Origin of the sequence: Sinomonas sp. (assembly GCF_051955515.1) — a bacterium.
GTDB lineage: Bacteria > Actinomycetota > Actinomycetes > Actinomycetales > Micrococcaceae > Sinomonas.
Genome location: NZ_JBQCGQ010000281.1, coordinates 1 through 51,092 on the forward strand (window position 1 = coordinate 1; position 51,092 = coordinate 51,092).

Genomic DNA, 51,092 nt, shown 5'->3' on the forward strand with positions numbered 1-51,092 from the left:
GGGAGTGGTGCACCGTCCTCAACCCCGCCGGCGGCCCAAAGCTCTCCTTCCAGATCGAGGACAACTTCGAGGCTCCCGCCTGGCCCGAGCAGCCGGGGAGGCAGCAGATGATGATGCACCTTGACCTCAAGGTCGAGAATCTCGAGCAGGCTGCGGCTCACGCCAAGGAGTGCGGAGCGCGGAGAGCCGACTTCCAGCCTCAGGACGACGTCATCGTCTTCTTCGACCCGGCGGGCCATCCCTTCTGCCTCTTCGAGAACTGATCCAATCCAGCTTTGGTCCCGCTGTGAATCTCCCTCCGACTGTCTGTGGATCGGAATTGAGAGCGGTGTGTCGGGGGATGATGAAGTCATGAGCAACATGTATCCCCCCGTTCCGCCGACCCCGCCCAACGCTCCCCAACCGCCAAGGACGCGTCGCGCCGTGGTGATCGGCGCCGTCGTCCTCGGTCTCGCGGGCGCGGGGAGCGCGGCGGTGTGGGCTGCGGACCAGAGCGGTAGCCCGACACCGTCGCCCTCGGCCAGCGCAAGCGCCCAGCCGGGCAAGCACATGGGCAAGCCGGGAGCCGGGCAGGCAGGCGCCGAGACGCTGCACGGGCAGATGACCGTCAAGAAGCCGGACGGCTCGATCGAGACGGTGTTCGTCCAGCGCGGCACCGTGACCGACGTCAGCGACACCAAGCTGACCGTCAAGAGCGACGACGGCTTCACGCGGACCTACACGCTCAACGGGTCGACGAAGTTCGTGGGACAGGGCCAGCCGAAGGGCGCAGCCATCAAGTCAGGCGACGTCTCCAAGGGCGACACCATCATGGTGCGCGCGGTCCAGAACGGCAGCGACTACGTGGCCGATCAGGTGAAGAAGGGCCCGTTCGTGAACAAGCAGGTGCGCCAGAACCCCGGCCAACACCGGCAGAAGGGCCAATCGGGTACGCCGTCTCCAAGCCCCTCGAAGGTTTCCCCCAGCCCGTCGAGCACGTCATAGGCGGCCGGCCAGCTCCCGCACATCGATCGCTCGATCTGGTACGACGTCATTCGTGAGTGCGTGCGCGATCAGCACGGCAGTGCCCCGCCCGGCGAACTTTCTCAGTTCGTTGGCGATCACCCCGATGCTATCCGCATCCACTCCGTTGAAGGCTCGTCGAGCACAGCGAGATCGTAGTCGCCGATGGTGTTGATGAGGTACCAGAGCTTCTTGGCGGTGCCAGTGGAGAGATTGAACTGCTCCGCGCCGACAGCAATGAGAAGAGTGAGAACAAGGTATCCCGAGATGAATGCTGCCAATCCAATGAAGAGCGTCGCCGCAGCGAGGACCCATGTGAGAGCGCTGGGCGACAGGCTCCATCCCATCGTCACCAAGAATCTGACACGTTCGAAGGCGATGGCGGCCGAGAGGCTCTGGGGCCATTACAGCCGATTCTTCGGGGTGGATTGGGCGCGTTCCGCGTCTTCGAGGAGGCCCACGGAGAGTCGGAATGAGGAGAACATTCGCACAGGGTAGGGTCGGCAGCCCCGGCAACATCCACTCGAGGTGCAATTGTGCCCACGAACAGGGGCATATTGAATGTCCTCATGAAAGCCCTGTACAAGTCTGGCCCCCACCCGGGGTTCGAGCTGGTCGAGTTGCCGGAGCCGAAACCCGGTCCGGCCGATGTGAAGATCCGTGTTCTCGCGACCGGGATCTGCGGAACGGATCTGCACATCCAGTCTTGGGACGCTACAGCCCAGGCAATGATCACTGTCCCTCTGATTCCGGGCCACGAGTTCTACGGGGAGGTCGTGGAGGTCGGGGATGAGGTGCGGGACGTGCGGCCGGGGGATCGCGTGTCCGGCGAGGGGCACATTGTGTGCGGCATCTGCCGGAACTGCCGGGCCGGGCGGCGGCAGATGTGCATCCACGTCCAGAGCGTGGGTGTGCAGCGCGACGGCGCGTTCGCGGAGTACGTGGTGATCCCGGAGACGAACGTCTGGGTCCACCACGATGCCTCCGTCACCCCGGAACTCGGGGCGATCTTCGACCCGTTCGGCAACGCGACCCACACAGCGCTGAGCTTCCCGCTCGTGGGCGAGGACGTGCTCATCACGGGCGCGGGTCCGATCGGGCTGATGGCGATCTCGGTGGCCCGTCACGCGGGAGCGCGGAAGATCGCCATCACCGATGTTTCCCCGCGCCGGCTCGAGCTGGCTCGGCAGATGGGGGCGGACCTCGCGGTCGACGTCTCGGCAATGACCGTCGCAGAGGCCCAGCGCGAGCTCGGCCTGGTGGAGGGCTTCGACGTGGGCTTCGAGATGTCCGGGCGACCTTCGGCGCTGCAGGGGATGATCGAGAACATGAACCACGGTGGTCGGATTGCGCTGCTGGGGCTGCCCGCCGAGGCCGCGCAGATCGACTGGGGCAAGGTCGTCACCCACATGCTCACGCTCAAGGGCATCTACGGGCGCGAGATGTTCGAGACCTGGTACGCGATGAGCGCGATGCTGTCCTCGAACCCAACCCTCCACCGGAACGTCGCCGCTGTGGTCACCGACGTTCTGCCAGCCGATCGCTGGGAGGAGGGGTTCGCCGTCGCCCGCTCTGGAAGCGGCGGCAAGGTGGTGCTGGACTGGTCGGGCGTCTGAGCCGCGAAGCGCAAGGACGCCGAGGAAAGGGAGAACATGTTCGCAGGAGTCAGGGAGCAGCTCGCCGGTGAGCTTGCCGAGATCCGCCAGGCGGGGACGTTCAAGGAGGAGCGCCACATCGATTCGCCGCAGGCCGCCCACATCCAAGCGGGGCCGCTGGGGGCTCCGGCGGGGGAAGTGCTGAACTTCTGCGCGAACAACTACCTTGGCCTGGCGGACCACCCGGAGCTGATCGAGGCGGCCAAGAAGGCCCTCGACGAGCGCGGCTTCGGGATGGCCTCGGTCCGGTTCATCTGCGGAACTCAGGACGCGCACCTGGCCTTGGAGCGGCGGGTCTCGGAGTTCCTCGGCACCGAGGACACCATCTTGTTCTCGAGCTGCTTCGACGCCAACGGCGGCGTGTTCGAGGCGATCCTCGGACCGGAGGACGCGGTCATCTCCGACGCCCTCAACCACGCGTCGATCATCGACGGGATCCGCCTGTGCAAGGCGGCCCGGCTCCGGTACGCGAACCGGGACATGGGCGAGCTGGAGGCGCGCCTGAGGGAGGCCGCGTCGATGAACGACGGCGTGGGCGCGCGGCGGACGCTCATTGTCACAGACGGCGTCTTCTCGATGGACGGCTATCTCGCGCCCCTGCGGGAGATCTGCGATCTGGCCGAGCGGTATGGGGCGATGGTCATGGTGGACGATTCGCACGCGGTCGGGTTCATGGGGGCCACCGGCGCGGGCACTCCCGAGCACGCCGGGGTCTCCGACCGGGTGGACATCTACACGGGCACATTCGGCAAGGCCCTCGGCGGTGCCTCGGGCGGGTATGTCTCGGGCCGGGCCGAGATGGTCGCGACCCTGCGCCAGAAGGCCCGCCCGTACCTGTTCTCGAACTCGGTGGCGCCGATGATCGTCGCGGCCACCCTGCGCGCGCTGGACCTCGTGGCCGAATCGGGCGAGCTGCGCGCGCGGCTCTTCGAGAACGCGGCGCAGTTCCGCCGTCGGATGGCCGAGGAGGGCTTCGAACTCCTCCCCGGGGAGCATGCGATCGTCCCGGTGATGTTCGGCGATGCGGTCCTCGCCGGCCGTATCGCCGCAGAGATGCTCGCCCACGGCGTGTACGTCACGGCGTTCTCGTATCCCGTCGTGCCCAAGGGCAAGGCGCGCATCCGGGTCCAGCTCTCCGCGGCGCACACTCCCGAGGACATCGAGACAGCGGTGACTGCCTTCGCCGCGGCCCGCGACGCCGTCGGCTCCTCCGACGCTCACAGGTAGGGTGGGCCCATGGTCACCATGGACAGCACCAACGACGTTGATGTCCTCATTGTCGGCGGCGGCATTGCCGGGCTTTCCTTGGCCGCCGAGCTTGCCGGCGCCTGCAGGGTCGCCCTGGTCGAGGCGGAGCCCAGCCTCGCCTACCACACGTCTGCGCGCTCGGCCCAGCAGCTCATCCCGAGCTATGGGCCCGCTCCGGTGCGAGAGCTCACTCGCCGGACCCTCACCCGGCTCGCCGACGCGGCGGACGACGACGGACGGCGGCTCGCGTGGCCCAGCCGCTTCATGCTCGTGGGCACCAGGGCCGAGGTCGCGGCGGAGGCGCACGCCGGGATGGATGCGCTCTCGCCCGAGGAGGCCCGGAAGGTTGCCCCTGTCCTGAGGGAGGGGGCCTTCGAGGCGGCGGCGCTCGACCACGATTCCTGGCGCACCGACGCTCCGGCCCTTCTGGCTCATCTCGAGGCGAGGGCTCGGGCGGCGGGCGTGAGGATCCACGTGGGCAGCCCCGTCCACACGGCCCAGCGCGTCGGAGAGGGCTGGCTCGTGGGCGCGGGGGCGGAGGGCTTCCATGCGAGAAACGTGGTCAACGCTGCCGGGGCGTGGGCGGACGACGTCGCGATCCTGTTCGGGGTCGAACGGCTGGGCCTCCAGCCGTTCCGCCGGACCGCGGCACTTGTCTCCCTCGCCGAACCCCTGAGCCCGGACACGCCCATGGTGGCCGCAGCGGACGACACCTGGTACTTCCGGCCGGACGCGGCCGGCGCCCTTGTCTCGCCCTCCGAGAGCGAACCGAGCCGAGCCGAGGACGCGATCCCCCGTCCCGGCCACATCGAGCGCACCCTCGAGCTCATCCGAGCGGTCGCCGACCTCCCGGTCACAGGAATCGTCCGCGCCTGGACGGGCCTTCGGACCTCGCCCGCGGACGGACTCCCGGTCCTCGGCTTCGATCCAGAGGCCCCGGGGTTCTTCTGGCTCGCGGGGCAGGGCGGCTACGGCTTCCAGACGTCGTTCGCGCTCGCCGAGGACGCCGCCGGACAGCTGCTGGCGGGCGCCGATGCGCTCAGGAGCGGGGCGCATCCGGTATCCGAGACGGAGCGCGCGCTGGATCCGCATCGGCTGTCGGTGCGCCGCTAGAGGATGGGTTCATGACCCTCCTCATCGACAACATCGGCGAGCTCTCCACCCAGGATTGGGGGGACGGGAGCGACGAGGCGATTGCCGCGAGCGTCCTCCGTGATGCCGCCGTCGTGCTCGACGGCGAGCGGATTGCCTGGGTGGGTCCGTCGTCGTCCGCTCCTGCCGCAGACGAGCGCTACGACGCCGAGGGCCGCGCTGCGCTGCCCGGTTGGGTCGACTCCCACAGCCACCTCGTGTTCGCCGGCGATCGGACCGAGGAGTTCGAGGCCAGGATGGCCGGGCAGGCTTATGCCGCGGGCGGCATCGGGGTGACGACGACGGCGACCCGCGCCGCGTCCGACCGCGAGCTCAGGAGCCTGCTCGCCTCGCGGGTGGCCGAGGCGGTCGCGGGCGGGACCACGTATCTGGAGACGAAGACGGGCTATGGGCTCGACGTTGCGAACGAGCGCCGCAGCGCCGAACTCGCGGCGGAAGCCGTGGACGAAGTGACGTATCTGGGGGCCCACCTTGTGCCGGCGGGCGCGGACCCCGAGGAGTACACGGAACTCGTCTGCGGGGAGATGCTCGAGGCCGTGCGGCCGTTCGTGCGATGGGCCGACGTGTTCTGCGAGCGCGGAGCGTTCACCGAGGACCAGTCGCGCCGGGTGCTGCGTGCATGCCGTGACGCAGGCCTCGGGCTCCGCGTGCACGGGAACCAGCTTGGCCCTGGCGCGGGCGTGCGCCTCGCGGCCGAGGTGGGAGCGGCGAGCGTGGACCACGTGAACTTCCTCGACGACGCCGACGTCGATGCACTCGCCGAGACCTGGGCCGGGTGGGGTGGCTCCTCGTCCTTGGACGGGGCGGGAACGGTGGCGACGGTCCTTCCCGCGTGCGACCTCTCGACGCGGGCTCCGCTCGCCCCCGCGCGCCGGCTCCTGGGCGCCGGGGTCCAGCTCGCGATTGCCTCGAACTGCAACCCGGGCACGAGCTACACGAGCTCGATCGCGTTCTGCGTCACCGCGGCCGTGCTGCAGATGGGGCTGAGTGTCCAAGAGGCCGTGCGCGCGGCCACGTTCGGCGGCGCCCTTGCCCTGCGCAGGCACGTCGGACGCGACGACGACGGGCAGAGGGCGGTGGGCTCGATCGCCGTCGGGCACCGCGCCGACCTCCAGCTCCTCGACGCGCCCTCGGCCACCCACCTCGCGTATCGCCCGGGGATGCCGCTCACCCACGCGGTGTGGAGGGTGGGGGAGAGGCTGCGCTAGTGCTGGATTAGGGCAGGATTGATGCATGCCCGATGCACCCGCCGTCGTCCGTTCCGGCTCCCGCACGCGCTGGCGAGCGCAGCTCCTCATCGTCCTGGGCCTGTCCCTCGGCCAGTCGGCGGTGTACTCGGTGGTGCAGCTGCTCGACAAGGCGACCCAAGCCCCGCTCTCACAGGGAACATCGACCCTCAACCGCTCGCTCAGCCAGCGGGAGTACTTCGATCTGGTCTATCAGCTGCTGGACATCGTGTTCTCGCTCGTGCCAGTGGCCCTCGCGCTGTATTTCGTGTGGGAGGCGGTTGGAAGGGGATCGTGGACGCGTCCGTTCCGGCGTCTCGGCCTTGATCTGCGCAGGCCGGGCCGGGATGGGCTCCTCGGCGTCGGCCTGTTCCTCGCGATCGGCATTCCCTCCCTGGGCCTGTACTGGCTTGGCCGCACGCTCGGCATCACGACCTCGATCATTCCCAGCGGCCTCGACCAGTATTGGTGGACCGTGCCAGTGCTCATCCTCTCGGCCATCCGGCACGCGCTGCTCGAGGAGACGATCGTCGTCGGCTTCCTCCTCGGCTGGCTGCGGCGCCTGGGGTGGAGCACGACGGCGGCAGTTGCCACGAGCGCGATCCTGAGGGGCAGCTATCACCTGTACCAGGGAATCGGCCCGTTCGTGGGGAACGCGATCATGGGCTTGATCTTCTGCTGGGTCTACCGTCGCTGGGGTCGGGTCATGCCGCTCGTGATCGCGCACGCGCTCTTGGACGTCGTCGCGTTCGTGGGCTTCAGTCTTGTGGGGAAGGCGATCGGCCTTGGGTGAAAAGTGGCCACGCAACGAAAGAGATCTGGCCACGCGTCCCTTAGGACCCGTGGCCAGATCTCATGTGACCCGTGGCCAGATCTCACGCAACGCGTGGCCAGATCAGATCGTGACGAAACCGCTTCCCGTGTCGAACGTGACCGACATGATGCCGGGCGTGCCCTTCGGCGAGACCCACTCGACCTCGACGTCCTCGAGCGGCTTCTCGACCGGCTCGCCGAGCCACTCGGTCACGCGCTCGGCAGAACCGGCGATCGTGAGCTTCGTGACGGAGACAGTCCCGGGGTAGGCGTTCGACGGGTGCAGGCCCGGATCGCCCTCCCACTTGAGCATGTATGGCACCTGCGGATCGGCGATGAGACCGAGGATGCCGATCTGCTTCCACACGAGCTCGCGCCCGTCGGGGAACTTTCGATTGCCGGGAACGGCCTTGCGGCCGAGGCGCTCTTCGAACGGAACGAGGTCGTCCACCTCGACGCACCAGCCCATCCATCCGCCACCGGACGCAGACCGGGCGCGAACGGCCTGGCCGAAGGGGGCCTTGTCCGACGCCGGGTGGTCGAGGACTTCGACGACCTCGAGGTAGTGGTGCCCGGTGAGCGGGATGATCATATTGCGGGTGCCGAACCGAGGGTGGACCCCGCCCTTGACCGCCTCGACTCCGAGCGCGCTGGCGATCCTCTCCGTTGTGGCCGCCAGGCCGTCGGGCTCGCAGGCATAAGAAACATGGTCCATACGCATGCAGTCATCTTGGCACTTTGTGACTGGCCTCTCAGCTTAGGCTTGCCTTACTTGGCGGAGGCAAGCGGGAGCGTCACTTCCATCGTTGTTCCGCTCGCCCCCGTCTCCACGATGCGGACGGTTCCGCCGTTGCGGACGGCGATCTCCCGGACGAGGGCCAGCCCGATGCCGTAGCTCCTCCGAGCGTCCAATCGAGGAGCCGCGCTACCCCGCGAATAGCGTTCGAACACCCGCTCCGGGGCCGGTCCGGCGATGCCGTGCCCCGTGTCGGTCACGGTGAGGACGGCGGTTCCGCGACCCCCAGCCGAGCGCGCGCCGACTCCAACCGAGATGCGGCCGCCTGCGGGGGTGTACTTGATGGCGTTGTCGGTCAGGGCGACGACGACGCGCCGGAGCGCTGCCGGGGCGACCCCGACCAGGATCGGCTCGGCGGGGACGTCCGCCGTAAGGGCGATCGCCCGCTCTCGCGCGAGGACGGCCAGATCGTCCACGACGTCCTGGGCGAGCCCGGCGAGGTCTGTGGGCGACGCGGCGGCATCGGGTCCCGATCCGGCGATTCCGCGCAGCAGATCCTCGATCACCGTGGCCAGAGCGGCGGAATCGCTGCGAAGCTCGGCAAGGATCGCTGCAGCCTCGCCGTCGGAGGCCAAGCGCTTCTGGGCGAGCTGGATACGGGTGTCAAGGACTGCGAGCGGCGTGCGGAGCTCGTGACTGGCATCTTGGACGAACCTCCGCTGGAGGGCGAGGGCCTCGCCGAGCGGTCGCACCGCCCGCCGGGCGCTCAACAGTCCGACCACTCCGCCCAGGACGATCCCGGCAATCCCGCCGACCACGAGGACGCCCAGGACGTCGACCGCGTCGAGAACCACCTGCGGCTCGGCCCGGTTGAGGTGCGCGAGCACTTCGGCCGGCTGGGTCTTCACCCAGAGGAACACGCCGGCTGCCCCGAGCAGGAGGATGACGACGACGGCGACCGCTCCCGCGATCTGCAGCCCTACGCGGAATGCGGCGCGGCGGACGGCTGCCTCGTCTGAGTTCTTCGGCGGCCTCACGAGGCGGTTTCCGAGCGGGAGTTTCATTCGAGGGTCCCGAGTTGATAGCCGAGTCCGTGAACGGTCCTGATCACTGAGCGATCCGTCTTCTTCCGCAGGTAGTGGACATACGTGTCGACTGCGCCGGGAGTGTCGCCGGCCTCGAACGCGACGTCGAGCAGTTCGGTGCGCGAATGGACGCGGTCAGGTTCGCGGGCGAGCGCGGTCAGGAGCGCTGCCTCCGTGGCCGAGAGCTCCACGCGATGGCCGTACGGAGACGAGAGCATTCGCGCAGCCGGGTCGAGTTCCCACGAGCCGATCCGCAGCGGGACGGTCCGGGGCGTCTCGTAGGTCCGCGTCATGGCACGGAGGCGGGCCGCGAGCTCGTCGGCATCGAAGGGCTTGACCAGATAGTCGTCCGCCCCGGAGTCGAGGCCTTCGACTTTGTCCGGAACGGTGCCGAGGGCCGTGAGCATGAGCACGGGGGTGGCGATGCCCCTGGCCCGGAGGGCCTTGACGAGCTCCACCCCGTCCACGTGGGGAAGGCCGCGATCCACAACCATCGCCTCCCACGCTCGTTCCATAGCGAGCCGCAGCCCTTCGCGGCCGTCAGGGGCAAGCGTCACATCGAAGTCCGTGCCGAGGAGCTCGGCGACGAGGGGGCCGAGTTGACGGTCGTCTTCGACGAGAAGCACGCGGGGCCGGGGGGTCACAATAGGCCGGGGAGTCACGATGGCCAGTCTGCACGTCAGTCCGCGGCCGGCTCCAGCTCCGGCTCGGCCTTGGCAGAGGCATTGGGGGAAGTTGCCTGCGTCTCCTTGGCCTTGCCGCGCTGCCGCAGCATCTCGATGCCGATGGGCACCACCGAGGCGAGGACGATCACCACCGACAGCACGTCGATGTTCTTCGCGATGAACTCGACGTGTCCCAGCCACACGCCCAAGAGCGTGACCGAGACCGCCCACGAGACAGCGCCGAGCACGTTCCAGGCGAGGAACTTCCGGTACGGGTACCGCGCTGCGCCCGCGACCAGCGGGGTGTAGGTGCGCACGATCGGCACGAAGCGGGCGAGGACCAGGGCGCGGCCGCCGTAGCGGGTGAAGAACCCCTCCGCGCTCTCCAGATGGCTCAGCTTGAGGATCCGTGCGTCCTCCCGGAACCACTTCCGTCCGACCGCCTTGCCGATCATGTAGCCTGCCTGGTCGCCGGCAATGGCGGCCACCATCACCACAAGGATAAGGACCGGCAGGGACAGGCCGAGCTGCACGTGCAGGAGGCCGACCGTGAACAGCAGAGAGTCGCCGGGAAGGACGGGAACAGGAGCCCAGATTCGATGAAGACGATGAGTCCCACGACGCCGAGGACCCAAGGTCCGGCGTCGACGAGAAGTGAGGTGGGGTCGAGCATGGTGGTCCTTCCGGTCAGCGGTACTCGAGGCGCGTCACGAAGGGCACGCGGGCGAGGATCGGTGGCGCGAAGCGGTTCCAGAGGCCGCACCAGAGGATGATTCCGGCGATCGAGGCGGGGAAGGAGGCGATGACGTCGATCGGGTAGTGAACGCCCACGTACACGCGCGAGACCGCCACGAGGCCCGAGACGATCATGCCGACGACGAGGACCCAGATGCCCCAGCGCTTTTCGCGGAACAGGAAATAGAGCGCGATCGTCAGGGAGACCGCGAAGCAGACGTGTCCGCTCGGGAAGCTGTTGGGGTCCATATCGGGGGAGAGCGGGTTGGCCAGCAATGTCGGATCCGGGCGGTGACGATGCACGGCGTACTTGAAGATGAGGCTGTAGATCCACCCGAAGGCGCTGATCGAGGCGACGGCCAGCGCGTCGATGGGGGTCCGGCGGACGAACCACAGGATTGCGATGAGCACGAGCAGGATGACGATCGCGCCCGAGGGTCCAAGGATCTTCTCGACCGCAAGTGAGATGGTGTTGAGCCACCCGACGTGCTGGGTGCTCATTGTCTGGTTGATGGCCAGCTCGCTGCCGGTGATGGCCGAGGTCGAGGCGACGAATCCGAGGACCAGGACGACGACGCTCATCGCCACCGGGGTGATGATCCAGTGACGGAGGGTGGGCAGAGTGGCCAAACGGCTGCGCGGAGGCCGCGCGGGAGGTGCGCTGCGCGCGGCGAAGTCCGAAGAGGTCATGCATCTATCCTGCCCTGCCGGATCTAAGACGGTTCTAAGAACCGCTGAGAGGCCGCTGGAACGGTATGATCGTTCCGATTTCCGAGATCGCTTGTGACCCGCCTCACTTCACGAGGGGCTGAAGGAGCGTCACCGGCACGATCGTTCCGGTAGGAGGCGAAGTGGTGGGCGACACCATGGCGAGGATCGCGGCGGCAGTCCGCGACCGCCGTCGCGCGCTCGAGCTGACCCAGCAGGACGTCGCCGATCTCGCGGGTGTCTCCGAGCGTTTCGTGCGCTTCGTCGAGCAGAGCAAGCCCAGCGTCAGGCTCGATGCGCTGGCCGCGGTCCTCGATGCTCTCGGGCTGGCCCTCGACGCGGTGCCGAGCCAGAAGATGAGCCACAAGGCCATGCCATGACCCGGCATCGGTTCGCCGACGTGTACAAGGGCGGCGTCCTCGCGGCGCGGCTCGAGCGCATCGAGGGAGGGACGCGATTCTCCTATCTCCCCGCCTATCTCTCCGCCCGCGGCGAAGCAGTTGCTGTGACCCTCCCGCTCAGCCCTCGCCCCATCGACACGCCAGCGGGAGCCGTCCCGCCGTTCTTCACGGGGCTCCTGCCCGAGGGCCGACGGCTCGCGTCGCTGCGTCGCGCCGTCAAGACGAGCGCCGACGACGAGTTGGGCCTCCTTATGGCGGCAGGGGCGGATCCGGTGGGGGACGTCCAGATCGTGCCGCATGCCGAGCCGCTTGAGGCCGAGGCGAGGGACGCCGAGCACGCCGTCGAGTTCGACGCCCGGCGCCCCCCGGATTTCGCGGCCCTCGTGGACGATCCGGCGCTCGTGGACCCGAAGGCGCTTCCGGGCGTCCAGGACAAGGTCAGCGCGGGCATGATCTCCCTCCCCGCGGTCCAGGACGAGCGCCGGTACATCCTCAAGCTCAACGCGCCCGAGTTCCCTCACGTGGTCGAGAACGAGTTCCTCATCTACCGCTACGCCGCCAGGCTGAGACTGCCGCTCAGCAGGGTCGAGCTCGTGCGGGACGTCGCAGGGCGCCCCGGCCTCCTCGTGGAACGCTTCGACCGCCCAGTCAAGCCGAACGGCGGCACCGGCCGGCTCGCGGTCGAGGACGGCTCCCAGCTTCTGGGGCTCTACCCCGCGGACAAGTACAACGTCAGCTACGAGGAGCTGTGCCACGCGCTGGCCGCGCACTGCGCCGCGAGACTGCCTGCGCTGCGGAACCTCGCGCTCCAAGGCGCGTTCGCGTGGCTTGTGGGCAACGGCGACCTGCACGCGAAGAACGTCTCGGTGGTGCAGGGCCTCACGGCCCCGGGGGAGTGGAGCGTCGCGCCCGTCTACGACATCCCGTCCACCGTCCCATACGGCGACAGATCCTTGGCACTCCCGCTTGGCGGCAAGCGGACTGGGATCTCACGCCGGCACTTCCTGGCCTGGGCCGCCGAGCTGGGCCTTCCGCCACGCGCCGCGACCGCCGTCGTCGACCTCGCGCTCAAAGCCGCGGGTCCGCTCGTGGCGGCGCTCGAAGCGGACGACGGCGGCGCCTCGCCTTTTTCCGCTGCAGTCACCCGCGCGTGGGTCAAGGAGCTCAAGCACCGCCGCCGGCTCTTCGAGGGCTGAGCCCGTTCTTCACAGACGGTCACACACTTGTCGGCGTCAAACTTCGGCCTCTTACACTCGCATCAGGTCATGAGCGCCAGCGTCAAACCCCGGTTTGCTGGCCGGCAACCCTCCCGCTGCGGCGGGGTGCCCCGGGTGAGGACCTGGTCCGGCGAGAGTCGCCGGTCAAGTGCAGCGCAAAGGAGATTGCTATGTCCGGCAACCCCCAGTGGTCGTTCGAGACCCGCCAGATCCACGTTGGTCAGACCCCCGATTCCGAGACCGGAGCGCGGGCCCTGCCGATCTACCAGACCACCTCGTTCGTCTTCCCGAGCGCTGAGAGCGCGGCCAACCGCTTCGCCCTCGCGGAGCTTGCGCCCATCTACACGCGCATCGGCAATCCCACTCAGGATGCCGTCGAGCAGCGCATCGCGAGCCTCGAAGGCGGCGCCGCGGCCCTCCTGCTCGCCTCGGGCCAAGCGGCCACGACGTATTCGATCCTCACCGTGGCGGAGGCCGGCGACCACATCGTGGCCAGCGCGAGCCTCTACGGCGGAACGTACAACCTGCTCAAGCACACGCTCAAGAAGTTCGGCATCGAGACCACGTTCGTGGTCGACCCGGACAACCTCGAGGAGTGGAAGGCGGCGGTGCGGCCCACCACGAAGGCGTTCTTCGCGGAGTCGATCTCCAACCCGCGCCAGAACATCTTGGATCTCGAGGCCGTCGCGGCGATCGCCCACGAGGCCGGGGTCCCGTTCATCGTGGACAACACCGTGGCGACTCCCTACCTCCTGCGCCCGCTCGAGCACGGGGCAGATGTGGTGGTGCACTCCGCGACCAAGTACCTCGGCGGGCACGGCGCTGCGATCGCAGGGGTCATCGTGGACGGCGGCACCTTCGACTACGCGCAGGATCCCTCCAGGTTCCCTGGCTTCAACACGCCGGACGAGACTTACAACGGGCTCGTGTTCGCCCGCGATCTCGGCGTCAACGGGATCCTCGGCGCGAACCTTGCCTACGTCCTCAAGGCGCGCGTCCAGCTCCTGCGCGACCTCGGGTCCGCAGTCTCCCCGTTCAACGCCTTCCTCATCGCCCAAGGCCTCGAGACGCTGAGCCTCCGGGTCGAGCGGCACGTGGAGAACGCCCTCAAGGTCGCGCAGTGGCTCGAAGCGCGGGAGGACGTGGAAACCGTCGCATACGCCGGCCTCCCGTCGAGCCAGTGGTACGCCCTGGGCCAGAAGTACGCGCCGCGGGGAACGGGTGCCATTGTCTCGTTCGAGCTCGCGGGGTCAGCTGGCCTGTCCCCGGCCGACGCCGGCAAGCGGTTCGTCGACGCCCTGACTCTGCATTCCCACGTGGCCAACATCGGTGACGTCCGCTCGCTCGTGATCCACCCGGCGTCCACCACGCACGCCCAGCTCTCCGAGGAGCAGCAGCGGGCGGCTGGCGTCACGCCCGGGCTCGTCCGCCTGGCCGTCGGGATCGAGAACGTCGACGACATCCTCGCCGACCTCGAGGCCGGCTTCGCAGCCGTGGCAGCCTCCGGCACTGCGAGCGCCGAAGCTGCCGTCCCCGAGCCCGTCGCATGACAGTGGCTGATCCGCTCGCAGCAACTGCGGTTCCCGCAGCCCCGGGCACTGACACTCCCGTCCACCGCGACGGCGTCGTCCGTGCCGTCCAGATCGGCGCCCTCCAGCTTGAGGCAGGCGGGGCCCTCCCTGAGGTAGAGCTCGCCTACGAGACCTGGGGAAGCCTCAACGCCGACGCGTCCAACGCCGTGCTCATCCAGCACGCTCTCACGGGCGACACCCACGTGGCGCAGGGGCACGGGCTGGAGCCGGGCTGGTGGGACGCGCTCGTGGGCCCCGGGAAGCCGGTGGACACGAACCGGTTCTTCGTGGTCGCGGCGAACATGCTCGGCGGCTGCTACGGCAGCACCGGGCCCAGCTCGTCTGATCCGGACGGCCGTGCCTGGGGCTCCCGCTTCCCCTTCGTGACGATCCGCGACTCCGTGCGGGCCGAGGCGCGTCTGGCGGATCGGCTGGGGATCCGTCGGTGGCACGCCGTCCTGGGCGGTTCCATGGGCGGCGCGCGCGCCCTCGAGTGGGGCGCGACCTACCCGGATCGGGTGCGGCACTGCGTCGTGGTCGCCATCGGGGCGTACAGCACGGCGGAGCAGATCGCGCTCGCCCAGGCCCAGCTGCTGGCCATCCGTCAGGACCCGCATTTCCGCGACGGCGACTACTACGGCGGGCCAGCCCCCGTGGCGGGGCTGGGCCTGGCCCGCCGCATCGCCCACATCAGCTACCGGTCCGAACCGGAGTTCAGCTTCCGCTTCGGCCGGCGGGGCCAAGGCGCCGAGAATCCGCTCGAGGCTCCGGCCGGGGCGGCGTCCCGCGGCAGGTATCAGGTCGAGAGCTATCTGGACCATCAGGCGGACAAGCTCGTGCAGCGCTTCGACGCGAACAGCTACGTGATCCTCACGGAGGCGCTGATGAGCCACGATGTGGGCCGGGGGCGCGGCGGGGTGCAGCGCGCGCTGGCTTCCGCCAAGGCAGAGTTCTTCCTCGCGGCCGTGAACTCGGACCGGCTCTACTTCCCCGATCAGAGCGAAGAGCTCGCGCGCGCGCTGCCGGGAGAGGTGCCTGTCCACACCATTGACGCGAAGATCGGGCACGACGGCTTCCTCACCGAGATCGGCCAACTCGGCCCGGAGCTGAGGCGGAAGGTTTTCACGCTCTGACCCTGGCTCGGCACCGCTTGTGCCCCGCACACAGCGATTCCACAGGTTCCGCTCCTTGAAGGCACAAGCGAAGGGTCCATTCTGGGTAGTACACCAGAGAGGAGGCCGAGATGAGCCAGAACATTCGTGAGACAGGGCGTCGTCGGGCGCGCGTGGCCGCTGTGGCGATCGGGGCCTCCAGTGTCCTGGGGGCCGCCGCCATCGCCGCAGCGGTCTACGCGCCGTCGGCCATCCAGAACGTGTCGGACACCTCGGGCAGCTCCGGCGGGAGCACCTCGTCCGACTCCAGCGGCACCCAGCAGTATCAGCCGTCGCACCAGGGTCTCCAGTCGTCCCGAGGCGGAGGCGCGTTCGGCCATTCTTCGGGCTCATGAGATGGCAGTAGCCGTCGATTTCGAGGCCTTCACCTGCTCCTGCCGCCTAGCGGTCTCCGCCGAAGCGGCGGTAGAACCGGCCCTCGGTCACGTCCAGTCGTTCCTCCGCAGCGTTGACGAGGCGTGCAGCCGCTTCCGCCCCGACTCGGAGCTCAACGCGCTCCAGCGCCGCGGCGGCGGGAAGGCCAGTCCGCTCTTGGCCGCGCTCGTCCGGACCGCGCTCGCGGCAGCGGAGCGCAGTGAAGGCGACGTCGTTCCTACCCTTGGAGCCGAGCTCGCCGAACTCGGCTACGGACCCGCGGTCGGGAGCGCGCTCCCCGTGAGCGAGCGCGTCCTGCCGGCGGAGAGCTGGCGCGGAGTGCGCGTGGACGACGACGGCGTGCTGACGATTCCCGCGGGCGTCGCCTTGGACCTCGGCGCCACAGCGAAGGCCGCTGCAGCCGATCAGGCCGCGCGAGAGGTCCAGGAGCGCTTCGCAACGTCGGTCCTCGTCTCTCTGGGCGGCGACCTCGCGACCGCTGGGCCTGACCCTTGGGAAGTCTTCGTGCAGGATCTTCCCCACGACCCGTCGACCCAGGTGCAGCTCTCGGGCGGATGGGCGATGGCGACGTCGAGCACTCAGAAGCGCCGCTGGCGCTCGGGCTCGTTCGAACGACATCACATCCTCGACCCTCGCACCTCGCTCCCCGCCGCCCCGGTTTGGCGCAGCGTCTCCGTCGCCGCGCCGGACTGCGTGAGCGCGAATGTGGCGAGCACGGCCGCCGTCGTCCGTGGAGAGCGCGCGATTCCCTGGCTGCGCAATCTCGGCTACCCGGCGCGGCTTGTCCGCGAGGACGGACGGGTCCTGGAGCTCAGCGGGTGGCCTGCCAAGGAGCTGCAGCCATGAACGAGATCATGTGGGCCTTCGGGCGTGCGAGCGGCATCGTGTCGCTCCTGTTGTTCACCCTCGTGGTCGTTCTGGGAGTGGTGAGCCGTTCGGGCCGACCCCTCGGGGCACTCCCGCGGTTCTCGGTCGCACTCCTGCACCGCAGCACGTCGCTCATCGCGCTCACCTTCCTGGTGCTCCATGTCGGAACGCTCATGCTGGATCCGCACGCAAAGCTCTCGCCCCCTGACGCCCTCGTTCCATTCATCGCCGGCTGGAATCCCTTCTGGGTCGGGCTCGGAACGGTTGCGCTCGATCTGGTGATCGCGCTTGTGGTGACGGGGCTCCTGCGCCGACGCATCGGCGACCGAGTCTTCCGCGCCATCCACTGGGCCGCCTATGCGATGTGGCCGCTCGCGTTCGCCCATGCGCTCGGATCGGGCACCAACGCCGGGGACCTGTGGTTCCAGCTCTTCGCGTGGACCTGTGCGGGAACCGTTGTCTCCGCGATCGCCTGGCGCGCGAGCGCGGGCTTCGCGGAGACCGCGGCCGCGCGAGCACGTCACGCTGGGAGCGGCCGCGTCGGAGATCCGCGGCTGAGGGGGGAGCGATGACGGAGATGACCGTGGACCCGCCGAGGCTCGGGACAGGACGGCTCTTCGCCGCGGCCACCCCTAGCCTCGAGGCGCACGAGGAGACCTTCGGCCCACGGCCGACCGGGTGGCACCGCGAGCCGCTCCTCGCCGAACTGGAAGCGTCTGGTCTGACGGGGCGAGGCGGCGCGGGCTTCCCCGCCTACCGCAAACTTGCTGCCCTCCGCGGCACCTACCCCGTCCTCATCGCCAACGGAGCCGAGGGCGAGCCCCTCAGCCGGAAGGACGCAGCATTGCTCAGGCATGCCCCGCACCTCGTCCTCGACGGACTGCTCACCGTGGCCGAGGCGACCGCGGCCTCGGAAGTCTTCGTGTATACGACGGCGGAATCGCTGCCAAGCGTCGCCACGGCACTCGGCGAACGCCGCGACGCTTCGAGGGTGCGGCTGGTCGAGGCTGACGAGGCCTTCATCTCAGGCGAGGCATCCGCCGTCGTCAACGCCCTCGAAACCGGGGTTGCCGTGCCGCGCGACAAGCCGCTGCCGCTCAGCGTATCGGGCTACCACGGGCGCCCCACCCTCCTCCACAACGTCGAGACCCTCTCCCAGCTCGCTCTCGTGGCCCGCTACGGCGCCCCGTGGTTCCGCAGCGCCGGCGCAAAGGACGATCCCGGCACCCGCCTCTTCAGCCTCGCGGGCGACGTTCCCGCCGAGTCCGTGTTCGAGGCGGCCGGCGGCACGACGATCCGGGACCTGCTCATCGCGGGCGGCGCCGATCCCCACGGGATCGACGCGGTGCTCGTCGGCGGCTTCTTCGGGGCCTGGGTCCCGGTTGATGGCTTCGACCTGCCGCTGACGGCCCGCGCGCTCGCGCAGTTCGGAGCAAAGCCCGGAGCAGGGGTGCTCATGGCCTTGGGACGCGGGCGCTGCGGTCTCGAGGTCGCAGCTGCGGTCGCGCGCTACCTCGCGCAATCCTCGGCCCGACAATGCGGGCCCTGCATGTTCGGCCTTCCTGCCATGGCCGGTATTCTGGAGCGCATCGCCGGAGGCGAGCGGACGCCGTGGCTCGCTGCCGAGGCTGAGCGGCTTGCCGGAGTGGTGACGGGCCGGGGGGCCTGCCACCATCCAGACGGGACAGCCGGGTTCGTGCGGAGCTCGCTGCGGATCTTCCGGCACGAGGTCCAAGCCCACCTGTCCGGCGCCTGCACGGCCAAGCGAGCTCCGCACGAACCCGGGACGGGCTATCGAGGAGGCCTGGGGTGACGAAGACCAGAACGCAGCTCGAGCTCCACATCGACTTCGCGCAGTGCGACGGACGCGGCCTGTGCACCGAGCTCCTGCCCGAGCTGTTGGTCCGCGACGACTGGGGCTACCCCATGTCCCGGAGCGCATCGAGCGTCCACGGCAGCCGTGACGTCCGCGTGCCGGAAGGCCTCGCGGAGGCCGCGCAGGACGCCGTCGAGCTCTGCCCGGTCCAAGCGCTCATGCTGCGGCGCGTCAGCCGCGCATGACCTCATTCCGGGCCTTCATGTACTCTTCGAGCGAGATCTTCTGGTCCGTGAACTGCTGATCGAGTTCTGCGAGCTTGCGCGCGCGGTAGCCCTGCGGTTCGCTCGTGGGAACCGGAGGAGGAACGGGCGACGGCGCCGCCTGGGGTTCCGCTTGACCGGCGCGCTTCTGCGGGACAGGCTCCTGCTGGCCCGGGAACGTCCCGGGTGGAATGGGCTGCTGCCACCATCCACCGCCCGCAGGCGGAGGTATCTGCTGGCCCTGGTTCTGGCCCGTCTGCTCCCTCGGTGGCGGCGGGGGAGGGAACCCACGGGGATAGGGGTTGCCTGGGTAGCCGCCGTACCGGTTGTAGCCGCGGTCGCGCGGCGGGGTCCGCCGGCGCGAATCCTGGCTCATCCGGCGCAGGATGATCGGCACCACCCACGCGAAGATGACCACGAAGAAGAACCAGCTCATGACGCCTCCTACTCAAGCCCTTGCCGAAGCTCGGCATCGGACGCCGCCACGGCGTCTCCCGAGCCCAAGGGGACGCCCGCGCCGAACACGGGCTCCGCCGTCGGACGCTTTGCGGACAGGCCGTCCCCGCTCGACTTGTGGCGGATTCGGCGAATGACCCAGGGCACGAAGTACTCCCGCGCCCACACGAGGTCTTCGGCGCGGGCGGTGCGCCACGAACGGCCGGGCGCGGCCGCCGGTTCCATCGGGGAGAGGTCGTGCGCCACGTTGAGGGCCTCGAGCGCCATGATCGCGATGGTGTGGTGGCCCAAGGGGGAGAAGTGCAGCCGGTCGCTCGCCCACATCCGGGGATCGGAGAGCTGCCGGAGGCTCCACATGTCGGCGATGATCGCGTCGTGCCGGGCGGCGACGGTGCGGAGGTTCTCGTTGTAGATCGCGACCTTCCCGCGGATGGCCGCGAGGACTGGGGTTGAGCCGATGTCGGGGCCGTTGAAGAGCAGCACCGTGGCCCCCGAGTCGGCAAGCTGCCCGACGGCGGTGTCCAGCTTGACGGCCAGGGCGTCCGGATCGCTTCCAGGCCTCAGCAGGTCGTTGCCGCCGGCGGAGATGGAGACGAGGTCTGGGGCGAGGGCCAGAGCAGGCTCGAGCTGTTCGTCGACGATCTGCTGCAGGAGCCTGCCGCGAATGGCCAGGTTCGCGTAGGCGAAGTCGTCCTGCGTGCGGGAGAGCTCCTCGGCCAGCCGGTCCGCCCAGCCGCGATGTCCCCCGGGCGAATCGGGGTCTGGGTCTCCGATCCCTTCCGTGAAGGAGTCCCCGAGGGCGACGTAGCGATGCCAGGGGTGACGCGCCGCCCCTTCGGCGAGTTCCGTGTCCCGTTGGCTCGTTTGGGTCATCTCACTGCTCCTGAGTCTCTCTATCGGACGTTAACGCCAATCGTGGCGTTCCTGTGCCCGAAGAGCCTTCACGTGATAGTTGATGCTTCAAGTATGTGCCACAATGGAGTGCATGACTGAGGCGCAGACCACCCCACGCTATCCCGAGAACTACCCCGAGCCCCAGGGCCTGTGGAGCCGGCCCGAGGGCGAGCGCTCGGGCACGCCCCTCATGGTTCTCCTGCACGGCTATGGCGCGAACGAAGCCGACCTCATGGGGCTCGTGCCCATGCTGCCCGAGGAGTTCACTGTTGTCTCGCTTCGCGCTCCCCAGACTCTCGCGCCCGGGGCGTACCAGTGGTTCCCGCTCATGGCCTCGGAGGATTTCGACTTTGCCCAGGTCAAGGCGGCGAGCGAGTACGTGCTGGAGTGGCTCGACGGGATCAAGGGACAGCATTCGTCCGTGACCCTGCTCGGCTTCTCCATGGGAATGGCGATGGCCACCACCCTCCTGCGTCGGCGCCCGCGGGATTTCGCGGCCGTCGTGGGCCTTTCAGGCTTCGCGATCGATCCCGCGGCGGGAGACCCGACCGGCGTCGGGACGCGTTACTTCCACGACGCCGAACTCGACGGGACCGTGCCCATGTTCTGGGGCCGCGATCAGGCGGATCCGGTCATCACCCCGGACAAGGTCGCCTACACGCTGGACTGGGTGCGAGGCCATGTGGACCTCACGAAGATCGCATACGAGGGGATCCGCCACAGCATCAGCGTCCCTGAGATGGCGCACGTCGCCGAGTTCCTCAATCTCAAGGTGCTCGCGCCCGCCCAGCGCTAGCCGCGCGCAATCAGGCGGACGCGCTCGCCATTGACCTCGACCACGTCGCCTGCCGTCAACTGCCGCCCGCGCCGCTCCTCGATGTCGCCATTGACCTTGACCAGGCCGTTGCGGATGAGCTCCGTGGCCTCGACCCCGTCCTCCACGAGCGAGGCGAGTTTGAGGAGCTGTCCGAGCCTGATGGTGCCTTCGCGGATTTCGACGTCGTGCATGCCGTTCACTCTATGCGCCGGGACCGCTGGTGCGCCGGTACGCTTGACTCTGGACATCACCGGACCGCACCCAGCGGCCCTGATCACTATGGAGGACATGTCTTGGCACCCAAATCCCAACTGGACGCGATCGTCTCCCTGGCAAAGCGCCGCGGATTCGTCTTCCAGGCGGGTGAGATCTACGGAGGCTCCCGTTCGGCGTGGGACTACGGGCCCCTCGGCGTCGAGCTGAAGGAGAACATCAAGGAGCAGTGGTGGCAGACCTTCGTCCGCTCGCGTGAGGACATGGTGGGCCTCGACTCCTCGGTCATCCTGCCCAAGCAGGTGTGGGAAGCGTCCGGTCACGTCGCGACGTTCACCGACCCGCTCGTGGAGTGCCTCAACTGCCACAAGCGCCACCGTCAGGATCACCTCGTCGAGGCGTATGAGGCGAAGAAGGGCCGCGAGCCCGAGAACGGCATGGAGTCCATCACGTGCCCCGACTGCGGCGTCACGGGCAAGTGGACCGAGCCCCAGATGTTCTCCGGCCTCATGAAGACGTTCCTCGGGCCGGTGGACAACGCCGAGGGGCTCCACTACATGCGTCCCGAGACGGCGCAGGGAATCTTCGTGAACTTCAACAACGTGGTCACCACGTCCCGCAAGAAGCCCCCGTTCGGCATCGGCCAGATCGGCAAGGCCTTCCGCAACGAGATCACGCCGGGCAACTTCATCTTCCGCACCCGTGAGTTCGAGCAGATGGAGATCGAGTTCTTCACGGCCCCGGCCGAGGCCGATGAGTGGTTCAAGCACTGGGTCGACGAGTGCTGGAACTGGTTCGTGGACCTTGGGATCAATCCGGACAACATGCGCAAGTTCGACGTCCCGGAGGACGAGCGGGCCCATTACTCGGCCGGCACGATCGATCTCGAGTACCGTTTTGGCTTCCAGGGGAACGAGTGGGGCGAGCTCATGGGCGTCGCCAACCGCACGGACTTCGACCTCAGCAGCCACTCGAAGGCCTCGGGCCACGAGCTCAGCTACTTCGACCAGACGACCAATGAGCGCTACGTCCCGTACGTGATCGAGCCGTCCTTCGGCCTCACGCGGTCGATGATGGCCTTCCTGGTGGACGCCTACTCCGAGGACGAGGCGCCGAACACGAAGGGCGGCGTCGACAAGCGCACCGTCCTGCGCCTGGACCCCCGCCTTGCGCCGGTCAAGGCCGCGGTGCTTCCCCTCAGCCGCAACGAGGCGCTGTCTCCCAAGGCGCGCGATCTCGGCGCCGAGCTGCGCAAACACTGGAACATCGAGTTCGACGACGCGGGGGCCATCGGCCGCCGCTACCGTCGTCAGGACGAGATCGGCACCCCGTTCTGCATCACCGTCGACTTCGACACCCTCGAGGACCACGCTGTGACCATCCGCGAGCGGGACACGATGACGCAGGAGCGGGTCTCGCTCGACAAGGTCCAGGGCTACCTCTTCGAGCGCCTCTCCAAGAACTGATCCGGAGAGGACAGCGGGTGGCCGAGCTTGCGTACCGTGCCTGGCGCACGGGGGACGACCAGACGCTCCTACAGGTCTGGGGAGACGCCGAAGGGCCCGCAGCGGAACAGTTCCGCGGCGAGCTCGCCCCTGATACGGGGGCGGACGACGGCGGCACCTGGCGGCGCTGTGTCGTCGCCGTGGATGAGGGGATCCCGATTGCCGCCGGGGTCGTCTACACGAGCGCGCTGCACCCGCGACGGCTCTGGGCGTACGTCGAGGTCGGCCGAGACCATCGGCGTCAGGGAGTGGGCACTGAGCTCCTGCGCCGGCTGCGCGAGGCGGCCCTGACGGCGCCCGGCGGCGCACGGCCGCTTCGGACGAAGGCTAGGGCGGGGAGTTCAGGGGAGGCCTTCGCCCGTGCGTCGGGCTTCGGGCATCTCCAGCGCTCGCGCCACGTCGTGGTGCGCCCGGGCGCGCTCAAGCTCCCCGTGTTCGGCGACGGCACCGAGCAGCAGAGCTCTCAGCTCGTCCAGGATCTGGCGACGGGCTCGGTCGAGCTGAGCGACGCCGTCGGCCGCTATTACAGCTCGGTGCACGCCTGGGACCCGCCCGCGTCGCTCAGTGTGGGGAAGGCCCAGCAGCTCTTCCTCTCCGACAGCTCGGGTGCGCACGGGGCGGTGGTCCTGCGCGCCCCCGCAGCCAGCGCCTTCGGCAGTGGGGTGCCCACCGCCAAGAAGGGGCGGCTGCGGGCCTTCGCCGTGAGCTACGCCTCGCCCGCTGCTGGTGCAGTCGCGGCCGACGGCGACGGCGAGCCCACCGAGGTTCTGCTGGGCCACGATCCTGATCTCGACGTCGACGACGCACGAGACGCCGTGCGCGGGCTCCTGGCCCTTATCGCGTATCAGCATCCCGTGGTGCTGGAAGTGGACGATTCGATGGAGGCGCTCCGGGCCGCCGTCGATCCCCTTCTGGAAACCGGGGCAGCGCAGCAGCTCGGGCCCGACACCCTCATCCTCGGAGACTGACCCGTGGGAGCTGGGCACGCACACGAGGACGCTCCGCCCACACCCGCTGCCGCGACGGCGCGCCGACGGGCCACCTGGATCCTTGCGGCCATCCTCGTCCCGCTCGGGCTGGTGACGCTCGTCGCCATGGTCCTCCTGTGGCCGACCGGGGACCGCGGCGACCTCAAGCTGGCCAACCCCTACTCTGTCGCCCAGGGCGTGACGATGGAGACCGGGACGGTGCAGTCGATCGCGGAATCGGGCTGCATGCCGGGGCAACCCACATCCCAGTGCACTGTGGCGGTGGCTCAGCCGGACGCCGGCGGAAGCCAGGTCCGCGTCGCGATGAACCCGGATGTGGTCCTGTCGCACGGGGTCAAGGCGGGGGACAGGATCAGGTATCTCAACCTCACCGCGGTGCAGCCCCAGGGGAGTTCGGCGCCGTCGTACGTCTTTGTCGACTTTGTGCGCACGGTGCCGATCCTGCTGCTCGCCGGTCTCTACGCCGTGGTGGTTGTGGCCGTCGCACGGTGGCGCGGTCTTCGGGCGCTGCTCGGTCTTGTGGGCGCCTATGCGGTGCTCGCGACCTTCATCCTGCCCGGCCTGGCCGAGGGGAAGCCGCCGCTCCTGCTCGCCCTTGTGGGTTCGACCGTGATCATGATGGGAGTCCTGTATTTCGCGCACGGCGTCTCCGCGCGGACCTCCACGGCGCTCCTCGGCACGGTCTTCGGCCTTGCTGTGACGGCACTCCTCGCTTCGTGGGCCATGGACGCCGGAAACCTGACCGGGGTGGGTTCGCACGACGCGGCGTCTCTGGTGAATCTGGGCGGCAGGCTTTCGATCTCCGGCATCATCCTCTGTGGACTCGTGATCGCTAGCCTGGGCGCCCTCAACGACGTCACCATCACGCAGGCCTCAGCGGTCTGGGAGCTGTACGAACTCGCTCCGGCCACTCCGGCCCGGACCCTGTTCGCATCCGCGCTGCGCATCGGGCGGGACCACATAGCGTCCACCGTGTACACGATCGCCTTCGCCTACGCCGGCGCCGCCCTTCCCGTGCTCCTGCTCGTCATGCTCTACGACCGCCCCCTGCTCGAGGCGCTCACGAGCTCCGAGCTGGCCGAGGAAGTGGTGCGGACGCTGGTCGGCTCCATTGGGCTCGTGCTCGCCATTCCGATGACGACGGCGGTCGCCGTCGCCGTCGTCAAGGCCACGGGGGCGGGGCGTCGCGCGACGGCTGGAAAGCGCGTGGTCGAGGACTACATGTCGCGGTAGCGCTTCGCGTCGACAGTGTCGAAGCCGAAAACGTCGATGAGCCGCGCGACCTCCGCCTTGGCCTCCGGGTCGTCGCCGGCGGTCGCAGATGGGCCTGGAGCATCTCTGCGGTGGTCGTCTCTTCGGATTCGAGCTCCTCGACCGGAACCTCTCCGATGTTCTTGAGGGGGATTGCCACCACGACGATGTCGGCGGCAGTAGCCTCCAGCGCTGTGGCGACCCTCGCCGGGGAGTCGAGTTCGTCAACGAGATCCTTGAGGGTCTCAGGTCCGCGCGAATTGCTGAGGACGCGTGAAAGTTATCCACATACGCCTCTTGTCCCGCCCTCCTAGGTTCCCTGCGCCGATAGCGTCGAGGGCATCGGAAGAAGACGGGGACAGGGGGCACCATGGGGAAAGCAGAACGACTGCGGAAAATTCGGGCTCAGGAGCAGGATCCTGAGGCTCCGGACCGCTTCCTCCCAGGCTTCACGCGTGGCAGCGCGGATGCCTTGCGCCAGCACTGTGCAGAGGCAATTCGAGGTCTCGGCTACAGGGCGTGGGACCGGGGAAGTCACCTCGTCATCACCAGCGGCCCTTTCCGGTCGCCGGGAGCCACGCTCGGCTTCACGACCATCGCCCGCGAGGCAGCGCGGGTCAACGAAGAGGAGTGGCCGGAACTCGTGGCGGAGATCGTCGGCCAGCTAGTCTCAGGAGCCCTTGCCGCACCTCCCCATCTCGGGAGGGGGGAGCTCCGCGCCGAGCTCTTCCCCAGATTCTCGGCCCTCGGCAGGATCTCGGAAGGGCAACTGCAGGAGGACTACAGCTACAGCCGGCGGGTCGGCGGCTTGCCTCTCCTCCTCGCGGTCCGTCATCGACAGACGTCCGCTTTCCTTGCCGACATCCACCTCTCGAAAGCCGGAGGTCCCGAGGCAGCGTGGGAAGCGGCGGCCGCCAATCTGTTCGAGGCCGGGCTGGGCGCTCCGACGGTCTACGCGGCGGCCAGCGGCGCAGCGATGGTCGTCCTCGAGTCGGAGCACCCCCGTCAGGCGGCCTGGCTCGCGTACCCGGAGCGTCTCATGGAGGTTCTCGGGCTCGAGGTCGGCCCGCTCGGCGTCCTGTTCTGTGTTCCGGCGCACCGTCTCCTGGGGTTTCATCTCGTGACGGAAGAGACCACGCGCCAGGACGTAGACCGGATGCGTGATCTCGCGTCGATCCTCGGGACAGATGAGGTGGCACCGCTCAGCAGCGATCTCTTCTGGTGGGCCCCCGGAAGGCCTGTGACGACAGACGTTCCGGTGGGAGCGCCGGCAGCCGTCCCAGAGGGGCCGCGGGAGTTTGACACAATGGATGGGTGACTGCCGTGACCACCGTTCCTTCCGAAGCCGCTGCTCTTGCCGGATCTGCGCCGGCCCGGCTCGAGCTGCCGCCGCTCAGGCTCGGTCGCCACACCATCACCACGCCGGTCGTTCTCGCCCCGATGGCGGGCATCACCAATACGGCCTTCCGGCGGCTCTGCCGCGAATTCGGCGGCGGCCTATACGTTGCCGAGATGGTGACCTCAAGGGCGCTGGTCGAGCGCCATCCCGAGTCGCTGCGGATCATCGCCCACGACGAGGACGAGAAGGTCCGGTCGGTGCAGCTCTACGGGGTTGATCCCGTGACGGTGGGTCGGGCCGTGCGAATGATCGTCGAGGAGGACAGGGCGGATCACATCGACCTGAACTTCGGCTGCCCGGTCCCGAAGGTCACCAAGCGCGGCGGAGGTTCCGCCCTGCCGTGGAAGACCGATCTCTTCACGTCCATCGTGACGACCGCGGTACGGGAGGCGGAGCGCGGCGGCATTCCGCTCACCATCAAGATGCGCAAGGGCATCGACGAGGATCACTTGACCTATCTGGATGCCGGACGGATCGCGCGGGACGCGGGGGTGGCCGCGGTCGCCCTTCACGGACGCACTTGCGCCCAGTTCTATTCGGGGACGGCCGACTGGGACGCGATCGCGCGGCTTCGTGAAGCTCTGCCGGACATCCCGGTCCTCGGCAACGGAGACATCTGGAGCGCGGAAGACGCCATCAGGATGGTGCGGCACACGGGCGTGGACGGAGTCGTGGTGGGCCGCGGATGCCAGGGCAGGCCGTGGCTCTTCGGAGACCTCCAAGCAGCTTTCGAGGGCCGCGCAGACCGGATCCAGCCGAATCTGGGCGAAGTGGCCGCAGCCTTCTACCGGCACGCAGAGCTTCTCGTCGACTACTTCGAGGACGAGGACAAGGCCCTGCGGGATATCCGCAAGCACGTGGCCTGGTACTTCAAGGGGTACACCGTGGGCGGCGAATCGCGTGCGCGCTTGGCCCAGGTTCCGTCCCTCGCGGTTCTCCGCGAGCTCCTCGACGAGCTTGATCCATCGGCTCCCTACCCGGGGGCGGGCGCCGAAGGGCCGAGGGGCCGGGCGGGATCGCCCAAGCGGCCCGCGCTCCCGCACCGGTGGCTCGAGAGCCGGAGCATGAACGACGAGCAGACTCAGGACATCGCTGCAGCCGAGTTGGATGTGTCAGGTGGCTGAGGCGCTCAAGGACGGACGGAACGTCCTCGGGGCTTACACGGAAGAGGACAGCAGGCGCTGGGTGGCCGAGCCCACGAAGAAGAGCTATCGGAGCGACTTCGAACGAGATCGCGCCCGCGTGCTGCACTCCTCTGCTCTGCGCCGGCTCGGTGCCAAGACCCAAGTGGTCGCCCCCGACACCGATGACTTCGTCCGCACCCGTCTCACACATTCGCTCGAAGTCGCGCAGGTGGGACGTGAGCTCGGTCGTGTTCTCGGCTGCGACCCGGACGTCGTCGATGCCGCGTGCCTGAGCCACGACTTGGGGCATCCCCCCTTCGGCCACAACGGGGAGAGCGCCCTCAACGAGATCGCGCACCGGATCGGCGGGTTCGAGGGCAATGCCCAGACCCTGCGGCTCCTCACACGCCTCGAGCCGAAGGTGCTGGATCACGAAGGCCGGCCGGCGGGGCTCAACTTGACACGGGCCAGTCTCGATGCCGCTTGCAAGTACCCCTGGACAGCAAGGGATGCGCCGCTCGTCCATGGGCAGCGGACCAGCAAGTTCGGTGCTTACGAGGACGATCTGGCGATCTTCGAATGGATCCGTGAAGGGGCTCCACCAGGGCGAAGCTGCATCGAGGCTCAGGTCATGGATCTCTCGGATGACATCGCCTACTCGGTGCACGACGTCGAAGACGCCATCGTGGCGGGGAAGTTCCAGCTCCGGTGGATGGCAAACCCGGACCATCGCGCGAGGGTGATCGGCTACACCCAGCAGTGGTACCTGCCCCACAGCGACGCGGCGGAGATCGATGCCGCCCTTGCGCGGCTCGAGTCGACGCCCGTGTGGGTGCTCGAGGCAGACGGCTCGAGGAAGTCGATGGCCGCGCTCAAGAACATGACGAGCCAGCTCATCGGCAGGTTCTGCGACAGCGCGCTTGGATTGACCCGCGCCGCGTACGGCGAGTCCCCCCTCACCCGCTATGCGGGTGAAGTCGTCGTGCCCCAGGAGACCGTCTTGGAGATCGCCGTCATGAAGGGGCTGGCTACCACGTTCGTGATGACGACCGATCATCGTCAGCCCATCTATGAGCGGCAGCGCGAGGTGCTCCACTCCCTGGTCTCTGCGCTCAGCGCAAGCGGGGACCGGCACCTCGAGCCGATGTTCGCGGCCGACTGGCGAGCGGCGGACGACGACGGGGCGCGCCTCCGGGTGGTCGTCGATCAAGTGGCGTCGCTGACGGACGCGTCCGCTCTGGCCTGGTACGAGAGGCTCGTCGGGAGCCTGCCCAGCCTGTGGTGACTAAGGTGGTGGCGTGGCAGGCCTGATCAAACCGGAAGACATCGCCGAGGTGCGTGCGCGCACCGATATCCGTGAAGTCGTCGAGGGCTATGTCACCCTCAAGAGCGCCGGGATCGGGTCGTGGAAAGGTCTCTGTCCCTTCCACGACGAGCGCACCCCCTCGTTCCATGTGCGCCCGCAGGTCGGTACGTATCACTGCTTCGGCTGCGGCGAGAGCGGTGACGTGATCAGCTTCGTCATGAAGCTGGACCATACGGCGTTCGCGGAGACCGTCGAGAAGCTGGCAGCGCGGATCGGCTACGAGCTGCACTACGAAGAAGGCGCAGGGCCGCGGCGCGAAGAAGTCGGGCGGCGGCAGCGCCTTCTCGATGCCCACAAGATTGCCGCGGAGTTCTACCGCGACCAGCTGCTGACCCCTGCTGCAGCCGTGGCACGGCAGTTCCTCTTCGACCGGGGCTTCGACCGCACGGTGTCCGAGCAGTTCGGTGTCGGGTTTGCACCTCAGGGGTGGGACGGCCTCCTCAGGCACCTGCGCGGCAAGGGCTTCCGGGACGACGAGCTGAAGTTGACCGGGATGTTCTCTGAAGGCAATCGGGGTCTCTACGACCGCTTCCGGGGACGTCTGATCTGGCCGATCAAGGACATCGCCGGGGACGTGATCGGCTTCGGAGCCCGGCGTCTGTTCGACGACGATCAAGGTCCCAAGTACCTCAACACGCCGGAGACCGCGCTCTACAAGAAGTCGCAGGTCCTTTATGGGATCGACATCGCGAAGCGGAACATCGCGAAGAAGCGGCAGCTTGTCGTCGTCGAAGGCTACACGGACGTGATGGCCTGCCATCTCGCCGGAGTCGATACCGCAGTCGCGAGCTGCGGCACGGCCTTCGGGAGCGAGCACATCAAGATCGCCCGCCGCCTTCTGTCGGACGACGGGACGGGGGGAGAAGTCGTCTTCACGTTCGACGGCGACGCGGCTGGGCAGAAGGCCGCACTGAAGGCCTTCGAGGAGGACCAGCGTTTCGTCGCCCAGACCTTCGTGGCGGTAGAGCGCAGCGGGATGGACCCCTGCGAGCTGCGCCAGCACGGCGGCGACACCGCGGTCGTTGCGTTGATCGACTCCCGGCGGCCCCTGTTCGAATTCGCGATTCAGGCCTCGCTCCGCAAGCATGACCTCAACACGGTGGAGGGCCGGGTGGCCGCGCTACGGGAAGCTGCGCCCGTCGTCGCCCAGATCCGTGATCATGCCATCCGTCCCGCCTACACGCGAGAGCTCGCGAAGTGGCTTGGTATGGCGCCCGACGACGTTTCCCGCGCTGTCGGCGCCGCGGGCCGCCGCGCGCCGTCGTCCGCGCCCACCTCGGCGCCGACCTACCCACCCGCCGAAGGCTTTGCGCCCCGGCGTTCTGCCCGTCCGGATCCTCGCGACCCTGTGGCGACGATGGAGCGCCAGGCGCTCGAAGTCATCCTCCAGCACCCAGACCTCCTCGACGACGACGCGTGGCTGCACGTGGGGCAGTCCCATTTCACGGCGCCGGCCTATCAGGCCGTGCACGCAGCTCTCGGGGCCGCTGGGCGTCCTGAATCAGGGCGTGAGGGACTGGCGCTCTGGATGGACCGGATCCGCGACGAGTCCCCGGAACCGCTCCGCCCGCTGATCGCCGAACTGGCGGTGACGCCGTTGCCCGCCGCGACCCCCGAGTCCCTCGAACGGTACTGCCGGGACATCCTTGCTGGCCTGTTCGAACTCCAGATCACAGCCCGGAAGGCCGAGCTCATGGGCCAGCTCCAGCGGCTCGAACCTGACGCGCCTGCCGACGAACGGCACCGGCTGAACCGGGAGCTGATGGAGCTCGAGCTCCGGCGTCGGCAGCTCCGTCAGAGGGACTGAGTCGATTTCCGGTCAGCGCCTCGATCCTGCAACTCTGGACCGCGTTGCGCCTTCCCCCGTAGCTCAATTTGCAGAGCATTCGACTGTTAATCGAAGGGTTACTGGTTCGAGTCCAGTCGGGGGAGCTTGGAGCTGTCTGTCCTCGTGAGGACGGTCAGCCCCTTCCCCCGTAGCTCAATTGGCAGAGCATTCGACTGTTAATCGAAGGGTTACTGGTTCGAGTCCAGTCGGGGGAGCCACCACCCGGAATATCATTGATCCATGGCCGCGCAGAGGGTGTCGTTGCCTGCTGGATGGACCCGCTACGAGGGCCCACTCCTGACCATTTGGCGGGTCCGGTACGAGCGGATCTATGGCGAAGGATCCGCCGAGCACTACGCCGACGGGATGTTCGTCCGCGACCATCGGCGCCCCATCGCCCAGTGGATCAACTACTCCGCCAAGTCTGCGCTGCTTGTAGCCCCTGAAACTCCGGCTGGCTGGCCTGTCCAGCGATTCGCCATCTACTACGCACCTCCCGGCGACGGACTCGAACCGGTGCTGACTGCCAGGCACGAGTGGCAGCCGCGGGGTCCCCGGGGGTCCACCACGGACGCAGATGCCTTCGCGGCCGCCGTCCTCGCCGCTGAGCAGTTCCTTGTCGCCGAAGCGGCTTTCGGGACCATCGGCTGACCTCCTCTGTCGCTGAATCCACCTCTCTGCCCGCATTCACGCCTGCTTGGCCCCCTGAGAGCGGGGTCGATGGTAGCTTTGGTGACGGACCGCCACGGTCCTGTCAAGAGAATGCCCGAAGGGGAAGGGGCCCAGCGATGAGTGGACGCCACACGCTTGCCGGGAGGCGGCCGCGCCTCGCGGCCCTGCCGGACCTGGTGGGCCAGGCGGCTCGGCTGGCGCCCCGTCAGTTCAACGACGAGGTCGCGCTCGCGAAGTACGAGCTGAAGGATCGCGGCACCCAGGCCGGCATCGGGGCGGCGCTCTTCGGCGTCGCGTTCGTCTTCCTCGGCCTGCTTGTCATCGCGCTCGTCGTTGCGGCGATCCTCGGCCTGGCAACGATCATGCCCGGCTGGCTCGCCGCCCTCATCGTCGGGGCTGTGTGCCTGGTCCTCCTGCTGATTGCCTCGCTGGTGGGTGTGGGCAGGGTCAAGAAGGCCATGCCCTTGATCCCAGCCGATGCCATCCGGAGCTTCCGCCACGATCTCGGCGTGATCAAAGAGGGGCGCACTTTCGACCCGCGGGTTCTCGACCCCTCCACCATCCAGTACAAGCGGGCGAAGGCAGCGAAGGAAGCAGCCGAGGCCAAGGCAAAGATGGAGAAAGCCGCAGAAGACCGCGCTCACGGACGCATCAAGCCGCCAACGCCGAGCGAAGCGGAGCTTCGCGAACGCATCGCCAGGCGCCGCGACCACATTCTCGACGTCAGGGACGACCTGGTCGAGGAAATGGACGTCAAGCGGCAGGCTGATGGCCTCGCCGAAGATGCCCGCGAGAGCTTCTACCGTCTGCGCGCAGCCGCCCTCTCGATGGTCCGGTCCGCAACCGCCCGCCCGGGGCGGGGGGCTGAGACGCCGAGTGCGTCGTCGGCAGCCCGCACGTCGGAGAGCGGTCCTGCAGGTCCGAATCCGATGGGCGAGGCGGTGAAGGAGCGCTGGGCCCCGATCGCCGCGTTCGCGGTGTCGACGACGGCCTTCGTGGTCCTCCTGCGCAAGCTGGTCCAGAGCTGAGGCCGCCGGCCTCTTTCCGGGGTATCCGATGAGGATGTTCGGTGCTGGTTCCCGGCCCGGACGGCCGGCCGTGCACCATGACCGCGTGCTGACAGTTCCCAACGTCCTCACCGTCGTCCGGTTCATGGGCGTGCCCTTGTTCATGTGGCTCGTCCTGGGCGCTCGGGAATACGGCTGGGCCGTCCTCGTCCTGGCTCTCATGGGCGGTACGGACTGGGTGGATGGCTACGTCGCGCGCCGCTTCGACCAGACCTCCAAACTGGGGCGCATTCTGGATCCAGCGGCAGACAGGCTCGCGCTGCTCGCCGTGGCTCTCACGCTGGTCCTTGCCGACGTGGTCCAGTGGTGGTACCTCGCTGCGCTCGTGGTACCGGACGTCATTCTCGGCGTCGTGTCCCTCTTCTACTTTCACAGCCACCCCGATCTTCCGGTGAGTCGCGTCGGCAAGCTGCGGACGGCGCTCCTGCTGATCGGGACGCCGCTGCTCGTCATCTCGAAGCTCCCGCTCCCAGGGGCCGACGCCTATCTCGTCGCCGCGTGGATCTTCCTGGGCCTCGGCCTCGCAGGGCATTGGGTTGCCGGCTACAACTACTTCTGGGCCATCGTCCGCAAGGGTCGCGCCGTGCGCGGCGGGCAGCGATCTGAGGATGACGGCGCCCACGGCATTGGCGGGGTGCGCTCCTGATGGTGTGGTTCGCCGTCGTCCTCGCGCTCTTGGGAGCCCTGTTCCTCGCGCTGGGAGCACAGCGCCAGGGCAGCGCCGTGAAGTTCGACACGGGCGGGCTCGGTCTGAGTTCGAACGGCTTCTTCCGGCTGCTCCGAAATCCGCGCTGGCTTCTGGGGCTCTTCCTGCTGTGCCTCGGGCTGGTGTCGAACATGATCGCCCTTATTTCGGCGCCGCTGACCGTTGTGCAGCCGATCGGCGCGATCGCCCTGGTCATCACCACGGTAGTGAACTCGAAGGATCAGGGGATCACGCTCAACCGTGCGACCGTCGTCGCGATCACCGCCTGCGTCACCGGGTCCGCCTTGTTCGTCCTTTTGGCTGTGAACGCGACCGAGGAGAACCACAACGTCTCAACCACGGAAGAGCTCACCATCGTGCTGCTGCTCACCGTCGCCATCGCCGTGTTCGGCAGTCTCGCCGTGGCATTCCGCCAGCGGCTCAACGCGTTCGTCTTCATCCTCGGCGCGGGTGTCCTCTTCGGTTTCGTTGCGGTGCTGACGCGGATCATCGGACGCCAGCTGCTGGACCCGAACGGACTGTTCCTGTTGAACGTGCAGTGGTATTCGATCATTGCGATCGCCGCCGCCGGCGGCCTCGGCTCGTGGTTCGTGCAGAATGCGTATTCGTCGGGTCCGCCGGACCTCGTCATCGCCGGCCTCACGGTGATCGACCCGATGGTGGGGGTGGCGATCGGCATCGCCATCCTCCATGAGCTAATGCCCCACGTGCCGCCCGTGGTGGGGATTGGCATGGCTGCCGCGGCCCTCATTGCTATCGTGGGTGTCATCGCCCTGTCCCGGCACCATCCAGAGGTGACCAGCCGACGGAACGAGGCCGCCCGCGAACTCCGGGGGTCCGCTGAGCCAGGACAGTGACCGGCCGACCAGAAGAGGAACCGTGACTCCATCCGACCCTGAGCCCGACCGCGCGGCACAGAGCGCCAAGCCGCTGACGATCCTGATCGGCGCCGACACCTACCCGCCCCACGTCAATGGCGCGGCGCAATTCGGCTACCGCCTCGCGAAGGGGATGACAGCTCGCGGCCACAACGTCCACGTGCTCGCGAGCCGCTCGGAGAAGGGCAAGAGCTACAGCGAGTTCAGGCCGGAGGCGACGGTCCACCGGCTCCGCTCCCACTCGGTCCCGACCCACCCGTACTTCCGCGTGGTATTCCCCTGGGAGATCAAGAAGGAAATCTCGCTGCTGTTCGACCGAGTCCGGCCGGACGTCGTGCACATCCAGAGCCATTACATGATCGGCGAGCACGTCCTGTACGAGGCCGTCCGGAGGGGGATTCGGGTCATCGCCACGAATCATTTCATGCCGGAGAACCTCAACCCGTTCCTTCCGTTCCCTCAATGGTTCAAAGACATCGTCGGCCGGGTGTCGTGGAAGGACATGGGCAAGGTCATGGGGCAGGCGAATGTCGTCACCACCCCCACGCCGCTGGCCGCAAAGGCCATGCGCGACCACGCCTTCCTCCACAAGGTGATCCCGCTCTCGAACGGGATCGACGCCCACGCCTACGAGCTTCGCCCAAGCGAGCAGGTCAACAGGAACCCGTGGCCCACGGTGCTCTTCGCCGGACGTCTCGCCGAAGAGAAGAATGTCGATGTCCTCATCGACGCTGTGGCCAAGCTGCCGGCCCAGCTCGACGTGCATCTTGAGATTGTGGGCGACGGCGAAATTCGCCACCGTCTTGACGCCCAGGTCGCGCGGCTTGGGCTTGGTGGGCGTGTGCGTTTCCTCGGGTTGGCGTCTGATGAGGAGCTGCGCGAGGCATATCTGCGGGCCGACGTGTTCTGCATGCCGGGCACCGCTGAGCTTCAGTCCCTCGTGACGCTCGAGGCGATGAGCGCCTCGACCCCGGTGGTGCTTGCGGACGCCATGGCGCTGCCACATCTGGTGCGCGATGGCGACAACGGCTTCCTCTTCCGGCCCAACGACCGCGAGGACCTCGCATCGAAGATCGGCGCGATTCTGGAACTGCCGGAGGCCGAGCGGCTCGCCATGGGCAAGGTCAGCCATGAGATGGTGCAGAAGCACAGCATCAAGTACACGCTCGACACCTTCGAGGCGCTGTACCGAGGCGCGGACACCATTCCGTCCCACATTTGAGCGGCGTCTCACGAGACCCACTAGGATGGGAAGGCCCGGGTGCGCGGCTGCCGGGCTGAGGGGCTATAGCTCAGCCGGTTAGAGCAGGGGACTCATAATCCCTTGGTCCTGGGTTCAAGTCCCAGTAGCCCTACGGGCCCCGGAATCGCTCTTGATTCCGGGGCCTTTCCCGTTGTTCCCGGGCCTTTCTCCTTGCTATGGCCGGCTACGCCTGCGGTTCTTCGCCTCTGGTGTTCCAAGCGTGCTCGCGTTCGAGGTGATCTTGTGGCCCTTCGTACGCGGCCAGAGCATGCCAATCGCGGGGGAGTGCCTCCGGCTTTTGGTCGCCGGCGAGGGCAGAGACCTCGCGTCCCAGGGCGAGGAGCGCCTCTCTCGTCGAATCCGGCGCGTGCGAGATCCCCGGGATGTGAAGCGCGTCTGGATCTGAATCGCTCACGTCCAGGCCCAGCGAGCGCGCCGCCGCCATGACGATCTCCGTCGCACTCGCCCCAGTGGCCCGCTGAAGACCCCGGATCGTATCAGGATCGGGGAAGTTCTTCAGGGGCGAGTTGATGAGCTGGAATAGCCGCTTGCCGGTGGGCACGCCCCCGCATGCCCGCGACATGGCCTCGAACGACCATCGGCGGGCAGACTTCACGTCTGCCAGCAACGACGCAAGGTCCTGCTGACTCATCACTGTTCCCTCATCCTTGGTCCCAACCTCTGAATCTTAGGCAGCTCGGCCCCGCGGTCGCCGCCATTGCTGCAGCCCGTGCCTAAGAAGTGCCTAACTTTCCCAACGGGCCTACCGCGGCATTGCACGGCGCATGACTGCACGATGCCTAAGATTCGCCTAACTATACTTCAACTTACGTTACCCCTGACTTGACGAAGCTGCACCTCTCCAGATTGAATGGCTTCACTGCATGCTGCGGGGGTCGGACGTACCGAAGGGGGTGGCACGCCGAGATGCGGATGAGGCTGGTTGCGCGTGACATCCTCGTGGATCAGATGGCCCGGAAGGGGTGGACGAATCGCAGCCTCGCCGAATACGTGGGCTGTGCCCCTGGGACCATCGACAATCTCGTGGCCGGGCGGACTCGTTCGGTCAACGGCCCGAAGAAGGCTCGGCTGATCAGCGAGGCCCTCGGCCTGCCTGTTGAGATTTTTTTCGTACCCGACTTGTCTAGCACTACTAGACAGGTCAGCAACCGAAGTTTTCCGCCCCGAGTGCGGCCGGAGAAGGGGGGTGGGGAAGGCGACGACTAATCCGCAACGGCTGTAGAGCCGCAGAGCAGCAATTCATTCATTTCGCATCTAAGTGAGGAACTCATGGACCTACTCCTGGCAAAGGGCGCCGTGGCAGGCGCTGTGCTGACATCAACAATCCGGGAACGAGCAGAAATCGCGGCCAGCTCGCAGTACCGGACCGACCGGTGGGCCGTCTTCATCTTGGTCCCTCTTGCGCTCATCGTGGTCTTCGGCGTTTTCACCGCCTGGTGGATCGCATGCCAGCAGAAGGGGATGTATCCGGCGCTTGACTTCCCGTCGTGGAACACGGGTGGCACCTTCAAGGCCTACTGCAAGTCCTGACGGACAGTGATGTGGGGGCTGGTGTGATTTTCAGCGTTGACGCGCGCGGCGTCGGGAAACGATACGGAAAGCGGGTTGCGCTCTCTGATTTCAGCCTGCGTCTGGAGGCAGGCAAGATCTACGGCCTGCTGGGCCCGAACGGCTCCGGAAAGACGACCGGCCTCCACATCCTCACGGGCCTCTTGACCCCCACAGAGGGCTCCGTCCTCATCGGGGGAGTCCCCATCACAGAAAAACGTTCACGTGATCTCTACGGCTTCGCCCCCGACGACCTTCCCTTGCCAGTGGCTTTGACCGGGCGGGAATACCTCGAGTTCCATCACGCGATGCGGAGGCGCAAGGACGGGCCTCGGGCCCGAGACCTGGCCGACCTCTTCGGCCTCGCTGACGACCTCGACAAGCAGGTAGGGCAGTACTCCCACGGCATGCGCAGGAAGCTTCAGGTCATCGCCGCATTGAGTCATGAACCCCAGATCGTCATTCTGGATGAGCCCTTCAGGGGCTTGGACCCGGATGCCGCGGCCGCATTGAGGGACGTCCTGACAGGCTTCAGTAGAAGCGGGCGCACGGTCCTCATCGCGACCCATGACCTTCTGCGGGCCGAACGTGACTGCGATGAGGTGACGATTCTGGCGAACGGGCGTGTTGTTGCCACGGGCTCTCCCCAAGCGCTGCTCGCCCAGCACGGCGGGATCCCCAATCTCGAGGGCCTGTTCATGTCGGTCACGGGTCTCGACGGGGCGAGTGAGCGCCGTAAGTCCCGCATTGCGGGCCTCTTCTCGTCGCCTGCAACCGCACCCTCAGCTACCGCACCCTCAGCAACCGCAGCCTCAGAAGGAGAGTCGTGATGCTCACGCGAATCGTTGTTTCTGCTCTCAGCGGCATGGTGCTCGGAGCCGCGGTGCTCATCATCGTTCTGGTCGGATCTACCGCCTTTGCATGGGCCACGGGCACTCGGGCATTTCTGCCAGGGATCTTCGAGGCCTGGGTCACGGAAGAGAACGGCATGCCTGCCGTCAATTTCGTGCCGAATCTCTGGGGCATGCTCGCCGTTGTCCTCGCTACGTCTGCCTGTCTGGTCGTGGCCTCGTTGCGGAAGCGCGGACCCGGGCGTTCGTCATGATGTCCAGACTCCGAGCCGTTGCGTCGGTTTCGGTGCTGCTCTGGCTTCGAGATCTCGCGGCGCTCTTCCATGCTTCGAGCAGGGCCGTCGCGCTGGGTTCGGCCATGGTGCTCTTGGGGGCCACTGCCCTCGGTCTTGGCCTGGCAGCAGTTGCCCTGAAGCCTTCGTCCTCCGGATACCCGCCAGAGCTGAAGGAGCTCATGCTGCGGACCGCGTTCTCGACGAGCGCCGTGATCGGTCTCTTGATCATCGTGGTCCTCGCGGTTTCGCTCCCGCCGCGGACCGCACTTCAGTCGCTCGTGGACCTTCTTCCTGTGCGCAGGGCGGAAGCGCAGCTTGGTCAGCTCCTGCCGGTAGTCGCTCTTGGTGCCGCCTTCGGCCTGGTGCTCTCGGCTCTCACGATTGCCCTCGCCAGCCAGCTACTCGGGCCCGTGGCCTTCGGGGCGGCCTGTCTCCTCGTCGTGGGGAACATGGCAGCGTTGCAGATGCTGGGCTTGAGCGTCTTCCTCGCCAACAGTTGCCTGCTGCGTCGACGCTTGCGGATTCCTCAGCAGTACGCGACCACCCTTTCCGGTGCGCTTGTCATGGCGGCAGCGCTCGCTGCGTTCTCGGGCGACGTCCTCAATCTGGCGACGCGCCCGGCGCAGGGGTGGACCCTCGGAGATCTGCTGGTCACTCGGCTTGCCGTGAAGACGGTGCTTCAGGGGAGCCTTCTCGACGTTGCGGGCGTCCTGTTGTGGTGGGCGGCAAGCCTGGTCAGCTTCCTTGCCGCGGGCCGGCTCAATCAGCAGAGTGGCGGCACTGGAGGCATCAGGCTTCTCACGGGGACGACGGCTCCGACGGGCCGGTTCCTGAGCGCAGTATGGATCCAACTCCTGATCGCCGTCAGAACGCCTCAGTTCGTTGTCACGGCGCTCTCGGCGGTACCGCTCGTGCTCGGTGCACGCTGGCTCTCGTCGATCGACATGATGGCGGTCGCAGCGGCCCAGCTCGCGTCTGGGCTCCCCGCTGTGCCGTTTGCCCTCTCGATGTACGCGCTCGGCAGGACGGTGAAGTACCGCTGGCTGGGCGCATCCGTCCACGGGTCATGGTCATGGTGGGTGGCTCCGACCGGAGTTGCATACTTCCTCGCCGGGGCAGGTGTAGCGGTCTTCGTCTATGCCGGTGAGCTGGCGCTGGGCCTGGTGGAGCTGGGAGATCTTGGCTCGGTTATAGCCCGGACCGTGCTGGTGCTCTGCGCGGGACTGCTGGGGGGTGCACTCGCCCCCTACTCAGAGGAGCAAGGACTGTCGGTTGCGGCCTCAGGGTTCTTGACGGGACTGCTCGTCATTGCTTCGACGATGTTCGTGTCATGGGCGCGGTCCGCGACGACGGACCCTATCGGCATTCTCGCCGAAGGCGCCGTTGCAGTGCTGTTCTTCGCGCTGTACGCACTCATCGGATCTGGTCAGGCGCGGGATGCGGCACGATATCTCTGATCAGGCGTGCCGTCTGGTCTTGACTCCGGGAGCATTCGACCGGGGAGACGCTGTCCTGCACCCTTCCCTGGGAATTGAAGCTTCCCGCAGCTCGAAGGACTTCAGGCAGACGTTGCTCGAGCTCGGACTTGCGAGCGAGGCGGGCAGCAACGTGTGGCGTTGGCTTTTCGGCGCTGCCACGAGTCGCGCGCGATTGCTCCCGGACGGGTGGCCTGCCGTCCACGCCGCCCTGATCCACTGCTTGACCGGAATGTCCCGCTGGGCAGCCCTTGCCTTCGTGAGCTCAGCCTTGGGGTTCGCCGCAGGACTTTCGTCTCTGATCGCGCTCGCTGCTGGCGGCCTGCTCTTCTTCGCTGCCGTCCTTGTCCACGAAATCGGGCACGTCGTCGCGTATCGTGCGCTCGCACCTCGTGACAGTCCGGGGATCATGGTGACCCGCGGGCTCCGGTGCCATCTGGTCCGGAAAACGCTCGCGCCCAACGCCAACCTCGCCGTAGCACTTGCCGGTCCGGTGGCTCCCGCGATCGCTGGATCCTTCCTGATACCAGTCGCCACGTGGGCTCCGCTCGTCTTCTGGGCGTGGGCAGCTCTGGCGTTGAGTCACGCCGCCTGCGCGGCGCTGCCCTTCGGCGACGGCGAGACCATCAGGGACAGCTGGCGCCGAGCGCGAGGCGAGCGTCGTCGAGGATGAGAGCGCGCGGCCGAGCGTTGCAGGCCTCTTCAGCGGCGCACGCGGACGTCCACGGCATGCCGTCTCACGGGCAGCGCCTCCCAGGGCCGCCTCAGCTGAAAGACGACGGCGCCCGATTCAGTGCCTGCCCGTAGGAGGAATCGCTGGGACGACGGAGAGCCTGGCGCCGCCCCCTCAGTCGCAGTCCTCGGATGCTCCGCCACGAGAGTCATCCCCTCGGACAGCACTTCCACCTCCCACCGGAACCCCGTTCCTCCGGGAGCTGTCAGCACCACGTCGAACTCGGCGCCCGCGTCAACGTCCCGCCCTTCCCGGCTGTCTGCAGACTCCATGGCCCCGATTTTTCACGTCGGCTCCAGCCTCAGACAAGTGTCCGGTGAGATCAGGGGTCACGCCACGGCAGAAGGACGGACGGTCGCGTATCGGCCACCAGACGCAGAGGATCCACGTAGTCGGTTCCCCGGGGGCCTGCGCCGTCGCCGGTCTCCCGGACCCCCCAATGCAGGCATCCTTCCGGGCAATGCTGGGGCGTCGGAGCGACCCGGCCCACGGCTTGCCCGGCGGTTACGGCGGCGCCCCGGGGGAGGCCGGATTCGACCGGCTCGAAGCTGCTGCGCAGGCCGTTGCCGTGGTCGATCGTGACAACGTCCCGATCCACGACCCGGCCCACGAAGGAAACTATGCCACTGGCGGGGGCCCGCACCTCTTGCCCGGGGGTCGCCCGGAGGTCTACGCCGCGGTGGCCACTCAACCAAGGGCGCTCGGGAGGATCGAAGGTGCGGACGACGGCGGGGCGCGGCGCGAGCGGCCACTCCCACCCGGCGCGAATCCCTCGCTCGTCCGACTGAGACGGCGCAGCCGTGCTGGCGATAGCCGGCAGGAGGAGCAGGAGTGGGAGGATGAAGCGGGGGAGCGCGAGATGGTGGAGCACAGACCGAGCCTCTCGCGTCTTGGCGCATCGGATGAGCCCACGTTGCCCGCATGTGGAGGACACGCCGTCGTCGGCTCTGTGGAGGGCCGACGTGGAGGGCAGACGAAGCGCGGCGGCGGGGTAGCGCTGTAGTACACTGAGAACCGCGGCTTTCTGCGTCCTCTTGCCATGCCAATCTTCCAATTGAGCGGAAGCATGGGTGCGCGCGGAAGCCGACTCCGCGCATCCAGCGTCCCACCTCCCTGTGAGGTGTGATCCGGTGCTCCCGACGGTCCGCCCAGTCACTGCGACAGGACGGTTCGGGTGCACGGGGGATGCCAGGGATGGCGGCCGGCCGGCCGTCGTCGAACAACCGTCAACATCAATGGCAGGGGCAAGGGCACCCGTAGGGGCTCCCTCATCCATGACCTGCCGGAAGGAGCGTCGGCATGCCCGTCGTCACCATGCGCCAGCTGCTGGACAGCGGCGTCCACTTCGGTCACCAGACCCGTCGTTGGAACCCGAAGATGAAGCGCTTCATCTTCACGGAGCGCAACGGCATCTACATCATCGATCTCCAGCAGTCGCTGTCGTACATCGACCGCGCCTTCGAGCACGTCAAGAACACGGTCGCCAAGGGCGGCACGGTGCTCTTCGTCGGCACGAAGAAGCAGGCCCAGGAGGCCATCGCCGAGCAGGCGACCCGCGTTGGTCAGCCGTACGTCAACCAGCGTTGGCTGGGCGGCATGCTCACCAACTTCTCCACCGTCGCCAAGCGCATCCAGCGCCTCAAGGAGCTCGAGGAGATCGACTTCGAGGACGTGGCCGGTTCGGGCCGCACCAAGAAGGAACTCCTCATCCTCGAGCGCGAGAAGGACAAGCTCGAGAAGACCCTCGGCGGTATCCGCAACCTTTCGCGCACCCCGTCCCTTCTCTGGGTGGTCGACACCAAGAAGGAGCACCTCGCGGTGGACGAGGCCAAGAAGCTCGGCATTCCGGTCGTCGCGATCCTCGACACCAACTGCGACCCGGACGAGGTCAACTACCCGATCCCGGGCAACGACGACGCCATCCGCTCCGTCAACCTGCTGACCCGCGTGGTGGCCGACGCCGTGGCCGAGGGTCTCATCGCCCGCAACAACCGTGGCTCGGGTTCCGAGGGATCCTCCGCGGCTGAGCCGCTGGCCGAGTGGGAGCGCGAGCTCCTCGAGGGCCAGAACGCGGAGCAGGCCGAGCAGGCTGCCCCGGCTGCCGACTCGGCTGAGGGAACTTCGGCCGAGGGCGAGCAGGCTCAGGCCTAGTCAGCCCCAGAACTTCCTCTGAGTCCGGATCCCGGTGTCGGAGGACTACGGCAGGATGGCACCGTGAACCGCGGCGCCATCCTGCCGATGTGTGAGAAGTGCAAAGTACAAGACAGAGGGGTTCACATGGCGAACTACACCGCTGCTGACATCAAGGCCCTGCGCGAGCGCACGGGCGCGGGCATGATGGACGTCAAGAAGGCTCTCGACGAGGCCAACGGCGACGCCGAGAAGGCCATTGAGATCATTCGCATCAAGGGCCTCAAGGGCGCCACCAAGCGCGAGGGCCGCTCCACCGCCGAGGGCCTCGTCGCCGCCAAGGTCGAGAACGGCGTGGGCGTCATGGTCGAGGTCAACTGTGAGACTGACTTCGTGGCCAAGTCTGCGAAGTTCATCGAGCTGGCCGACAAGGTTCTGGCCGCCGCGGTTGCGTCTGGCGCGTCTGACCTGGACAGCCTTCTCGCTGCGCAGGCGGACGGCAAGGCCGTGAGCGACTTCGTGGTCGAAGAGGGCGCAGTCCTCGGCGAGAAGGTCGCGGTCCGCCGTGTTGCCCGTATCGAGGGCGCGACGGTTGATGCCTACCTGCACAAGACGTCCAAGGACCTTCCGGCTCAGGTCGGCGTCCTCCTGGCCGTCAACGGCGAGGGCGAGGCCGCTCAGGCTGCTGCCCACGACGTCGCCGTGCACGTCGCCGCGATGGCTCCGAACTACCTCCGCCGCGAGGACGTCCCGGCCGATCTCGTCGAGTCCGAGCGCCGCATCGCGGAGGAGACGGCCAAGGCTGAGGGCAAGCCCGAGGCTGCGCTGCCGAAGATCGTCGAAGGCCGCGTGACGGGCTTCTTCAAGGGCGAGGTGCTCCTCGACCAGGCGTTCGCAAAGGACGCCAAGAAGAGTGTCGGCCAGGTGCTCCAGGAAGCCGGAGTCGAGGCGACTGCCTTCGCTCGCTTCCGTGTCGGCGCCTGACCCACGCGACCAGCCGAAAAGCACTGAGGGGCGGCCACCGCGGGTGGCCGCCCCTTTTGTGCGCTGAGAATGCCGATAATCTAGACCAAGGCCCACACAGCGTTCGCGAACCACCGCCTTGAGGGGACAGATCACCAATGGAAACCGTGCAGACTGACGTGCAAACCTCAACGCTTCCCCTGACCGACGATCCCCTCCCGCCGCACCGCCGGCGCGTGCTGCTCAAGCTGTCGGGGGAAGTCTTCGGCGGCGGCAAGCTGGGCGTGGACCCGGGCACCGTTCGCAATGTCGCCGAGCAGATCGCCGCAGCGGTCGACGACGTCGAGGTCGCCATCGTTGTGGGCGGGGGCAATTTCTTCCGAGGCGCCGAACTCTCCCAGAGCGGGATGGACCGCTCCCGGGCGGACTACATGGGGATGCTCGGCACGGTGATGAACTGCCTCGCACTCCAGGACTTCCTCGAGCAGGCGGGGGTCGAGACCCGCGTCCAGAGCGCCATCACGATGGGGCAGGTCGCTGAGGCCTACATTCCGCGGCGCGCGATCCGCCACAGGGAGAAGGGCCGCGTGGTGATCTTCGGCGCGGGCGCCGGCCTGCCGTACTTCTCGACCGACACGGTCGCGGTGCAGCGCGCGCTCGAGGTGCATGCCGACGTCGTCCTCATGGCCAAGAGCGGAGTGGACGGCGTCTACACCGCTGACCCCAAGAAGGATCCGGAAGCCCAAAAGCTCGAGCGACTCACCTACGACGAGGCCCTTCGCCGCGACATCCGGGTGATGGACCAGACCGCCATGACCATGTGCAAGGACAACGGCGTCACGATGGTTGTGTTCGGTATGGAGGGTGCGGGCAACGTGACTCGCGCCATTCTGGGCGCGGAGCTGGGAACCGTTGTGACCCCCTAGTCCAGCTAGGATGTCGGTAGTCCATGAACGCGTCCAGTCAGGAGCCAGCAACCGTGATCGAAGAGACTCTTCTCGAAGCCGCCGAAAAGATGGAGAAGGCCGTCGAGGTGGCCAAGGAGGACTTCGCGGCGATCCGCACCGGGCGCGCCAATCCGGCGCTCTACGCCAAGGTCATGGTGGAGTACTACGGAACTCCCACGCCGCTGCAGCAGCTCGCGTCGTTCCAAGTCTCTGACGCGCGCACCATCCTCATTACCCCGTTCGACAAGACCGCGCTGCGGGACATCGAGCGCGCCCTCAGCGACTCGGAGGTGGGGGCCAACCCGTCGAACGACGGTGCGGTGATCCGCGTGGTCCTGCCCGAGCTCACGCAGGAGCGCCGCAAGGAGTACGTGAAGATCGTCAAGGGCAAAGGCGAGGATGCGAAGGTCTCGATCCGCAGCATCCGCCGCAAGGCCAAGGAATCGCTCGACCGGCTCGTCAAGGACGGCGAGGTCGGCGAGGATGACGGTGCCCGCGGCGAAAAGGAGCTCGACGGCCTGACCAAGCAGCACACGGACAGCGTGGACGAGCTCGTCAAGCGCAAGGAAGCCGAGCTGCTCGAGGTCTGATGGCCGATCCACAGCCCGAGGCCGGCGGGCCGCCGCTCGACGCGCCGGGGGCGCCGGCCTCCCGGCGCGCACGCCGTGAGGCGGCTGTCGCCCAAGCCGCCGCGGCTGGAGCCGCGGTCCCACCTCCTGGATCCAGCTCGAAGGCGGGGCGCAATCTGCCGGCGGCGATCGTCGTTGGGCTTGCCCTCCTGGCCGCGGTGCTCGCAGGGCTGTTCATCTGGCCGCTCGGCTTCGTCCTGATCGCTACGGCGGCCGGTGTTCTCGGGGTCTGGGAGGTGTTCCGCGCGCTCCAGACCCGCAGGACGAACATCCCGATCGTGCCCGTGCTCATCGGCTCGGTGGCGATCCCGTTCTCGGCCTTCATCGGCGGGCAGGAAGCGCAGCTGTTCGCGCTCCTTGCCGCATGCGCAGCCGTGCTGCTCTGGCAGAGCCTAGAGTCGGCGGAGGGAGCCGTCACCAACGTCGTAGGCGGCGTCTTCGTGCTCATGTGGATCCCGTTCTTCGTGGGCTTCGCTGTCCTGCCGCTGCATGACTCCGGGCTTTCGTCGGCGCCGTTCGGGCTGTGGCCCGGCCTTGAGGTGCCGAAGAGCGTCCTTCAGCTGGTGCTCACGCTCCTCCTCATCGTCGCCAACGACACGTTCGGCTACATCGTCGGGGCAAGTCTGGGCAAGCACCCGATGGCACCGAAGATCAGCCCCAAGAAGTCGTGGGAGGGGTTCGCCGGGTCCGTGGCGGGCGCCATCGTGATTGGAATTCTGGGGACCGTCTTCCTGCTGGGGAGGCCTTGGTGGGAAGGCATCGTCCTGGCCATCGCGATGGTCGGCGCCGCGACGGCTGGGGACCTCGGAGAGTCGATGGTCAAACGCGAGCTGGGCATCAAGGACATGAGCAGCATCCTTCCCGGTCACGGCGGAATGATGGACCGGCTCGACTCGATCCTTTTCGGCGTGCCGGTGGCGTACCTGGTGTTCAGCGTCCTTCCAGCCTCCTGATAAGGCAGGATGAGCCCTGACGGAACGATAATGTTGGGCAGGGCAGGTCATGGCCCGCGGCGGGACACCGCCTCTAGAGAGGGCCGTAGGAGAGGACGGAGGCAGGGTGGCGCGAGCTGAATCGGGGGCCGCGGCTGGGTTCGAGCGGGTCGACCGCGGCGAACTGGGCTACAGCCCCAAGCAGGTCGAGAAGTTCATGGAGGCCGCCCGCGCCTATCTGCGAGGTTCTTCATCAGAGCCGATCACCAGCCACCACGTCCGAACGATTGCCTTCGACGCCGTGCGGGGCGGCTACGACGCGGGCCAGGTGGACGCGGCCTTGGATCGCCTCGAGGATGCGCTGGCCCGCAGGGAACGCGATGAGCTCATCGATCGCGAGGGGGAGGACGCCTGGCTACACGAGGTGGGCTACCTCGCCGGGATCCTCCGCAATCGACTTCACCGCCCCGATGGCGATCGCTTCCGCCGACCCTCGAAGAACGGCGCCCCGAGCTATCACCGGGGCGACGTGGATGCGCTCTGCCACCGGCTCCTCGACTATCTGGAGCACGATGCCACGATGAGCGCCGACGACGTTCGGACTGCCGTGTTCCGTACGGTTGCCGGGCGGGAGGGCTACGAGGAGACCCAGGTCGACTCTTTCTTGGACCGCTGCGTGGAGCTCATCGCGAAGATTGCCTGACGGGGAGCCGGAGCGTGAAGACGCTCCCGACCCCCAGTTCACTCGCGACGTCGAGGCTGCCGCCATGCTGGACCGCCACCTCGCGGGCGAGGGCGAGACCCAGCCCCGTACCGGGGATCCCGGAGCGGACTGCAGCCGAGCTCCGTTGGAAGCGGGTGAAGACCCGCTGAAGGTCTTCGGGCGCGATGCCGATTCCCTCGTCTTCGACGGTGCACACGGCCCAGCCTCCCTCTCGCTTCCCGGTCACCACCACCTTGCCGCCGGTCTCTGAATACTTGAGGGCGTTGGAGACGAGGTTCGCCAGAGTGCGTACGACGGCGGTCTGGTCGCCGAGGATCGGGAGCGCGTCGTCGGCGTTCACGTGGAGTGCGAGGCCGCGCCTTGCGGCCTCGGGGGCCGACGACGCTGCCTCCTCTCTGAGCAGCTGCGCCAGATCGAGCGGGGCCCGGACGGGTTCGGTGGAATCGGAGGTGGCGGCAGCGAGGATGTCGTCCACCATCTTGTTCAGGTGACGGGCGTTCCGTGCCATGACCTGGACGTCGGAGCGGGCCGCTGCGCTGAGAGACGGCTCCTCCTGGAGTAGCTCGGCGTAGCCGAGCAGGCTCGTGAGCGGGGTCCGGAACTCGTGGGACATCGCCGCAACGAAGCGGTCGCGAGCACGAACCGCCTTCACCACCTCCGTGACGTCCGAGAAGGCGAGGACGGACCCTTCCTGGCATCCTGTGACTCCATAAAACGGACGGGCCGAGACTGACACGATGCGCGCGTTGGCGCCTGTGCCGAGTCGAAACACGTCGTGCGCGAACGTCTCACCGTTCCTCGCCCGGTGGACGGGGCGCCTCTCAAGGGGGGTGAGCCGGTCGGAGTCCTCTCCGTAGACGAGGAGCTCCGGTTCGCGGCCTTCGTCCACGCCATCGGGCAGCGCGATCCGGTGCAGTTCGCGCTGCCGCGCGTTCATGAGAAGGCGTCGACCGTCTGAATCGAGCACAAGGACGCCAACGTCCACTGTTTCGAGGACGGTGTCGAGGAGCCTCTGGCGCAGTTCGGTCCGTGCAAGGAGTTCTCGCACCCGGGTCCGCTGGATCATCCCACTTGCGGTCATCACCGCCGTCGCGATTCCGATCGCTAGCACCATGAAGGGGGTGACCAACTCGGCCGTGAGCGTGTACGAGGTGGAATTGCCCTCCCCAAAGTGGGGCGTCCAGACCATGGCGAAGGTCGCAGCGGTTCCGAGGGGGACCATGACGGCAGGCCGGTACCCGGATCCGGCAAGCCACATCATCGGAAAGACCGCGAGGAGTCCGAGGCCTTGGAGGAGGTCCTCAGTGCTGGCGCGGAGGATGCCCACCGGGATGAAGTCAAGCAGGGGGATGACAAGAAAAGCTCGCTTGGGAAGGCGCTCCCACGGAACCACGGCACACAGTGCAAGCAGGAACAGAGCCAGCGCCTGGGCTCCCACGAAGCCTGCGTCGGTCAACTCGCCAATCTGGACCGACGCTGCGATCCCGCACACCAGGATCATCGTGGCATTGAGCGGCAACTGGCTCAGCACGACCTTGGCTGGAAGGTTCAGATCGTGGAAGCGGCGTTGCCCCAGCAGGACAAACTTCTCGACAAGATTCCCCACGCGACCCTCTTCCCCATTTCTGCGTCAATGAGTCAACCCTGTGACGCTTTCTGTCGACTGGATGTCACTTCATCAGGTCCGGGGACCCCGCTCCAACAAGGGGTCCATGCGAAAGGGGATGAGCTCGCCCATGGAGAGCGCCGTATCGGTCCGTTCGACGCCGTCGACGGCCAGGATCTTGCCGTTGATCCGGAAGAGGTCCTCCGCGTCGAGGGCGACCACGCGGAGCAGAAGATCGGCCGTGCCGGTGAGCCCGTGGCCTTCGAGCACCTCGGGGATCTGGGCGATGGCAGCTGTGATCTCGGCGAGAAGCCGCTGCTGGACGTGCACGGTGATGAAGCAGAGCAGTGGGTAGCCGAGCGACGCCGGGTTGATGCGCCGGTCGAACGGGAGGAAGGCGTGCTGCTCGAGGCGGGCGAGCCGTGCCTGGACCGTGTTGCGCGAGAGCCCGAGTTCTTGGGCGAGGGCCACCACTGTTCGGCGGGGGTCCTCTGCCAGAGCACGCAGGATGCGGGCGTCGGTGGCGTCCACGGAGTGCATGCTGCGCAGAGTAGCACGCCGAGCCGGAGCCAAATAGGGCATCCTGCTCACTTCTCGCGTGGATGGTTGTACCCCCTGCCCCTTGTGAGTATCGTCACAGTTACCTCGGGGGCCTACAGGCCTTCCCGCGAAAAGATAGGGATGCGAACCGAAGTGTCCACGTATCAGATGATTGCCGGCGACGACGGATCGCCGATCCAGCTCCTCTCTCCAGACGGCGCTCGACACCCCCACGAGCGCTACGACCGTTTCCTCACGGATCTCGACGGCGAGAACGGCAAGGACCTGCTGCTGAAGATCTACGAGGACATGGTCGTTGCCCGAAGGATTGACGCCGAGGGCACAGCTCTTCAGCGTCAGGGCGAGGTTGGCCTCTGGCCCCCGTTCGTTGGCCAGGAAGCGGCACAGATCGGCTCCGCCTATGCCATCGGCCGTGACGATTTCATTTTCCCCAGCTACCGGGAGATCGCCGTCGCGTATGTTCGGGGCGTTCCGCTTGCGGATCTGGTCCGCCAATGGCGAGGTAGCGCGAATTCAGGGTGGGACCCGTACGAATTCAATATGGCGCCGTCCCAAGTCGTCATCGGCGCGCAGACGCTGCATGCCGTGGGCTACGGAATGGGGGTGCTGTTCGATGGTGCCGAGTCCGCCGTCATCACCTATTTCGGCGACGGTGCCACCAGCCAGGGGGACACCAACGAGTCGATGGTCTTTGCCGCGAGTTTCCAGGCGCCGGTCGTGTTCTTCTGCCAGAACAACCAATGGGCGATTTCCGAGCCTGTGGGAATCCAGGCGCACGTGCCGATCGCTCTGCGGGCACCCGGCTTCGGGATCCCGAGTGTGCGCGTCGACGGCAACGATGTTCTCGCCTGCCTCGCAGCTTCGCGCGAAGCGCTCGAACGGGCGCGCTCGGGCAACGGGCCCTCCTTCATCGAGGCCGTCACATACCGCATGGGGCCGCATACGACGGCGGATGATCCCACCAGATACCGGGACGCCAACGAACTTGAGGACTGGAAGGAACGGGATCCGATTTCCCGTCTCGAGTCGTTCCTCACCTCTCGGGGCTTCCTTGACGACGCCGGGCGCTCGCGCGTCGCGGAGAAGGCGGATTCCGTGGGCGCGGCGCTGCGGGAGGCCACCATCCGCATGCCGGATCCGGCACCGGAGGCCCTCTTCGAGCACGTCTACGCGGGCCCGCAGCCGATCCTTGACCGGCAGCGCGATCATTTCGGACGGTATCGGGCCGGTGTCGAGGCCGGCGCAGAAGGGGGCCAGTGATGACTGAGATGACCTTCGCGAAGGCGATGAATGCCGGCCTGCGTCGTGCCATGGAGCGGGATTCCAAGGTCGTCCTCATGGGCGAGGACATCGGCAAGCTCGGAGGTGTCTTCCGGATCACGGATGGGCTCCAGAAGGATTTCGGGGCGCACCGGGTCATCGACACGCCACTCGCCGAATCCGGCATCATGGGAACCGCGATCGGGATGGCCTATCGGGGCTACCGGCCCGTCATCGAGATCCAGTTCGACGGCTTCGTATATCCGGCTTTCGACCAGATCGTGTCCCAAGTGGCGAAGCTGCACTTCCGCACTCTGGGCCGCGTCCGCATGCCGATCACGATCCGCATCCCGTTCGGCGGCGGCATCGGCTCACCGGAGCACCATTCCGAGTCTCCGGAGGCATACTTCGTGCACACCGCGGGGCTGCGCGTGGTGAGCGTCTCGAATCCCCAGGACGCCTTCTCGATGATCCAGCAGGCCATCGCGTGCGATGATCCCGTGGTCTTCTTCGAGCCGAAGCGGCGCTATCACGACAAGGGAGACGTCGACGAGTCGGCGGGCCTCGAAGGACCGGCGGGGCTCGGCATGGACGCGGCGAGGGTCGCCGCAGAAGGCACAGACGTGACCCTGATCGCCTATGGTCCGCTCGTCAAGACGTGCCTGGATGCGGCAGTGGCCGCTTCGGACGAGGGGGTTTCGATCGAGGTCATCGACCTGCGATCGCTCTCTCCCGTCGATTACCCGGCCCTTGAGGCATCCGTTCGGAAGACGGGGCGTCTCGTCATCGCCCACGAGGCCTCGCAGACAGCCGGTCTGGGCGCCGAGCTGGCGGCTGCCATCACGGAACGCTGCTTCTACTACCTCGAACACTCGCCGGTTCGGGTGACAGGCTTCGACGTTCCGTATCCGAATTCGCGGCTCGAGACTCTTCATCTGCCGGATCTGGATCGCATTCTCGACGGCGTGGACCGCGCGCTGGGCCGCCCCAATTCGCTCAGCGGCAGCGAGGAGGGCGAGGAGTGAGCGCGGTGTCCGAGCGTCCCTCATCCGCCGAGACCGTCACCCGGGACTTCAAGCTTCCGGATCTCGGCGAGGGGCTCACCGAATCGGAGATCGTCTCCTGGCGCGTCGCCGTCGGGGACGAGGTTCGGCTCAATCAGGTGATCGGCGAGGTTGAGACCGCCAAGGCCGTCGTCGAGCTTCCGAGCCCCTTTACAGGTCGCGTCGTCGCGCTCCTCGCGGAACCGGGCCAGGTGGTCGCCGTCGGAACGCCGATCGCCACCTTCGAAGTCGCAGACCAGAAGGAACCGGCCCAGAAGG

The 51,092-nt window shown here is 67.5% G+C and carries 57 protein-coding genes, 3 tRNA genes, 1 pseudogene and 1 riboswitch; of the genes and pseudogenes, 46 read left to right on the top strand and 15 right to left on the bottom strand.

Annotated elements, in window-relative coordinates; all coding sequences use genetic code 11:
• A partial coding sequence (locus ACTHL9_RS16345; RefSeq protein WP_440520337.1) for a VOC family protein occupies window positions 1-263 on the top strand: 263 nt, incomplete at its 5' end.
• 88 nt (window positions 264-351) lie between these two features.
• Window positions 352-984, top strand: a complete 633-nt coding sequence (locus ACTHL9_RS16350; RefSeq protein WP_440520338.1) for a hypothetical protein — start codon at window positions 352-354, stop codon at window positions 982-984.
• Between the two features lie 116 nt (window positions 985-1,100).
• Here ACTHL9_RS16350 and ACTHL9_RS16355 read toward each other — a convergent pair whose 3' ends face one another.
• Window positions 1,101-1,349 (bottom strand): hypothetical protein, encoded by a 249-nt coding sequence (locus tag ACTHL9_RS16355; protein ID WP_440520339.1) that lies wholly within the window; start codon window positions 1,347-1,349, stop codon window positions 1,101-1,103.
• A 222-nt stretch (window positions 1,350-1,571) separates the two neighbouring features.
• On the opposite strand from ACTHL9_RS16355, the gene tdh reads away from it, so the two are divergent.
• The 5 genes from tdh to ACTHL9_RS16380 are packed head-to-tail and all read left to right on the top strand — an operon-like array spanning window position 1,572 to window position 7,076.
• Entirely contained in the window at window positions 1,572-2,618 is a 1,047-nt protein-coding gene (tdh, locus tag ACTHL9_RS16360; protein ID WP_440520340.1) for an L-threonine 3-dehydrogenase, read from the top strand.
• Between the two features lie 36 nt (window positions 2,619-2,654).
• Complete coding sequence (locus ACTHL9_RS16365) at window positions 2,655-3,884, top strand: glycine C-acetyltransferase (RefSeq protein ID WP_440520341.1); 1,230 nt, start codon at window positions 2,655-2,657, stop codon at window positions 3,882-3,884.
• A gap of 9 nt (window positions 3,885-3,893) precedes the next feature.
• Window positions 3,894-5,018: an NAD(P)/FAD-dependent oxidoreductase gene (locus ACTHL9_RS16370; RefSeq protein ID WP_440520342.1), complete on the top strand. Its 1,125-nt coding sequence runs from the start codon at window positions 3,894-3,896 to the stop codon at window positions 5,016-5,018.
• A gap of 11 nt (window positions 5,019-5,029) precedes the next feature.
• A complete protein-coding gene (gene hutI, locus ACTHL9_RS16375; protein ID WP_440520343.1) occupies window positions 5,030-6,265 on the top strand; it encodes an imidazolonepropionase in 1,236 nt (411 codons plus the stop codon).
• Between the two features lie 25 nt (window positions 6,266-6,290).
• Window positions 6,291-7,076, top strand: coding sequence for a CPBP family intramembrane glutamic endopeptidase (locus ACTHL9_RS16380; protein WP_440520344.1), 786 nt, complete (start codon window positions 6,291-6,293; stop codon window positions 7,074-7,076).
• Window positions 7,077-7,178: 102 nt separating this feature from the next.
• On the opposite strand, the gene ACTHL9_RS16385 is transcribed toward ACTHL9_RS16380, so the two are convergent.
• The 5 genes from ACTHL9_RS16385 to ACTHL9_RS16405 all read right to left on the bottom strand — a co-directional run bounded on the left by ACTHL9_RS16385 (window position 7,179) and on the right by ACTHL9_RS16405 (window position 11,007).
• Window positions 7,179-7,817, bottom strand: a complete 639-nt coding sequence (locus ACTHL9_RS16385) for a VOC family protein (RefSeq protein ID WP_440520345.1) — start codon at window positions 7,815-7,817, stop codon at window positions 7,179-7,181.
• 47 nt (window positions 7,818-7,864) lie between these two features.
• Window positions 7,865-8,896, bottom strand: a complete 1,032-nt coding sequence (locus tag ACTHL9_RS16390; RefSeq protein WP_440520346.1) for a sensor histidine kinase — start codon at window positions 8,894-8,896, stop codon at window positions 7,865-7,867.
• Window positions 8,893-9,579: a response regulator transcription factor gene (locus ACTHL9_RS16395; protein WP_440520347.1), complete on the bottom strand. Its 687-nt coding sequence runs from the start codon at window positions 9,577-9,579 to the stop codon at window positions 8,893-8,895. Before ACTHL9_RS16395 ends, ACTHL9_RS16390 begins: the two co-directional genes overlap by 4 nt.
• A 17-nt stretch (window positions 9,580-9,596) precedes the next feature.
• The gene (locus ACTHL9_RS16400) at window positions 9,597-10,115 is read right to left on the bottom strand and encodes a DedA family protein (RefSeq protein WP_440520348.1); all 519 of its coding nucleotides are present in this window, start codon (window positions 10,113-10,115) and stop codon (window positions 9,597-9,599) included.
• A 154-nt stretch (window positions 10,116-10,269) separates the two neighbouring features.
• On the bottom strand, window positions 10,270-11,007 hold the full coding sequence (locus ACTHL9_RS16405) for a phosphatase PAP2 family protein (protein ID WP_440520349.1): 738 nt from the start codon (window positions 11,005-11,007) through the stop codon (window positions 10,270-10,272).
• Window positions 11,008-11,168: 161 nt separating this feature from the next.
• Here ACTHL9_RS16405 and ACTHL9_RS16410 point away from each other — a divergent pair, with 161 nt between their 5' ends.
• The 9 genes from ACTHL9_RS16410 to ACTHL9_RS16450 all read left to right on the top strand — a co-directional run bounded on the left by ACTHL9_RS16410 (window position 11,169) and on the right by ACTHL9_RS16450 (window position 18,689).
• Entirely contained in the window at window positions 11,169-11,405 is a 237-nt protein-coding gene (locus tag ACTHL9_RS16410; RefSeq protein WP_440520350.1) for a type II toxin-antitoxin system Y4mF family antitoxin, read from the top strand.
• Window positions 11,402-12,622, top strand: coding sequence for a type II toxin-antitoxin system HipA family toxin (locus ACTHL9_RS16415; protein WP_440520351.1), 1,221 nt, complete (start codon window positions 11,402-11,404; stop codon window positions 12,620-12,622). The genes ACTHL9_RS16410 and ACTHL9_RS16415 overlap by 4 nt, the downstream gene beginning before the upstream one ends.
• Window positions 12,623-12,687: 65 nt before the next feature.
• Window positions 12,688-12,800, top strand: a riboswitch (SAM riboswitch).
• Between the two features lie 13 nt (window positions 12,801-12,813).
• Window positions 12,814-14,193, top strand: a complete 1,380-nt coding sequence (locus ACTHL9_RS16420; RefSeq protein WP_440520352.1) for a bifunctional o-acetylhomoserine/o-acetylserine sulfhydrylase — start codon at window positions 12,814-12,816, stop codon at window positions 14,191-14,193.
• A complete protein-coding gene (metX, locus tag ACTHL9_RS16425) occupies window positions 14,190-15,347 on the top strand; it encodes a homoserine O-acetyltransferase MetX (protein WP_440520353.1) in 1,158 nt (385 codons plus the stop codon). Before ACTHL9_RS16420 ends, metX begins: the two co-directional genes overlap by 4 nt.
• Window positions 15,348-15,457: 110 nt before the next feature.
• Window positions 15,458-15,721, top strand: a complete 264-nt coding sequence (locus tag ACTHL9_RS16430) for a hypothetical protein (RefSeq protein ID WP_440520354.1) — start codon at window positions 15,458-15,460, stop codon at window positions 15,719-15,721.
• A 1-nt stretch (window position 15,722) separates the two neighbouring features.
• Complete coding sequence (locus ACTHL9_RS16435) at window positions 15,723-16,607, top strand: FAD:protein FMN transferase (RefSeq protein WP_440520355.1); 885 nt, start codon at window positions 15,723-15,725, stop codon at window positions 16,605-16,607.
• Window positions 16,604-17,200 carry a ferric reductase-like transmembrane domain-containing protein gene (locus tag ACTHL9_RS16440; RefSeq protein WP_440520356.1) on the top strand — a complete coding sequence of 199 codons (597 nt, stop codon included), beginning with the start codon at window positions 16,604-16,606 and terminating at the stop codon, window positions 17,198-17,200. Before ACTHL9_RS16435 ends, ACTHL9_RS16440 begins: the two co-directional genes overlap by 4 nt.
• Complete coding sequence (locus ACTHL9_RS16445) at window positions 17,197-18,441, top strand: NADH-ubiquinone oxidoreductase-F iron-sulfur binding region domain-containing protein (RefSeq protein WP_440520357.1); 1,245 nt, start codon at window positions 17,197-17,199, stop codon at window positions 18,439-18,441. Before ACTHL9_RS16440 ends, ACTHL9_RS16445 begins: the two co-directional genes overlap by 4 nt.
• Window positions 18,438-18,689: a ferredoxin gene (locus tag ACTHL9_RS16450; protein WP_440520358.1), complete on the top strand. Its 252-nt coding sequence runs from the start codon at window positions 18,438-18,440 to the stop codon at window positions 18,687-18,689. Before ACTHL9_RS16445 ends, ACTHL9_RS16450 begins: the two co-directional genes overlap by 4 nt.
• On the opposite strand, the gene ACTHL9_RS16455 is transcribed toward ACTHL9_RS16450, so the two are convergent.
• The gene (locus ACTHL9_RS16455; RefSeq protein ID WP_440520359.1) at window positions 18,676-19,143 is read right to left on the bottom strand and encodes a hypothetical protein; all 468 of its coding nucleotides are present in this window, start codon (window positions 19,141-19,143) and stop codon (window positions 18,676-18,678) included. The genes ACTHL9_RS16450 and ACTHL9_RS16455 overlap by 14 nt on opposite strands.
• 8 nt (window positions 19,144-19,151) lie before the next feature.
• Window positions 19,152-20,036, bottom strand: coding sequence for an SGNH/GDSL hydrolase family protein (locus ACTHL9_RS16460; protein WP_440520360.1), 885 nt, complete (start codon window positions 20,034-20,036; stop codon window positions 19,152-19,154).
• A 112-nt stretch (window positions 20,037-20,148) separates the two neighbouring features.
• Between ACTHL9_RS16460 and ACTHL9_RS16465 the strand changes: the two genes are divergently transcribed.
• Window positions 20,149-20,853, top strand: coding sequence for an alpha/beta hydrolase (locus ACTHL9_RS16465; RefSeq protein ID WP_440520361.1), 705 nt, complete (start codon window positions 20,149-20,151; stop codon window positions 20,851-20,853).
• On the opposite strand, the gene ACTHL9_RS16470 is transcribed toward ACTHL9_RS16465, so the two are convergent.
• The gene (locus ACTHL9_RS16470; protein WP_440520362.1) at window positions 20,850-21,065 is read right to left on the bottom strand and encodes an RNA-binding S4 domain-containing protein; all 216 of its coding nucleotides are present in this window, start codon (window positions 21,063-21,065) and stop codon (window positions 20,850-20,852) included. The genes ACTHL9_RS16465 and ACTHL9_RS16470 overlap by 4 nt on opposite strands.
• A 102-nt stretch (window positions 21,066-21,167) precedes the next feature.
• Between ACTHL9_RS16470 and ACTHL9_RS16475 the strand changes: the two genes are divergently transcribed.
• The 3 genes from ACTHL9_RS16475 to ACTHL9_RS16485 are packed head-to-tail and all read left to right on the top strand — an operon-like array spanning window position 21,168 to window position 24,814.
• Window positions 21,168-22,553 carry a glycine--tRNA ligase gene (locus ACTHL9_RS16475; RefSeq protein WP_440520363.1) on the top strand — a complete coding sequence of 462 codons (1,386 nt, stop codon included), beginning with the start codon at window positions 21,168-21,170 and terminating at the stop codon, window positions 22,551-22,553.
• A gap of 17 nt (window positions 22,554-22,570) precedes the next feature.
• Entirely contained in the window at window positions 22,571-23,560 is a 990-nt protein-coding gene (locus tag ACTHL9_RS16480; RefSeq protein WP_440520364.1) for a GNAT family N-acetyltransferase, read from the top strand.
• Between the two features lie 3 nt (window positions 23,561-23,563).
• Window positions 23,564-24,814 (top strand): YibE/F family protein, encoded by a 1,251-nt coding sequence (locus tag ACTHL9_RS16485; RefSeq protein WP_440520365.1) that lies wholly within the window; start codon window positions 23,564-23,566, stop codon window positions 24,812-24,814.
• Here the strand turns inward: ACTHL9_RS16485 and ACTHL9_RS16490 are convergent.
• A pseudogene (locus ACTHL9_RS16490) lies at window positions 24,744-25,043 on the bottom strand (hypothetical protein); the annotation flags it as partial. The gene ACTHL9_RS16485 and the pseudogene ACTHL9_RS16490 overlap by 71 nt on opposite strands.
• A gap of 159 nt (window positions 25,044-25,202) precedes the next feature.
• On the opposite strand from ACTHL9_RS16490, the gene ACTHL9_RS16495 reads away from it, so the two are divergent.
• The 12 genes from ACTHL9_RS16495 (at window position 25,203) to ACTHL9_RS16550 (ending at window position 35,227) form a co-directional block, all read left to right on the top strand.
• On the top strand, window positions 25,203-26,150 hold the full coding sequence (locus ACTHL9_RS16495; protein WP_440520366.1) for a hypothetical protein: 948 nt from the start codon (window positions 25,203-25,205) through the stop codon (window positions 26,148-26,150).
• Window positions 26,147-27,355: a tRNA dihydrouridine synthase DusB gene (gene dusB, locus ACTHL9_RS16500; RefSeq protein ID WP_440520367.1), complete on the top strand. Its 1,209-nt coding sequence runs from the start codon at window positions 26,147-26,149 to the stop codon at window positions 27,353-27,355. The genes ACTHL9_RS16495 and dusB overlap by 4 nt, the downstream gene beginning before the upstream one ends.
• Window positions 27,339-28,640 carry a deoxyguanosinetriphosphate triphosphohydrolase gene (locus tag ACTHL9_RS16505; protein WP_440520368.1) on the top strand — a complete coding sequence of 434 codons (1,302 nt, stop codon included), beginning with the start codon at window positions 27,339-27,341 and terminating at the stop codon, window positions 28,638-28,640. The genes dusB and ACTHL9_RS16505 overlap by 17 nt, the downstream gene beginning before the upstream one ends.
• A gap of 13 nt (window positions 28,641-28,653) precedes the next feature.
• A complete protein-coding gene (gene dnaG, locus ACTHL9_RS16510; protein WP_440520369.1) occupies window positions 28,654-30,528 on the top strand; it encodes a DNA primase in 1,875 nt (624 codons plus the stop codon).
• Window positions 30,529-30,580: 52 nt separating this feature from the next.
• Window positions 30,581-30,653, top strand: a tRNA-Asn gene (locus tag ACTHL9_RS16515).
• Window positions 30,654-30,691: 38 nt separating this feature from the next.
• Window positions 30,692-30,767 (top strand) — tRNA-Asn (locus tag ACTHL9_RS16520).
• Between the two features lie 22 nt (window positions 30,768-30,789).
• A complete protein-coding gene (locus ACTHL9_RS16525) occupies window positions 30,790-31,200 on the top strand; it encodes a hypothetical protein (protein ID WP_440520370.1) in 411 nt (136 codons plus the stop codon).
• Window positions 31,201-31,337: 137 nt separating this feature from the next.
• Complete coding sequence (locus ACTHL9_RS16530; RefSeq protein ID WP_440520371.1) at window positions 31,338-32,249, top strand: phage holin family protein; 912 nt, start codon at window positions 31,338-31,340, stop codon at window positions 32,247-32,249.
• 28 nt (window positions 32,250-32,277) lie between these two features.
• Entirely contained in the window at window positions 32,278-32,934 is a 657-nt protein-coding gene (locus ACTHL9_RS16535) for a CDP-alcohol phosphatidyltransferase family protein (RefSeq protein ID WP_440520372.1), read from the top strand.
• Window positions 32,934-33,851 (top strand): DMT family transporter, encoded by a 918-nt coding sequence (locus tag ACTHL9_RS16540; protein ID WP_440520373.1) that lies wholly within the window; start codon window positions 32,934-32,936, stop codon window positions 33,849-33,851. Before ACTHL9_RS16535 ends, ACTHL9_RS16540 begins: the two co-directional genes overlap by 1 nt.
• A 22-nt stretch (window positions 33,852-33,873) precedes the next feature.
• Complete coding sequence (locus ACTHL9_RS16545; RefSeq protein ID WP_440520374.1) at window positions 33,874-35,094, top strand: glycosyltransferase; 1,221 nt, start codon at window positions 33,874-33,876, stop codon at window positions 35,092-35,094.
• Between the two features lie 59 nt (window positions 35,095-35,153).
• Window positions 35,154-35,227: transfer RNA gene (locus ACTHL9_RS16550), tRNA-Ile, on the top strand.
• Window positions 35,228-35,299: 72 nt separating this feature from the next.
• On the opposite strand, the gene ACTHL9_RS16555 is transcribed toward ACTHL9_RS16550, so the two are convergent.
• Window positions 35,300-35,767: a hypothetical protein gene (locus tag ACTHL9_RS16555; RefSeq protein WP_440520375.1), complete on the bottom strand. Its 468-nt coding sequence runs from the start codon at window positions 35,765-35,767 to the stop codon at window positions 35,300-35,302.
• A gap of 638 nt (window positions 35,768-36,405) precedes the next feature.
• On the opposite strand from ACTHL9_RS16555, the gene ACTHL9_RS16560 reads away from it, so the two are divergent.
• The 5 genes from ACTHL9_RS16560 to ACTHL9_RS16580 all read left to right on the top strand — a co-directional run bounded on the left by ACTHL9_RS16560 (window position 36,406) and on the right by ACTHL9_RS16580 (window position 39,958).
• Window positions 36,406-36,666: a hypothetical protein gene (locus tag ACTHL9_RS16560; protein WP_440520376.1), complete on the top strand. Its 261-nt coding sequence runs from the start codon at window positions 36,406-36,408 to the stop codon at window positions 36,664-36,666.
• Window positions 36,667-36,689: 23 nt separating this feature from the next.
• Window positions 36,690-37,514, top strand: a complete 825-nt coding sequence (locus tag ACTHL9_RS16565) for an ABC transporter ATP-binding protein (protein WP_440520377.1) — start codon at window positions 36,690-36,692, stop codon at window positions 37,512-37,514.
• Complete coding sequence (locus ACTHL9_RS16570) at window positions 37,514-37,789, top strand: hypothetical protein (protein ID WP_440520378.1); 276 nt, start codon at window positions 37,514-37,516, stop codon at window positions 37,787-37,789. Before ACTHL9_RS16565 ends, ACTHL9_RS16570 begins: the two co-directional genes overlap by 1 nt.
• Window positions 37,786-39,267: a hypothetical protein gene (locus tag ACTHL9_RS16575; protein WP_440520379.1), complete on the top strand. Its 1,482-nt coding sequence runs from the start codon at window positions 37,786-37,788 to the stop codon at window positions 39,265-39,267. Before ACTHL9_RS16570 ends, ACTHL9_RS16575 begins: the two co-directional genes overlap by 4 nt.
• Window positions 39,268-39,379: 112 nt before the next feature.
• On the top strand, window positions 39,380-39,958 hold the full coding sequence (locus ACTHL9_RS16580) for a hypothetical protein (RefSeq protein WP_440520380.1): 579 nt from the start codon (window positions 39,380-39,382) through the stop codon (window positions 39,956-39,958).
• 29 nt (window positions 39,959-39,987) lie between these two features.
• Here ACTHL9_RS16580 and ACTHL9_RS16585 read toward each other — a convergent pair whose 3' ends face one another.
• Both ACTHL9_RS16585 and ACTHL9_RS16590 read right to left on the bottom strand, forming a co-directional pair.
• Window positions 39,988-40,290: a protease inhibitor I42 family protein gene (locus tag ACTHL9_RS16585; protein ID WP_440520381.1), complete on the bottom strand. Its 303-nt coding sequence runs from the start codon at window positions 40,288-40,290 to the stop codon at window positions 39,988-39,990.
• Window positions 40,291-40,340: 50 nt separating this feature from the next.
• Complete coding sequence (locus ACTHL9_RS16590; protein ID WP_440520382.1) at window positions 40,341-40,889, bottom strand: M23 family metallopeptidase; 549 nt, start codon at window positions 40,887-40,889, stop codon at window positions 40,341-40,343.
• A 428-nt stretch (window positions 40,890-41,317) separates the two neighbouring features.
• Between ACTHL9_RS16590 and rpsB the strand changes: the two genes are divergently transcribed.
• The 6 genes from rpsB (at window position 41,318) to ACTHL9_RS16620 (ending at window position 46,322) form a co-directional block, all read left to right on the top strand.
• Complete coding sequence (gene rpsB / locus ACTHL9_RS16595) at window positions 41,318-42,169, top strand: 30S ribosomal protein S2 (protein ID WP_440520383.1); 852 nt, start codon at window positions 41,318-41,320, stop codon at window positions 42,167-42,169.
• Between the two features lie 126 nt (window positions 42,170-42,295).
• A complete protein-coding gene (gene tsf / locus ACTHL9_RS16600) occupies window positions 42,296-43,132 on the top strand; it encodes a translation elongation factor Ts (RefSeq protein WP_440520384.1) in 837 nt (278 codons plus the stop codon).
• Between the two features lie 137 nt (window positions 43,133-43,269).
• Window positions 43,270-44,037 (top strand): UMP kinase, encoded by a 768-nt coding sequence (pyrH, locus tag ACTHL9_RS16605; RefSeq protein ID WP_440520385.1) that lies wholly within the window; start codon window positions 43,270-43,272, stop codon window positions 44,035-44,037.
• Between the two features lie 53 nt (window positions 44,038-44,090).
• Entirely contained in the window at window positions 44,091-44,648 is a 558-nt protein-coding gene (gene frr / locus ACTHL9_RS16610) for a ribosome recycling factor (RefSeq protein ID WP_440520392.1), read from the top strand.
• Window positions 44,648-45,640: a phosphatidate cytidylyltransferase gene (locus ACTHL9_RS16615; protein WP_440520386.1), complete on the top strand. Its 993-nt coding sequence runs from the start codon at window positions 44,648-44,650 to the stop codon at window positions 45,638-45,640. Before frr ends, ACTHL9_RS16615 begins: the two co-directional genes overlap by 1 nt.
• 106 nt (window positions 45,641-45,746) lie before the next feature.
• Window positions 45,747-46,322: a DivIVA domain-containing protein gene (locus ACTHL9_RS16620; protein WP_440520387.1), complete on the top strand. Its 576-nt coding sequence runs from the start codon at window positions 45,747-45,749 to the stop codon at window positions 46,320-46,322.
• On the opposite strand, the gene ACTHL9_RS16625 is transcribed toward ACTHL9_RS16620, so the two are convergent.
• Complete coding sequence (locus tag ACTHL9_RS16625; RefSeq protein WP_440520388.1) at window positions 46,303-47,949, bottom strand: sensor histidine kinase; 1,647 nt, start codon at window positions 47,947-47,949, stop codon at window positions 46,303-46,305. The two genes, ACTHL9_RS16620 and ACTHL9_RS16625, sit on opposite strands and share 20 nt — an antisense overlap.
• Before the next feature lie 72 nt (window positions 47,950-48,021).
• Entirely contained in the window at window positions 48,022-48,489 is a 468-nt protein-coding gene (locus tag ACTHL9_RS16630) for an Lrp/AsnC family transcriptional regulator (RefSeq protein WP_138419331.1), read from the bottom strand.
• A gap of 141 nt (window positions 48,490-48,630) precedes the next feature.
• Between ACTHL9_RS16630 and pdhA the strand changes: the two genes are divergently transcribed.
• The 3 genes from pdhA to ACTHL9_RS16645 form a co-directional block, all read left to right on the top strand.
• On the top strand, window positions 48,631-49,770 hold the full coding sequence (pdhA, locus tag ACTHL9_RS16635) for a pyruvate dehydrogenase (acetyl-transferring) E1 component subunit alpha (RefSeq protein WP_440520389.1): 1,140 nt from the start codon (window positions 48,631-48,633) through the stop codon (window positions 49,768-49,770).
• Window positions 49,770-50,795, top strand: a complete 1,026-nt coding sequence (locus ACTHL9_RS16640; RefSeq protein ID WP_440520390.1) for an alpha-ketoacid dehydrogenase subunit beta — start codon at window positions 49,770-49,772, stop codon at window positions 50,793-50,795. Before pdhA ends, ACTHL9_RS16640 begins: the two co-directional genes overlap by 1 nt.
• 5 nt (window positions 50,796-50,800) lie before the next feature.
• Window positions 50,801-51,092 (top strand): biotin/lipoyl-containing protein (locus ACTHL9_RS16645; protein ID WP_440520391.1); only part of this gene is annotated, 292 nt, incomplete at its 3' end.

What these genes read in the sequence shown, in the direction of transcription:
- ACTHL9_RS16350 (WP_440520338.1), top strand. Translation starts at nt 352, where the DNA reads ATGAGCAACATGTATCCCCCCGTTCCGCCGACCCCGCCCAACGCTCCC.
- ACTHL9_RS16355 (WP_440520339.1), bottom strand. Translation starts at nt 1,349, where the DNA reads ATGGGATGGAGCCTGTCGCCCAGCGCTCTCACATGGGTCCTCGCTGCG.
- tdh (WP_440520340.1), top strand. Translation starts at nt 1,572, where the DNA reads ATGAAAGCCCTGTACAAGTCTGGCCCCCACCCGGGGTTCGAGCTGGTC.
- ACTHL9_RS16365 (WP_440520341.1), top strand. Translation starts at nt 2,655, where the DNA reads ATGTTCGCAGGAGTCAGGGAGCAGCTCGCCGGTGAGCTTGCCGAGATC.
- ACTHL9_RS16370 (WP_440520342.1), top strand. Translation starts at nt 3,894, where the DNA reads ATGGTCACCATGGACAGCACCAACGACGTTGATGTCCTCATTGTCGGC.
- hutI (WP_440520343.1), top strand. Translation starts at nt 5,030, where the DNA reads ATGACCCTCCTCATCGACAACATCGGCGAGCTCTCCACCCAGGATTGG.
- ACTHL9_RS16380 (WP_440520344.1), top strand. Translation starts at nt 6,291, where the DNA reads ATGCCCGATGCACCCGCCGTCGTCCGTTCCGGCTCCCGCACGCGCTGG.
- ACTHL9_RS16385 (WP_440520345.1), bottom strand. Translation starts at nt 7,817, where the DNA reads ATGCGTATGGACCATGTTTCTTATGCCTGCGAGCCCGACGGCCTGGCG.
- ACTHL9_RS16390 (WP_440520346.1), bottom strand. Translation starts at nt 8,896, where the DNA reads ATGAAACTCCCGCTCGGAAACCGCCTCGTGAGGCCGCCGAAGAACTCA.
- ACTHL9_RS16405 (WP_440520349.1), bottom strand. Translation starts at nt 11,007, where the DNA reads ATGACCTCTTCGGACTTCGCCGCGCGCAGCGCACCTCCCGCGCGGCCT.
- ACTHL9_RS16415 (WP_440520351.1), top strand. Translation starts at nt 11,402, where the DNA reads ATGACCCGGCATCGGTTCGCCGACGTGTACAAGGGCGGCGTCCTCGCG.
- ACTHL9_RS16420 (WP_440520352.1), top strand. Translation starts at nt 12,814, where the DNA reads ATGTCCGGCAACCCCCAGTGGTCGTTCGAGACCCGCCAGATCCACGTT.
- metX (WP_440520353.1), top strand. Translation starts at nt 14,190, where the DNA reads ATGACAGTGGCTGATCCGCTCGCAGCAACTGCGGTTCCCGCAGCCCCG.
- ACTHL9_RS16430 (WP_440520354.1), top strand. Translation starts at nt 15,458, where the DNA reads ATGAGCCAGAACATTCGTGAGACAGGGCGTCGTCGGGCGCGCGTGGCC.
- ACTHL9_RS16435 (WP_440520355.1), top strand. Translation starts at nt 15,723, where the DNA reads ATGGCAGTAGCCGTCGATTTCGAGGCCTTCACCTGCTCCTGCCGCCTA.
- ACTHL9_RS16440 (WP_440520356.1), top strand. Translation starts at nt 16,604, where the DNA reads ATGAACGAGATCATGTGGGCCTTCGGGCGTGCGAGCGGCATCGTGTCG.
- ACTHL9_RS16445 (WP_440520357.1), top strand. Translation starts at nt 17,197, where the DNA reads ATGACGGAGATGACCGTGGACCCGCCGAGGCTCGGGACAGGACGGCTC.
- ACTHL9_RS16455 (WP_440520359.1), bottom strand. Translation starts at nt 19,143, where the DNA reads ATGAGCTGGTTCTTCTTCGTGGTCATCTTCGCGTGGGTGGTGCCGATC.
- ACTHL9_RS16460 (WP_440520360.1), bottom strand. Translation starts at nt 20,036, where the DNA reads ATGACCCAAACGAGCCAACGGGACACGGAACTCGCCGAAGGGGCGGCG.
- ACTHL9_RS16465 (WP_440520361.1), top strand. Translation starts at nt 20,149, where the DNA reads ATGACTGAGGCGCAGACCACCCCACGCTATCCCGAGAACTACCCCGAG.
- ACTHL9_RS16470 (WP_440520362.1), bottom strand. Translation starts at nt 21,065, where the DNA reads ATGCACGACGTCGAAATCCGCGAAGGCACCATCAGGCTCGGACAGCTC.
- ACTHL9_RS16495 (WP_440520366.1), top strand. Translation starts at nt 25,203, where the DNA reads ATGGGGAAAGCAGAACGACTGCGGAAAATTCGGGCTCAGGAGCAGGAT.
- ACTHL9_RS16505 (WP_440520368.1), top strand. Translation starts at nt 27,339, where the DNA reads ATGTGTCAGGTGGCTGAGGCGCTCAAGGACGGACGGAACGTCCTCGGG.
- ACTHL9_RS16525 (WP_440520370.1), top strand. Translation starts at nt 30,790, where the DNA reads ATGGCCGCGCAGAGGGTGTCGTTGCCTGCTGGATGGACCCGCTACGAG.
- ACTHL9_RS16530 (WP_440520371.1), top strand. Translation starts at nt 31,338, where the DNA reads ATGAGTGGACGCCACACGCTTGCCGGGAGGCGGCCGCGCCTCGCGGCC.
- ACTHL9_RS16535 (WP_440520372.1), top strand. Translation starts at nt 32,278, where the DNA reads ATGAGGATGTTCGGTGCTGGTTCCCGGCCCGGACGGCCGGCCGTGCAC.
- ACTHL9_RS16540 (WP_440520373.1), top strand. Translation starts at nt 32,934, where the DNA reads ATGGTGTGGTTCGCCGTCGTCCTCGCGCTCTTGGGAGCCCTGTTCCTC.
- ACTHL9_RS16555 (WP_440520375.1), bottom strand. Translation starts at nt 35,767, where the DNA reads ATGAGTCAGCAGGACCTTGCGTCGTTGCTGGCAGACGTGAAGTCTGCC.
- ACTHL9_RS16560 (WP_440520376.1), top strand. Translation starts at nt 36,406, where the DNA reads ATGGACCTACTCCTGGCAAAGGGCGCCGTGGCAGGCGCTGTGCTGACA.
- ACTHL9_RS16570 (WP_440520378.1), top strand. Translation starts at nt 37,514, where the DNA reads ATGCTCACGCGAATCGTTGTTTCTGCTCTCAGCGGCATGGTGCTCGGA.
- ACTHL9_RS16575 (WP_440520379.1), top strand. Translation starts at nt 37,786, where the DNA reads ATGATGTCCAGACTCCGAGCCGTTGCGTCGGTTTCGGTGCTGCTCTGG.
- ACTHL9_RS16585 (WP_440520381.1), bottom strand. Translation starts at nt 40,290, where the DNA reads ATGGAGTCTGCAGACAGCCGGGAAGGGCGGGACGTTGACGCGGGCGCC.
- rpsB (WP_440520383.1), top strand. Translation starts at nt 41,318, where the DNA reads ATGCCCGTCGTCACCATGCGCCAGCTGCTGGACAGCGGCGTCCACTTC.
- tsf (WP_440520384.1), top strand. Translation starts at nt 42,296, where the DNA reads ATGGCGAACTACACCGCTGCTGACATCAAGGCCCTGCGCGAGCGCACG.
- pyrH (WP_440520385.1), top strand. Translation starts at nt 43,270, where the DNA reads ATGGAAACCGTGCAGACTGACGTGCAAACCTCAACGCTTCCCCTGACC.
- ACTHL9_RS16615 (WP_440520386.1), top strand. Translation starts at nt 44,648, where the DNA reads ATGGCCGATCCACAGCCCGAGGCCGGCGGGCCGCCGCTCGACGCGCCG.
- ACTHL9_RS16630 (WP_138419331.1), bottom strand. Translation starts at nt 48,489, where the DNA reads ATGCACTCCGTGGACGCCACCGACGCCCGCATCCTGCGTGCTCTGGCA.
- pdhA (WP_440520389.1), top strand. Translation starts at nt 48,631, where the DNA reads ATGCGAACCGAAGTGTCCACGTATCAGATGATTGCCGGCGACGACGGA.
- ACTHL9_RS16640 (WP_440520390.1), top strand. Translation starts at nt 49,770, where the DNA reads ATGACTGAGATGACCTTCGCGAAGGCGATGAATGCCGGCCTGCGTCGT.